We start from the raw sequence: 49,547 nt of genomic DNA on the forward strand, positions 1-49,547 counted from the left end.
AACCACACCCTCACCCGCGCCGCCCTGCGCGCCACCGAGGCCGGCGCCTACGACGTGGTCCACGCCCACGACTGGCTCGTCGCCCACACCGCGATCACCATCGCCCAGCACCTTGACCTGCCCCTGGTCACCACGATCCACGCCACGGAGGCCGGGCGGCACCAGGGCTGGCTGCCGGAGGAGATGAACCGGACCATCCACGGGGTGGAGCACTGGCTGGCAAACGAGTCCGGCCGGGTGATCGCCTGCTCCGGGTACATGCGGGAGCAGGTGTCCACGCTGTTCGACGTGCCGACCGGGCGGGTCGACGTGGTCGCCAACGGGGTCGACGACCGGGCCTGGCACGCCCGCCCCCGGGCTGTGGCCTCCGCTCGCGCCCGGTTCGCCGGGGACGGCCCCCTGGTCGGGTACGCCGGACGGCTGGTCTACGAGAAGGGGGTGCAGCACCTGGTCCGGGCGGTGCCCCACCTGCGGCAGCGGCACCCGGGGCTGCGGGTGCTGATCGCCGGGGACGGGCCGTACCGTGGCGAGTTGCAGGCCGAGGCGGACCGGCTGGCTCTCGGCGACACCGTACGGTTCACCGGGTTCCTCGACTCCACGCAGTTGCCGGCGGTCCTGGGGGCCACCGACGCCACCGTCGTGCCGAGCCTCTACGAGCCGTTCGGCATGATCGCCCTGGAGGCGGCTGCCGCCGGGGCGCCGCTCGCGGTGGCCGCCACCGGTGGACTGGCCGAGATCGTCGAGCCGGGAGTGACCGGGGTGACCTTCCCGCACAGCGACCCGGACGCCCTCGCCGGGGCTGTCGACAGGCTCCTCGCCGACGAGGTGTTCGCCCGCCGGGTGGCCCGCAGCGCCCGGAAGATGGTCGGCAGGCGGTACGGGTGGACGGCCATCGCGGAGCGCACCGCCGCGACGTACCTGACCGCCGGGCGGGAACACCGGGCCTTCGGGGTCCGCCGCGCCACCGAGCGACTCGGGGCGGGGCGTAGGCCGGTCTCCATCCCGGACGGGAACCTGCTGCTCGCCGCCGGCCTCGCCGGTTGATCCTCGCCGGACCCGGGCCGAACCGGTCCGGGTACCGGCGTCGGAGCGGATGAGTTTCGTCTGCCCGCTCGCTATCGTGTACCGCACGTAGCCGAGGGGGGAGTGGTGCAGCAGGCACTGATCGCCGGCCGGTACCGGCTGCTGAACCTGGTGGGTACCGGCGGGATGGGCCGGGTGTGGCGGGCCCGCGACGAGATGCTGCACCGTGACGTCGCGGTGAAGGAGATCGTCCCACCGGCCTGGTTGGGCGAGTCCGAGCGGGACGAGATCCGGCACCGGACGCTGCGGGAGGCCCGGACCGCCGCCCGGCTCGACCATCCGAACGTGGTACGGGTCTACGACGTCCTCACCCACCGGGGTGGTCAGTGGCTGGTGATGGAGTACGTCCCCTCCCGGTCGGTGCAGCAGATCGTCACCGCCGAGGGGCCGCTCCCGCCGCGTCGGGTGGCCCGGATCGGCCTGGCGGTGTTGGCGGCGTTGCGGGCCGCGCACGCGGCCGGGGTGCTGCACCGTGACGTGAAGCCGCACAACGTGCTGGTCGCCGAGGACGGCCGGGTGGTGTTGACCGACTTCGGGTTGGCCACCTTCGTCGGTGGTGACGCGGCGATGACCGGCCCCGGAATGGTGTTGGGGTCACCGCAGTTCGTCGCGCCGGAGCGGGCCCGGGAGGGGATCGCCGACGCGCGTACCGACCTGTGGTCGCTGGGGGCGACGCTGTTCGCGGCGGTCGAGGGTGTGTCGCCGTACGCCCGGGGCAGCGCGATGGCGACGTTGAGCGCGCTGGCCACGGAACCGCCCGCTCCCGCCCGGCGGGCCGGACCGTTGCGGCCGGTGTTGACCGGGCTGTTGCAGCGTGATCCGGCCCGACGGCTGGACCCCGACGAGGTCGAGCGGCTGCTCCGACAGGTCGCCTCCGGGGTCGCCGACGCGCCTGTCCACCGGACGGTCACCACCGGGGGGCGACCCTGGGTCCGGGCGACGTCGGCCCGGGGACGGCCGGTCGGGGTCCTCGTCGCCGCAGGGGCGGCGGTGGTGCTGGTGGCGGTGGCCGGTGTCCTGGTGAGCACGGGCGGGGGCGATGACCCCGGGCCGGTCGGGGGTACCGCCACCCCGGTCGACCGCCGGGCCGCCTTCGCCTGTGCCGGCAGCCCACCGGTGGCCGCCCGGCCGGTGCCGTCGGTCCCGCCGCCGCAGGAGGAGCCGGGGCTCGTCCCGGGCTGGACCTGGCACCTGGACCCGAGCGGGTTCCGCATCGCCGCCCCGGTGGGCTGGCAGCGGTGGACGGACGCGGCGGCGGTGTGCTTCCGGGAGCCGAACGGTTCCCGGCTGCTCAGCGTCGCCGCCGGTGCCGCGCCGACCGACCCGGTCCGGCACTGGCGGGCGGAGGAGAAGCGGATCACCGGTGCGGGTTCCCTGCCCGGCTACGAGCGGGTCGACATCTCCGCCATCGACCTCTACCAGGGTGGGGCGGTGTGGGAGTGCCGGTGGCGTGACGGGGCCGGGGACCCGGTGCACGCCGCCCGGCTGCTGGTCCGGACCTCCCCGGGGCGGGCGTACACCCTCACCTGGCAGACGGGTGAGTTCGACTGGCAGGTCAACGCGACCTACTTCCTGATGGTGCGGCAGAGTTTCCGTCCCGCACCGCCCGTCTAGTCCACATCGGACCAACCCGGTCCCCCTCGATCAACACGGGACACAGTGGCGTAGGTTGTCGATCACGATCTTCCCGGGGAGGGTGACGCGACAATGATGGGACCGTCCCACGCGCTGTCCGGCGCGGCGGTGTGGTTGTCCGGGTCGTTGGCCCTGGACTACTTCGCCGACTACGAGCAGTCTCCCCTCGCCCTCGCCGTCGGCACCGCGGTCTGCGCAGGTGGGGCACTCTTCCCCGACCTGGACCTCTCCGGCAAGGTGACCCGCAACCGGGGTGGGGCGACTGTCGCCCGCACCTTCGGTGTGGTCAGCCTCTTCGCCGCCGAGGTGATCGAGAAGGTCTCCCTGGGCGTGTACTACGCCACCAAGCTCAGCAAGGATCCCCGACGCAACAACGGGCACCGGACGCTGACCCACACCATTCCGTTCACCGTCCTGGTCGGGTGGGGCACCACCTGGCTCTGCGCCACGTACGGCAAGTGGGCGGTGATCGGCATCCTGTTCTTCATGATCGGTCTGGCCCTGCGCGGCCTGTTCGACAAGTGGGCCGAGCGAGCCGGTTGGGTGATCGTCACCCTGGTGTCGGCCGGCGCCGCCTGGTTCACCTACGCCAACCTGCCCGGGGACCGGGGCTACCCGTTGATCGGGTTGGCGGTCGGGGTGGGCTGCTTCGTACACATCCTCGGTGACCTGATCACCCGGGCCGGGGTGCCGATCCTCTGGCCGATCCCGATCAAGCGGCGGATGTGGATGCCGATCCGGCTCCCGAGCAAGATCGCCCTGCGTACCGGCAGCAAGACGGAGGTGGTGGTGCTGCGCTCGATCATGACGGCGGTGGCGGTGCTGTCCGCGGTCGGTCTGGTCGCCCCCTCGGTCCTGGACCGGTTCCCCACCGACCTCTGAGGACTCCACCAGCCCGTCACATCGACATACGTCTCAGCGCATGATCCCCGTCAGGAGGGTCTCCGGTCCCCCGCCGCACCGGCGTGACCTGCGCCCGCCGCGCGGCCGTACCGGCTATTGACGGTCGCCGGAAACGTGCCCTACGGTCTGTCGAAGCGCTTCGTCGAAGCGTTTCGACGTCAGGTTGCCGCAGCCGGTGTGGTCACCGACCCGGGCCTCCCCCGGTGCCCCCTCGCGTCTCTGCGGGGTCCTCTTCCTCGTCTTCCAACGCACGCTGAGCCGCGGCATCACGGTAGGAGCCGAGACGTGAAGTTCACCGACGGGTACTGGCAGATGCGGCCCGGGGTCGAGGTCCTCCGACCCCGGGCCGTCGAATCGGTCGAGACACAGGAACGCGGCTTCACCGTCTTCGCCCCCACCGCCGTACTCACCGGCCGTGGGGACACCCTGAACCGGCCGGTGGTCACCGTCCGGTTCTTCTCCCCCGCCGCCGGGGTGGTCGGGGTGACGATCGGACACCACGCGGGTGGACTCCCCCGCGAGCCCCGGTTCGCCCTGCACACCGACGTCGACCACCCGGTCACCGTCGACGTCACCGAGTCGACGGCCACCCTCACCACAGGCGACCTGACCGTCCGGGTCGGGCTGGTCGGGGCCTGGCAGGTCGACTTCCTGCACGGCGACCGGGTCGTCACCTCCTCCACCGAACGCAGCGTCGGCGTGGTCACCGACGACCAGGGCCGCCGGTTCGTCCACGAACGCCTCGCCCTCGGCGTCGGGGAGACCGTCTACGGCCTCGGCGAACGGTTCGGCGCGTACGTCAAGAACGGCCAGGCCGTCGACATCTGGAACGCCGACGGCGGCACCGCCAGCGAGCAGGCGTACAAGAACGTGCCGTTCTACCTCAGCAGCGCCGGGTACGGCGTCTTCGTCGACCACCCCGAGCACGTGTCGTTCGAGGTCGGGTCGGAGGTGGTCTCCCAGACCCAGTTCAGCGTCGAGGGGCAGACCCTGACGTACCTCCTCGTCGACGGCCCCACCCCCAAGGACGTGCTCCGCCGCTACACCGCCCTGACCGGCCGACCGGCCCGGGTGCCCGCCTGGTCGTACGGGCTGTGGCTGTCGACCTCCTTCACCACCTCGTACGACGAGGAGACCGTCACCTCCTTCATCGACGGGATGGCGCAGCGGGACCTGCCCCTGTCGGTGTTCCACTTCGACTGCTTCTGGATGCGCCAGTTCCACTGGGTCGACTTCGTCTGGGACCCGAAGACCTTCCCCGACCCGGAGGGGATGCTGCGCCGACTGCACGAGCGGGGGCTGAAGGTCTGCGTCTGGATCAACCCGTACATCGCCCAGCGGTCGTACCTGTTCGAGGAGGGACGACAGGCCGGTTACCTGGTCCGCAACCCGGACGGGTCGGTCTGGCAGTGGGACAAGTGGCAGGCCGGGATGGCGCTCGTCGACTTCACCAACCCCGAGGCCGCCGCCTGGTACGCCGACAAGCTCCGCACCCTGCTGGACATGGGGGTGGACTGCTTCAAGACCGACTTCGGGGAGCGGATCCCCACCGACGTCCGGTGGCACGACGGGTCGGATCCGCAGCGGATGCACAACTACTACTCGTACCTCTACAACAAGGTCGTCTTCGAGCTGTTGGAGGCGGAGCGGGGGCCGGGTGAGGCTGTCGTCTTCGCCCGGTCGGCCACCGCCGGGGGACAACAGTTCCCGGTGCACTGGGGTGGCGACTGCGAGTCGACGTTCCCGGCGATGGCCGAGTCGCTGCGCGGTGGACTGTCGCTCGCCGCGTCCGGGTTCGGGTACTGGAGCCACGACATAGGCGGGTTCGAGGGCACCCCCGACCCGGCGGTGTTCAAACGGTGGATCGCCTTCGGGCTGCTCTCCTCCCACTCCCGGCTGCACGGGTCCGGCTCCTACCGGGTCCCGTGGGCCTACGACGAGGAGGCCGTCGAGGTGCTGCGCCACTTCACCCGCCTCAAGCTCGAACTGATGCCGTACCTGGCCTCGGTCGCCGAACAGGTGCACACCGACGGGTGGCCGATGATGCGGCCGATGGTGCTGGAGTTTCCCGACGACCCGACCGCCGCGTACCTTGACCGGCAGTACATGCTCGGCCCGGACGTCCTCGTGGCACCGGTGATGAGCGCCGACGGGGAGGTGACCTACTACGTGCCGACCGGCACCTGGACCCACCTGGTCACCGGAGCCCGGGTCACCGGACCGCTGTGGCGCACCGAGAAGCACGACGTCACCAGCGTGCCGGTGCTCGCCCGCCCGGGGGCGGTCGTCGGTTTCGGCGCGGTCCACGACCGCCCCGACTACGAGTGGGCCGACGGTGTCCGGTTGCGCTGCTACGCGCCGGTGCAGGGGCAGCGGACCCGGGTGCGGATCCCGTCGCCGGGTGACGGACCGGGGGCGGTGTTCGAGATCGGGTACGCCGACGGGGTCGCCACTGTCGACCTGGTCGACGGGGCGTCGTCGGGGTACACCTGTGAGGTCGTGAACGCGGAGGGAGCACGGTAGATGTCGGCACGGAGTTTTCCCGAGGGTTTCGTCTGGGGTTCGGCCACGGCGGCGTACCAGATCGAGGGTGCGGCCACCGAGGACGGGCGGGGACCGTCCATCTGGGACACCTACAGCCACACCCCCGGACGGACGTTGAACGGCGACACCGGTGACGTGGCCGCCGACCACTACCACCGGTGGGCCGAGGACCTCGGACACATCAAGGAACTGGGGCTCGACGCGTACCGGTTCTCCATCTCCTGGCCCCGGGTCCAGCCCGGCGGCTCGGGCGCCTTCAACCAGGCCGGGATCGACTTCTACTCCCGGCTCGTCGACGGCCTGCTGGAGGCCGGGGTACGCCCCGTCGCCACCCTGTACCACTGGGACCTCCCGCAGGAGCTGGAGGACGCCGGGGGCTGGCCGGCCCGCGACACCGCACTGCGGTTCCAGGAGTACGCGGCCGGGATCGTCACCGCCCTCGGCGACCGGGTCCACACCTGGACCACGCTGAACGAGCCGTGGTGCTCGGCCTACCTCGGGTACGCCTCCGGGGTGCACGCCCCGGGCCGGACCGAGCCGGCGCAGACCCTGGCCGCCGTACACCATCTGAACCTGGCGCACGGCCTGGCGGGCCGGGTGATCCGGGAGACCGCCCCGGCGGCGCAGCTGTCGGTGACGCTCAACCTGCACGTGATCCGACCGGCGTCGGAGTCGGCCGCCGACGCCGACGCGGTCCGGCGGATCGACGCCCTGGCCAACCGGGCGTTCCTCGGCCCGATGCTGGGCGGGGCCTACCCGGCGGACCTGCTCACCGACACCGCCGCCGTCACCGACTGGTCGTTCGTGCGCGACGGCGACGAGAAGGCCTGCGCGGTCCCGTTGGACGTGTTGGGGGTCAACTACTACTCCACCACCCTGGTCCGGGCCTGGGACGGCACCTCGGCCCGCTCGGACAACGACGGGCACGGCAACTCGGTGCACACCCCGTGGGTGGGTGCCGACGACGTCGACTTCCTCCCCCAGCCCGGCCCGTACACCGCGATGGGCTGGAACATCGACCCGAGCGGCCTGACCGAGCTGCTGTTGCGCCTGCACCACGAGTACCCCAACCAGCCGATGATGATCACCGAGAACGGGGCGGCCTTCGACGACGAGGTCTCCGCCGACGGGCGGATCCACGACGAGCGCCGGGTCGACTACCTGCACCGACACATCGACGCGGTCGGGGCGGCGATCGACGCCGGGGCTGACGTGCGCGGCTACTTCGTCTGGTCCCTGCTGGACAACTTCGAGTGGGGGTACGGCTACGACCGCCGGTTCGGCATCATCCGCGTCGACTACGACACCCAGGTACGTACCTGGAAGGACAGCGCCCACTGGTACCAGACCCTGACCCGCACCAACACCCTCCCCACCCCCTAACCCCAGCCCCCCCCTGCCCCCTGCCCCCCCCTGCCCCCCCCGGCCCCCCGGCCGCACGCGTTGATCAAGGGATTTGCGTCATCCGAGGCTCGGATTCTGACGCAAATCCCTTGATCAACAGGGCGAACGGGGGGAGGTGGGGGAGGTCGGGAGTGGGGTGGGGGGGTGGGTCAGGCGGGGATGCGTTGGGGTGGGACGGTCAGGCCGTAGAGGGCCATGAGTTCGGGGGTGTCGACACGGCTGCCGTCGGCGACGGTGTCGCAGGCGATGTCGACGATCTGGTCCTTGTGCGCCAGCAGGTAGGGCCGGGCTCCGACGTCGGCGCTGGCCAGGGTGGCGATCCCGGGCCAGTGTCGACGCCCGAAGAGCATCGGGTACCCGCGCAGCCCGTCGTAGGTCGCGCAGACCAGGGCATCCGGGTACGGCAGTGCGACCACCCGGCGTACGGCGTCGACCGTCAGCCCCGGCATGTCCACCGGCACCACCACCACCGCCTCGATCAGCCGATCGGCCAGGGCTGCCAGTCCGGCCCGGATGGAGGAACCCACCCCGGTTCCCCAGGCCCGGTTCTCCACGACTGTGGCGCCGGTGAGGTCGGCCGATTCGCGTACCTGCTCGGCTGCCGCACCGAGCACGAGCACCGTCTGGGTGCAACCGGCGTCGGCCATGGTGTCGATCATCCGGCGTACCAGCGGCTGCTCCCCCTGGCGTAACAGGGCCTCGGGTCCGCCGAGCCGACGGCCGCCGCCTGCGGCGATGATCATTCCTGCTATTCGCACACCGGGTGCAACGAGGGGTTCCCCGATGAGTGTCGGGGCGAAACGGATATTCGGAACATTGGTGGCATCCTCGGGCCGGATGTCGACGGACATGATCTCGGGTCCGGGGCGACCCCGGCGGTGTGGCCCGGGTCAGGTGGCGTCGGCGTAGCAGTCGACCACCGAGAGGTCCAGCGGGAACCGGACCGGGGTCTGCCCGAACAGCAGCGAGGTGGCCCGCTCCCCACTGCGCGCGACCGCCCCGGCCACCGCGTCCGCCTGGTCGGCCGGACAGTGCACCATCACCTCGTCGTGCTGAAAGAAGACCAGCTCCGCAGCCGTCCCGGCCAGCTCGGTCCGCAACGTCGCGAGCAGGGTGGACGCCCACTCGGCGGCGGTCGCCTGGACGACGAAGTTGCGGGTGAACCGGCCCCGCGACCGCGCCGCCCGGGCACGGGGCGACTGCGGGTCGACCGGCTCCGGGTCGAACTCCCCCGCCGGGTCGCCCCCGCCGTAGGCACCGTCCCCGCCGTAGGCACCGCGCACGCCGTAGGCACCGCCACCATCGCGCACACCACCACCGCCGAGAGCACCGCCACCACCACGCACACCACCACCACGCACACCACCACCGCCGTTACCACCGCGCACACCACCACCGCCGAGAGCACCGCCACCACCACCGCGCCCGACACCACCGTCGTAGGCACCCCCACCGCCGGAGGAACCGTCGTCGTCGTGGACGGCGGAGCCACCCGGCCCGGGTGGGCAGGTCCGCCCCAACCAGGACCGGACCAGGCCCCCCGCCTCGCCGGTCCGGGCCGCCGCCTCGACGTACCCGAAGGCGGTCGGGTAGTTGCGCCGCAGCACCGCGAGCGCCGGTGCCGCCTCGCCGCCGGTCTGCCCGTACATGGCACCGAGCAGGGCCACCTTGGCCCGGTCCCGGTCACCGGCGAAGGACTCCCGGGCCAACGCCGCGTAGAGGTCCCCGGCTCCACCGGCCGCGGCCAGTCGCCTGTCACCGGAGACCGCGGCGAGGACCCGGGGCTCGACCTGACCGGCGTCGGCGACCACCAGCCGCCAGCCGGGGTCGGCGACCACCGCACGCCGGATCACCTTGGGGATCTGGAGCGCGCCCCCGCCCCGGGTGGCCCACCGACCGGAGACCACCCCACCGGGTACGTACTCCGGGCGGAACCGGCCGCCGGAGACCCAGGCGTCCCGCCACGCCCACCCGTGGGCCGTCCAGATCCGGTAGAGCTCCTTGTACTCCAGCACCAGCGGCACGGCCGGGTGGTCGACCCCGCGCAGCACCCAGGCACGGGTGTTGGGCAGGTCGATTCCGGCCCGGGCGAAGGCACGCAGCAGCTCGGCCGGGGAGTCGGCGTGCAGGTGACGCAGCCCGAAGGCGGCGGCGATCCGGGCCGCCAGGTCGGCCAGGCGTCGGGGCTGCCCGCCGACCGGGGACGGCTCACCGAGCAGGTCGGCCAGGATCGCGTCGTGCACCCCCACCCGCCAGGGCAACCCGACGGCCCCCATCTCGACGGCGATCAACGCACCGGCCGACTCGGCGGCCACCAGGAGACGGAACCGGCCGGGGTGCCCGGTTCCGGCGATCCGGGCCAGCTGGTCGGCGTACACCCGGGTCAGTGCGGTGAGGTCGGCGGGCGGCGGGCCGGGCCGGGCGTCGAAGAGCGCGCCCTGGCCGCGCCCGGGCGGTTCGACGGGTCGGGGCGGCGGGTCGGGCGGCACCGGGCCGCCGTCGCGGCGGGCCAGCGCCGCCGCGACCGACCGGGGTTCACCGAAGCGGCCGGCGTGCCCGAGCAGCAGGGCCTCGGTCAACTCCAGGTCGTGGCAACGCTCGACGCGCACCCCGGCGCGCACGAACATCGGGTACGCCGACGCCGTCGACGCCCACACCCACCGGGGCTTCTCGGCGGCCTCCCGGGCGGCCACGGCGGCGGTCAGGTCGGTGACCTGCTCGGTCGGCCCGGTGGGGTGGCCGGTCGGGTCGAGCGGTTGCAGCAACCCGCCGCCCCGCTCGTCCGCCACCACTGCCACCAGCACGAACGTGATTCTGCCCGGCCCGTACGACATCCTCCCCGCACCCCGCCCGCCCGGAGGTGAGAAGGGGACCCTTCTCTACCCCAGGCGTTAAGAAGGGGCCCTTCCTTTCATCGGGGGAGGGTTACTTGCTGACGCCGGCGGTGAGGCCGGACTGGACCTGCCGTTGGAAGACGAGGTACACGACGAGGACGGGGAGCATCGCCATCGTCACCCCGGCGAAGAGGCCGCTCCAGTCCGACTTGTAGCCCTGGTTGACCGAGAGTTCGATGAGTCCCTGGGCGATCACCTGGTTCTTCGGCTCCCCGGCCACCGACTGCATCAGCAGCGTCGGCAGGTACCACTGGTTCCACTGGCCGAGCACGTTGAAGATGCCGATGCTGATCAGGCCGGGGCGGGCCATGGGGAGCATGACGCTGAAGAAGAGGCGGCTGTGGGAGGCCCCGTCGACCATCGCCGCCTCGGCGACGGCGTTGGGCAGCGTACGGAAGAACGAGTGCATGAAGAAGACGGTGAACGACAGCGACCAGGCCACGTACACCAGGATCAGCATCAGGTGGCTGTTCGGGCCGAGCAGCGGGAAGACGACGCCCATGTTGTAGACGCCCTTGAACAGGGGGACCGCCGCGAGGTAGATCGGCAGTGTCAACCCGGACAGGAACATGTAGTAGATCGCCCGGTTCCCTGGGAACTCGTACCGGGACAGCACGTACGCGGCCATCGAGCCGAGCAGCATGGTCAACGTGATGCTGCCGACCAGGACGAGGAGGGTGTTGCCGAAGAACGACCCGAGGTGCCCGTCCACCCAGGCGCGGGAGAAGTTGTCCCAGTTGAGCTTCTCCGGGATCAGTGACAGTGGCTGGCGAATGACCTCCGAGTCGGACTTGAACGACGACATCACCACCCACAGCAGCGGGTAGATCACCATCACCGCCCAGACCACCAGGAACAGGTGGGAGAACCCGTTGAAGATCCGTCCGCCGAGGGGTCGCCCGGCGTTTCCGCCCGTCGAGGGGCGGGGTGGGTCGTCGTCGGCGGGACGAGCGGCTTCGGATGCCCGGGTGATCGTGCTCATGGCACCGTCTCCTTACTAGTACTCGATCCGCTCACGGCGGGTGATCCGGAGCTGGAGCGCGGCCAGCAGGATGGTGAACAGCGCCAACGCCACGCCCATGGCGCAGGCGTATCCGAACTGGCCCTTCTGGAAGGCGGTGAAGTTGAGCACCGAGGCGAAGATCTCGCTGGCGTGGTCCGGTCCGCCCTGGCTGGGGGTCATCACGAAGACCAGGGCGTACATGTCCAGGGCGATGAAGCCGAGGTACACCCAGGCCACCGAGACGGTGTCGCGCAGCAGCGGCAGGGTGACGCGGAAGAAGGTGTGGAACCGGCTGGCCCCGTCGAGGATGGCGGCCTCGTAGATGTCCTTCGGGATGGACTGCATGGCCGCCGAGAAGAGCACCATGTAGAAGCCGGCCCCGCTCCAGACGGCGATCAGGAGCAGCCACCACAGGACCGCCGGTACGCCGAGGAAGGGCTCCGGGTCGGCGGTGAAGGCGATCGGGTTCTCCTCGTCGACCAGGCCGACCTTCATCAGCAGGCCGTTGATCAGCCCCTGCCCGTCGCCCCGGTAGATCTGCTGCCACATCACGGCGATCACCACGAGGGACAGCACCTGCGGGAAGAAGAACACCACCCGGTAGAACCCGGAGCCGAAGACCCCCCGTACGCCGGCCCTGTCCTCGCGTCCGCCCACGTTGAGCAGGAAGGCGAGGAACAGGGCCAGCGCGATGGTGACCAGCGGCACGGTGATCAGGAAGAAGACGTTGTGCCAGAACGCCTTGCGGATCAGCTCGTCGGAGAGGAGCCGGACGTAGTTGTCCAGCCCGACGAACTCCTGCCGGTCGGAGTACCCACCCCAGTTGGTCAGTGAGTAGCCGGCCGCCTGGGCGAAGGGCCACACCACGTACAGGAGATAGAGCGCGACGGGCAGGAAGAGGAAGCCTGCCACGAATCGCCCGACACCGTGCCGCATCGAACCTACTCTCTCGAACGGATCGCCTCGGGGCGTCCCGTCAGGACCGGGTCTGCTTGGTGATCGAGGAGTCCTTGGCGACCTTGTCGGCCGCCTTCTGCATCCGGTCGACGAACCCGGCGGCGGTGAGCCGTCCGGCCATCAGCTCGGCGGAGAGGTTCTGGCTCTCCTTGTCCAGGTCGGCGTAGAAGTCGAACAGCTTGGTCTTGATCAGGTCGGCGGGGGCCTGGCTCATCAGCTGGTTGGCGCTGGCCAGGGCGGTGTCCTGGACGGCGTCGCCGGAGCCCTTGGTGGAGGCGAGGGACTTGGTCAGCTCGGCGAACTTCGCCGATCCGGCCTTGGAGAGCACGGCCCGCAGGAACTCCTTGGCCGCCGCCTTGTTCGGGGCCTTGCTCGGGACGACCAGGCCCTCGCCGGCTCCGGCGAAGACGTCCTTGGGGGCCTTGTCGGTGGCGCCGAGGCCCCAGTAGTCGGAGATCTTCATCTCGAAGCCGGGCGGGATGGTGGCGGCCATCTCGTTCTTCAGCCAGGTGCCGACCTGGATGAAGGCGGCCTTCCCGTCCAGCCAGGCCTGCTGGGACTGGGTGTGGTTGAGGTTGCCCGGCAGCAGGAGGCGGTCCTTGACCAGCTTCTCCCAGGCCTCCAGGGCGGGCAGGACGCCCTCGGCCCGCCAGGCGTTCTCCTTCAGGTTGTCGATGTCGATCACGGCCTGCTTGCCGGCGGACTTCCAGATGGTGGCCATCAGCGCCCAGCGGGGGTAGTAGCCGTGCACCGCGTCGTGGACGTACGGGGCGATGCCCTTGGCCTTGATCTTCGGAGCGAGGGCGAAGAACTCGTCGAAGGTGGTCGGCGGGGTCCACCCCTCCTTGGTGAACAGGGCGCTGTTGTACCAGTTCCCCCAGACGGTGAAGGCCACGTTGACGACGTAGAACTTGTCCTGGAAGGTGCCGTCCTCCCGGGTGCCGGGCAGCAGCGAGTCGCCGACGGTGCCCTCGCTGTCCCAGGCGGGGGCGGCGAGGAGGTCGTCGAGGGGCTCGATCGCGCCCTCGTTGACCAGGGTGCTGATGTCCATCATGTCGGCGCCCGAGTTCATCACCAGGTCACTGGGCTGGGTCGCCATCTTCGGCTGCTCTTCGGTCTTGATCTTCTGGGTGGAGCTCATGTTGACGGTGACGCCGGCGTGCCTGGCGTTGAAGACCGCCTGGTCCTCCTTGGCCCACTGGTCGCCGAGCCCACCGTTGAAGACGACCACCTTGACGGCGCTGCCGTCCTGCACCCCGAACGGGTTGTCGTTGCTCTTGGCCCCCTCGTCCTGGTTGGCGGGGGTGGGTTCGCTGCCGGCGCAGGCGCTGAGCAGTCCGGCGGCCGGGGTGACCAGCAGGCCCGCGGCGGCGGCCCGGCGCAGCAGCGTACGGCGGTTCAGGTCGGCGTGGTTCTCGGGGGTTACCGACATGGTGTCTCTCCTCGTGGTGTCGGATGGTGACGCGTGGGGCTGCGGTTCAGGTGTTGGCTGCGGTGGTGGCCTTGTGACCCCCGACGGCCTGGGCGGTCCGCCGGAAGGCCGCGTGTGCCCGTCCGTGGGTGCGCTGCGCGACGGCGATGTAGAGCAGGTCGAGGACGACCAACTGGGGGTGCCGGGCGGAGAGCGCGTCGGGTCGGAAGCTGGTGGACTGGCTGGCGGTGAGGAGCACCACGTCGGCAAGGTCGGCCAGGGTGCTGCGGGGGAATCCGGTGAGTGCGACGGTCGTCGCTCCCCGGCTGCCCGCCTCGGCGAGCATCTCGACGGTCTCCCTGGTCTGCCCGGTGTAGGAGATGCCGAGGGCCACGTCGCCCGCGCCGAGCAGCGCGGCGCTGGCCAACCCGTCGTGTACGTCGTTCCAGGCCCAGGCGGCCACCCCGATGCGGTGCAGACTGAGTTGCATCTCCTGCCCGACGAGGGCGCTGCCACCCGCCCCGACGATGGTGACCCGACCGGCACCGGCGATGGCCATCGCCGCCCGTTCCACCTCGGTCAGGTCGAGCAGGGCGGCAGTGTCGTGCATGGCTCGGGTGTCGGCGGCCATCAGCTGCTCCAGCACCCTGTCGAGCGGGTCGCCGGGCTGGATCTCGCGTCCGATGTCGACCGACCACCCGGCGGACCGGGCCCGACCGGTCTCGGCGGCGATGCCCAGCCGCAGGTCGGCGTAGCCGTCGAAGCCCATCGCCCGGCAGAACCGGGTGACGGTGGCGGGTGAGGTCCCACTCCCCTCGGCCAGTTCGACGATCGTCGACCGGGCGGCGGTCTCCGGGTCGGCGAGCACGTGGTCGGCGACCCGCCGCAGTGCTCCGGTGAGGTCGTCCAGTCCGGACCGGACGCGGGCCAGGACGCTGTCGCCGGTGATGCTCCGGGAACCTCGCCGGTCGACCCGGGTGGCATCGACCACCGCTGTCACCGCAGCGGGGTCCCCGTCGTGGTCGGCCATCGAGATCCTTTCCGAAAAGAATGTTTACTGTTAGTGGTAAAAGTTCTTACTGGAGACCCCGTTCTGTCAAGACCATGGATGAAGTTTTCAAACTGTTACCGAGGCACCCTCCGATCACGACTGTCGGAAGAACGCCTTTGACCAGCACGAACAGCACCAACACCGGCCGGTTGGGCTAGCCTGGTCCGATGAGCAGGCTGCGGGAGCTCGCCGACCGTACGCCGCCGGACCGCGAGCGTTACCTCGACCTCCTCCGCGCCCTGGCAATCGTCGCTGTGGTCCTCGGGCACTGGACGGTCACCGTCGTCGTGTACGACCTCTCCGGGTCACCGGACGGCCACTCCGCCCTACCGGAGCTGCCCTGGGCGTACCCGCTGACCTGGGTGGCCCAGGTCATGCCGGTCTTCTTCCTGGTCGGCGGGTACGCCAACGCCGCCTCCCTGCACTCGTTCCGGGCCCGGGGCGGCGACGGGGCCGGGTGGCTGCTGGACCGCAGCAACCGCCTGGTCCGCCCGACCACCGTCCTGGTAGCGGTCCTGATGGTCGGCGCGGCCCAGGCGTCACTGGCCGGGGTCGACTCGGAGCGGATCCGGACGGTGGCCTGGTTCGCCACGATCCCGCTGTGGTTCCTCGCCGCCTACCTGGCCGTCGTCCCCCTCACCCCACCGATGTACGCGCTGCACCGCCGGTTCGGGCTCGCCGTACCGCTGGGATTGGTGGTCCTCGTCGCCGCCGGGGACGTGGCCCGGTTCGCCGGACACGACACGTGGGGACTCGGGAGCTTCGTGTTCGGGTGGTTGGCAGTGCACCAGGTCGGGTTCGCCTGGTACGACACCCACGCCGGGCAACCCGATCGGCGACGACGGCTCCCCACCGGCCGCCCGGCCGCGCTCGCGATGCTCGTCGGCGGGCTGGGCGTCACGGTCCTGCTCACCGTCCCCGGCCCGTACCCGGTGAGCATGCTCAACGTGCCCGGCGAACGGCTGGCCAACGCCTCCCCGCCCAGCCTGGCCCTGCTCACCCTCTTCACCGCCCAACTCGGGCTGATCCTGCTGGTCCGGGCCCCTGTCGAGCGGTGGCTGCACCGGCGTCGCCCCTGGCAGGCGGTGATCGCCGTGAACTCGGTGGTGCTGACCCTGTTCCTGTGGCACCTGACGGCGGCGATCCTGCTCGTCGGCGCGCTGGACGCGGTGGGGCGGCTGCCCACCCCGTCGGCCGGTTCGGCCGCCTGGTTCGCCTGGCGGGTGCCGTGGGTGCTGATGCTCGCCGCCGTCCTGGCCGCCCTGGTGGCGGTCTTCGGCCGGGTCGAGGCCCGCACCCTGCGCCGGGAACGGACCACCCCGCAACCCACCTCACCGGTACGCGGTGCCCTGGTCGTCGCCGGGTACGCCGCCGTCGTCGTCGCCCTGGTGGTCAACAGCCAGACCCCGAAGTACGCCCCCGAGCCGTACGGGCTGCCCGTCGTCGCCCTGGTGGCATACCTGGCCGGGGCCGGGCTGCTCCGCCTCCTCACCTGGATTCGCCCACCACTCAGGTGAACCAGACACCCGCCGTGTCCGTCGTGACCACGACGACGTCCACCGTGGAGGATCGATGGCGAACCAGTGGAACCCGGTCGAGGGGTACGACCTGAACCTCGACACCTGGCAGGGGTTCGAGTACACCCCAGACGAGCTTCAAGCACTCGACGAGCTCGCGTACCAGCTGTCGATCGGGGCGCTCGACACCGTGGGAGACCAGCAGGGCCTTGCCGGCCCCGCCTTCGCTCCACTCCCCCAGGAAAACGCCGACTCCCGCTGGGTAGCCGAGTTTCACCGACTCCGACGGATCGGAGAAATCGACAACTACGGAATTTCCCACGGAGTGGGTTCACCACACATCAAGCAGGAGGTCAGCAGGTGGTTACGGTACGGCATTCCGAAGAACATTCAGAATGACCATAAAGAGATCAAGGAAGCCTTACTCGCCGACCGTCACCTCGGGTGCCGATTCACGCTCGCTGGCGCTCCCGGGCTGCAAGGCACCTGGTCGGAGAACTACGAACAATATTATCGACACCTTGGAGGAAGAATCCCTTCCGAAGCCCAGGAACCCGCGAACAAGGCATTCCGGAAGTGCCACAAACGCCTTTACAGCCACCAAAAAAAATCGGCGACCGCAAACTCTGGTGAATTCGACTTCTTCGAATCACACCCGGACTGGAAGGAGTATTTCCTGCCCAAGGGAACCACCAAACGCGATTACTACGAACGGATACTGGCGGAGCAGCGAGGGCCGGCACTTCCGACGCCCGGACCCTCGACGGTGCCGGTGTGGCAGTCCGCCCCGGTTCCGACGCCCACCAACCCGGCGGCCTGGAACCCCACCCTCTCGGTGGCCGGTGCCGCAGGAATGTCGCTCACCGGAGCAGGACACCGGCCCCCGGTCGGCTCCTTCCCCCCACCTGCCACCCACGGGACGCAACAGTGGCAGTCGACACCAGGTACGTACCAACCACCCGGATCCGCTCCTCGCCAGCCGAGCCCTCGGCACTGACGGGAGAAGACATTGCCTTACATGATGGACGACTACTCATCGGAGGAAGAGCGGTCACCATTGCCTTGGAACGGGAGGGAATCCTCGCCCGAACCGCGTCCGGAAGCGGCACCGATGTGGTCGATGCCTGAGGGCCTGACGCAGCAGGACTTTGCCGACGCCCTCCGGCAGCGCTGTGACCGACCCGAATACCGAGGGCTCCACATCGAGAAGAACGAGGTCGAGTCCCTGCCCAACGGCAAGGCGGTTCCCCTGGGCGAACTGGTCGATGCGCTGACAAACGGACCTCGGGTGGATGCCACCTCGCTCGGCCCCGTCGTACGCGAGGCTTTCGACTACCACGGACTGACGCTGAGTGACGTGCGCAGCGACCTGCCGCACCTGCCTGCCACGCTGGCCTACATGCCGATGGGCTCGCCCCCTCGACAGTCCGGCTGGGAGACGGAAATGATCACCCAACTGGACCGGGCCACCGCGACTCGTCCCGGAGTGTGGCCCGACAGGGAGGTCGACGGTCTGCTCAGCCTCCAGTGGGATGGCCTGTCCCGCGAGAACTGGGATCGAATGCCGTCGCTGAGAAGCGCGTTCGAGCGTAACGGGATTCCCGTCAAGACAGACCCCTCGACCGGCAGGGTCATGCCGGACGAGGCGGCGTACGGGGCGGCTCGGCGGCCGACAATGCCTGGACCGTCTGCCCAGGTGACCGCAGCTGTATCCGTCTCGCCGGGGTTCCGAGCCGGTCAGCGCCGGCCGCGAGACGGCAGGGATTCGCCGTCCTCACGACCGGATTCCCCGGGACCGCCACGGCAGCGCCCCCGGTTAGGGTGAGTCCGCCAGACCAGACCCGGAAGATCAGTGAGGAGAGCGATGGCACGCTCGAACGATTCAGACGGCTACGTGTCGAGCTCCAGCGAAAGCGCGCCCGACGACCTCCGAGGGCCGGAGCTCGTAGCGTGGATCAATAATTCCAACGACTGGAACATTCCTCCCGGCCTCACCGACAACGACTACGACAACGCCATCAGGCAGTACTGCGATCGGAGAGACGACCGGGGCGAGTTGGTCAATGTCGGGGGGCAGATCCGCCGCGATGTCGTGGAGACCTTGCCGTCAGGCAAGGAGGTCCCGCTGGGTGACCTCATGAACGCCTTGTACGACAGCGGACCCGGGGTCCTCCCGGAGAGGCAGGGGCACCAAACTCTCTTCACCCTCTCCTACTACGGGGTACCTTTACGCGAGACGAGACACCATGAACCTGCTTCCCGGTCTTCCTACGCGTCAGGCGACTATCGCCTACGACCGAGTGGGTGGGAGGCTTCTCTGATCGAGGGACTCGACAGGGTGTTTGCGGCCGCTCCTGACCCTGATCTGGCAAGAAACGGCAGGCACGGCTGGGGACAGCTGGAATCGGTTCCTCACTTTGCCGACCTGTGCAGAAACGGGATGCTCATGCAGAGCTACCTGATGGCCGGTGATCTGAGGCGACAGTTGGCGAATCGGGGAATCGCCCTCCGCGGCGATCCCCTTCTACGGCCGAACGAGAGTGCGTCCCCGCGCTTCTCTCCGCGGCCTTCCTCCACCGCCTCGCATCAGCGGAGTCGAGATGTGGCGCCGGTGCACGCCGCCGGCCTGCGGGTGGACGGATTCGGAGCCCGATCCCGGCCACCTTCCCAGGGCCAGGAGCCGGCCTCTTCCGCCGCACGTTCCGTTCATGGGTCGTCTCGTTCTTCCAGCCCTCAGCGGTGACCCCCACGCGGTAGATCTGGTGGGGAACTGTCGTCACTACGCGAGGGGCTGGACCGCCACGGCAGCGGCCCGGGATGGGATGAGTCCGCCGGGAGACGACGCCGGTGTCGCGCCGAAACCACAGCGGTAGGCCCCGGAAGGGTCGCCGGAAGCCGGAGGGACCCCACCCACCCGAGACACGGTGGGTGGGGTCCCTCCGGCCAGGGGTCAGCGCTTCAGGTCGGCGGTGAAGGCGGCCCAGGCACCCGGTGTGAAGCTCAGGACCGGCCCGGAGGGGTCCTTGCTGTCCCGCACCGCCACGGCGCCCGGCAGATTCCCCGCCACCTCGACGCAGGCACCCCCGTTTGAGCCGCTTCTGCTCGACTTGCGCCACCGGGCGTTGGTCAGGTCCATGTCTTGGCCACTTCCTCGATGAGTAGGAGGGACTGCCTGGCGGGAAGGGCACTGCGACAGGTGAACTCCCAGGTCGCTTCGAGGTTGGCGAGGTCACCCGCCATGCTCAGCACCTGCGAACGAACCTGCCCGTCGACATGTCCCATGACCAGTCCATCTGACAGGGTTGCCAGGGCGAATCCGCCTTGCAGGCCAGGATAGAGCCCGGCCTCTGCGGGCACCACATGGATCTGCACGTGTGGGAGCCCTGCTGCCGCGATCAGGTGGTCGAGCTGCTCACGCATCATCTTCCGGCTGTCCTGCGTGGTGCGGGTGAGCACGTTCGCGTCGAGCACCACTGCCAGCTTCGGCGGGTTCTCGCGGTTCAGAATCGCCTGTCGGTCGATGCGGGACTTCACCCCCGCTTCGATCTCACCGGTGGCCATCCCGCTCGCCCACAACGATGCTCGGGCGTACGCCTCGGTTTGCAGGAGTCCCGGGACGTAGGACGGCTCGTACCAGCGGAGGGAGGTGGCCTGTTCCTCGATTTTTATCCACTCCCGGAGCCAGACCGGGGTGCGGTCCAGGGGTGGCAGCTTCTCCAGGAGGCGGGCGAAGAGGCCGCCGGTGCTCATGGCCTTGTCGACGGCGCGGACGTACTCCGGGGTGGGAGGCCGGGTCCCGGTCTCGATCGCGCTCACGTGGGTGCCGCTGTAGCTGATCACCCGCCCGAACTCCTCCTGGTTGAGGCCCCGGGTCATCCGGCACCTGCGGAGTTCGTCTATCAGAATCGCTGTCGCACTCACGTTCCCCACCCTTTCCCCGGTTATCCCCCGGGCTCGCTCCATCGCGTTCGGAGTGTTCCAGTCGAGACGGTCGGCCACCCTCCACCGTGGGCGCAACTCTAGAACAAGAAGGCCGCCCTCGGTCAATGTCAAAGCATGGACAACTTTCTGCCGGAACGGCGCAATCTCGTACACGAGGGGGACATTCTCGTCCTCGAACCGCGCGACTATCTGTCCGGTTCGCAGCGCCTCCGATTCCGAGTCACATTCATACCGGCGAACGCCGATCTGATCGCCCTGGACTGGGTCTGGTTGCGCGGGGTCACAGTGACCGCCGACGGCGGCGAGATCGAACCCCGTACCCTGCTCATCCGCGCCCAGGCCATCCGGGACGCCCCGGCCCGGAGGACGACCTCGTGACGGGCCGGGATCCGCTCCTCGTCCGGCTCGCCTGGGCCGTCCTGCTCCGACACCGCAGCGGCACCTGTCCGTCCTGCACCGGCAACGGGCACTGTCCACGGGTGGAGGTCTCCCGGATCCGCATCCGCGCCTGGCGACGGTACGGGTCGTGACGATCAGGGCCGGTGACGAGTTCCTGGTGGGGCGGGAGGCGAGCGTGCAGTTCGGCACCCGACCGATCCGGTTCCGGGTGATCAGGGTCCGCGACGACCTGAAGACGTACCACGGTTGGCTCTGGCTCGACGGCTACGCCCTGGACAAGCGGGGCGAGGCGGTCGAACGCCGGACCATCTTCGTACGGCCGGTGGGGCTGCGGGCGCTTCCCACCCCGCAGCCCCCCACCGCACGACGACCCCGACCGATCCCCCGGAACACTCGACGCTAGGCCTGGCCCCGGTGGCAACTGGACGGGTTGTTGCACATGCCGTAACGGCATGTGGTGGGGTCGGGGCACCTCAGCACGAAAGGCTGCCTGCGATGTACCCCTTCCTCACGCCTCCCCGCCAGGTCAAGATCGGCGATGCCGCTGCCTTCGCCGGGATCACCCCACGCGCCATCCGCCACTACCACCAGATCGGTCTGCTGCCGGAGCCCGAGCGCGGCGGTGACGGCCGCCGCCGCTACGGCTACGACGACATGATCCGCCTGCTGTGGATCCGCAAGATGGCCGACGCCGGTATCAGCCTGGACGACATGCGGACCGCCTTCGGCGAGGCCCGGGACGACTCTGGAGACGAAGCCCTGGACCAAGCCCCGGACATCGAGTCGGTCCTGGGCAGGCTGGAGGAGACCCTGGCGGCGCAGGAGGCCGCCATCAGACGGCGGCGCGCGGCTGTCCAGCGACTACAGGCGGTGGGCAGCCCACTGGGGCTGCTCTCCGAGCTGGTCACGGACCGGCTCAGCCACCTGCCCCCGGGCGCGTTGCGCCCCGCCGACCTGGACGCCCTCCTGGTCACAGAACGGATCTTCGGGCCGCTGGGCGCCGCCATCCAGGCCGGCACGTTCATCGTGCTGGCCACCCACCCCGACCTGCGGGCCGAGGAGGACCGTCTGGAGGCGGCCGAGGCCGCCCTCGACGACGGCGTCGAACCCGACGACCCGCGCGTCGAGGAGCTCGCCGTACAGCGATGCGCTCACCTGATCGCCCTGAATCAGGCCATCGAGGCAGCTGGACTCGACGCGGCCGAGAAGAAGATCCTCGAAACCTACGACGCCGACCTGACAGGGGAGGAGCGCACGGAGATGAGTGCCGCCACGGCGATCACCAAGATGCCCTATGACTTCTCTCCGGCCCGGATGCGCTGCGTGGAACTCGCCGGACGGCTCTTCGGCGAGGCCCTTGCCGACGCCCACTCCCCGGACAGCTGATCGCCTTGCTACCTGCCCCTGCCGGTCGGCCGGGCCACCGGAGGCGGAGTCGGCGCCTTCGGCAGTGGAGCCGACGGCAGGTGAGCCGCGTACTCGGCCACCAGCTCCTTCGCTCGGTCGGAAGTCGCCAGGTAGTCGTTCAGCCGGAAGTTCTGATGTTCGCGGCTGTCGCCCAACTCTTCGGACATCTTCAGCAGCCCGGCCTTGGCCTCCGCAGCGATCATCGTCCGCCTGATGTTCTCCGGCATGTCGATCGAGGCTTGCCCCGGGCGCATGGCTGCGACCTCACTGACGGTCTTCTGGTCGACGGAATCAGCCTGGGCCGGCTGGGGAGTAGCGGCGGGAGTCGGGTTCGGCATGGGGGGTCTCCTTCACGTACCGGTGAAACTGCGGACTTCCCCACTACGCGGCTCCCCGGCACCGGTTCACCCCCCGTGAACAGGCATTCTGTGCCATGGGTCACCTTATGCGAGGGCTACCCGGCCCCTCACCGGCGGGCAGGTGGGCCACGGTGGGCTACCTCGATCGCTGGTTGCCGAACGTGTTCTGTGGGGGCGGCGGCTGGCTGGAGCCGACCGTCCGACTGCTCTCGACGTGGTGCCTGGACGAGTTCCGCCGTCGGCGGACTGACCCTGCCCTTCTTCGCCTTCCCATGATCGCCGTTGCCCTTCACGTGCCGGGTCAGCCCCGGGTGTCGGCGACCGCCTGGGCGAAAACCTCGGAGCGGTGCTCGAAGTTGCGGAACCGGCCGTAGCTGGGGGCGGCCGGGGAGAGCAGGACCACCCCGCCGGTCGGAGTGACCCGTCGGGCCAGCCGGACCGCGTCCACCAGGTCCTCGACCACCTCGGTACGCACCTTCGGCAGCCCGGCCAGCGCGTCGACGATCCGTCGACCGCTGTCCGGCACCCCGATGACGGTGATCTCCCGTTCGGCCAGGTGCTCGGCGAACGGGGTGTAGTCCAGCCCCCGGTCGGTGCCACCCACGATCACCGTCAACGGCCGCCCGTCGTACGCGTCGATGGCGTGCATGGCCGCGTACGGGCTGGTGGCGAGGGTGTCGTCGACGAAGGTGAGACCCGACGGGTCGACGATCTCGGTGAGCCGGTGGGCCAGCCCCTGGAACCCGGCGACCGCCACCGCCAGGGTGTCCCGCTGGTCGACCACGTCCACCCCGAGGGCGTCCAGGACGGCCAGGGCCACACAGAGGTTGCCCTCGTTGTGCCGCCCGACCAGCGGGAGGACCGCCCGGGGGAACAGCGGCCGGTCACCGAGGTGGAACCAGGGCGTCCCGTCGGCACCGGTGGCCACGTTCGTGGTGTCCGGGGTGCCCGCCCGGATCGCTGCCCGGTCGCCCAACTCGACGGCCAGCCGGGGGTCCCCACCATTGACGACCACCGTCCGGGGGCCGTGGGCGATCAGGTTCAGCTTGTCCCGGTAGTACTCCCGCTCCCCGCCGTGCGCGTCGAGGTGCTCGGGGAAGAGCGAGGTGACCACGGCGACCCGGGGCGACTCGGTCAGGTCCGCGCACTGGTAGCTCGACAGCTCCAGGACGTACCTGTCGGCCTCGGGGAGGTCGAGCAGGGGCACCCCGATGTTCCCGCCGAAGACGTTCGGTCTGTCGACGGCGGTGAGCAGGTGACTGATCAGGCTGGCGGTGGTGCTCTTGCCCTTGCTCCCGGTCACCCCGACGGTCCGGTCGGCGTGGTCGGCCATCCAGAGGGCGGTCCCCCCGGTGACGGTGACCCCGGCCCGACGCAGCTCCACCATCCAGGGGTGGGTCTGCGGGACCCCCGGGGAGCGGACCACCACGTCGGCGGCGGCCAGGCGGGCGTACCCCTGTTCTCCGGTGACCAGCGGCGCGGCGGCGGCCAACTCGCCCTCCCAGGGCAGGGCCAGGAAGTTGGCGCTGTCGTCGACGGCGACCAGTTCCGCCGGGGCGTGGGCGGCGATCGCCGTCACCGCCGCCCGGCCCTCCCGACCGGTCCCCCAAACGGCGACGGTACGTCCGCGCAGGTCAGACAGGCGCACAGGTGATCTCCTCCACGATGAGCGGGGTTCACCCGCACCCGAGACGGCGGGGGTGGACCAGGGCCTAGTATGGCGTGTGCCCAACGAGCAGCTCCGGCGGATGGACGCCTTCACCTTCCCGTCGTACTCGATCGATCTCGCCACCGGCGAGGCGTTGTTCGACTACGCCCTGACCGGCCCCGACGGCGAGCAGCGGTTCACCGAGGTGATCACACTTCCGCTGCCGGACGAGCCGCCGTCGGACGAGACGGTGGCCACCCTGGACCGGGTCCTGGCCCTGCTGCACCTGGTCGCCGGGGTGAGCTACTACAAGACGGCGGCCCCGCCCCGGCTGGTGCTGCCCGCCCCGCTGGGCACTGACGCCGTCGCGCTGGTCACCGCCGTCTACACCCAGGGCCTCGCCGAGTACGCCTACCGCAACCAGCTTCCGCACGTCCTGGAGCTGGCCCCCGAGGTGCCCCCGGGTGAGGTCCCCCCGGCCCGGGTCTACGACAACTCCGAGCTGCGGCCCCTGAGCGCCGTCGGTGGCGGAAAGGACTCCCTGGTCAGCCTGGAGGCGCTGCGGGGGGCCGGGTTCGACCCGGTGCCCTTCTCGGTCAACCCCAACCACGTGATCGTCGCGGTGAACGAGGCGTCCGGGCTGGCCCCCCTCGCAGCCCGGCGGCGAATCGACCCGGTGCTGTTCGACCTGAACGCGGCCGGGGCGCTCAACGGGCACATCCCGGTCACCGCGATCAACTCGCTGATCGCGGTGGCCACCGCGGTCCTGCACGGGCTCGGCCCGGTGGTGATGTCCAACGAGCGCTCCGCGTCGGACCCGAACCTGGTCTGGAACGGCCACGAGGTCAACCACCAGTGGTCCAAGGGGGTCGAGGCCGAGGGGCTGCTGCGGGCGGCACTGGCCGGGCACGCCGGGCTGACCGAGCCGTACTTCAGCCTCCTGCGGTCGCTGTCGGAGCTGCACATCGCCCGGCTCTTCGCCGCCATCGACAGGTACGACGCCGTGGTGACCAGCTGCAACGCCGCCTTCAAGCTGCGCGACGCGAGCGAACGGTGGTGCCGGGACTGCCCGAAGTGCCGGTTCGTCTTCCTGGCGATGGCGCCCCACATGTCCCGGGAACGGGTGGTCGGGATCTTCGGCGGGGACCTCCTTGCCGACGAGAGTCAGCTCCCCGGCTACCGGGAACTGCTCGGCGTGGACGGGCACAAGCCGTTCGAGTGCGTCGGCGAGGTGGAGGAGTCGGTGGCGGCTCTGGCGATCCTCGCCGAACAGGACCAGTGGCGGGACGCCCCGGTGGTCCTGGCCCTGGCCGACGCCGTCCCGGAGACCGCGTGGGCGACAGCCGCCCGCTCCGACGTCTTCACCCCCGGCGGCCCGAACTTCGTGCCGCCCGCCTACGCCAAGGCCCTCACCGACCTCACCCCCCAGGGGTGAGGGAAGGCCTCTTCGGGGAGGTCAGCCGCCCCGGCTGATCCGGAGGGTAAGGATGTCGGTCCGGACGGTGATGTGGCCGTGGAACAGGGCCACGTCACCGTCGCCGTACCCGATCTGGGTGGCGTTGATCAGCGGGTGTCCGGTGGGGACGCCGAGGCGGGCGGTCAGCTCGTCGTCGGCGAGGACCGCCGCGAGTTCGATCTCGGCCCGCCGGACCGGCATCCCGGTCGCCACGGCCAGGAACTCGAACATGTCCAGGTCGATGCTGAGCAGCCCGGACGGGTCGAGATCCCGGTCGGCGACCCGCAACGGCAGGTGGTCGCGGATGAACACCGCCGGGACCTCGTCGACGGCGAAGAGTCTGTCGACCCGCCAGCACGGGTCGCCCGGCGTCAACCCCAGGGTCTCGGCGCAGTGCCCCGGGCAGTGCACCCGGCTCACCGTGGCGTCGCTGAGGGCCGGACGGTGACCGGAGGCGGTGATCCGGTCCCGCAGGGCGGTGACGTCCCCGATGGCGACCGGGACCCTCCCGTCGGGCTCGTGCACGAAGGTGCCGATCCCCCAGGTACGACGGACCACACCCTCGGCGGAGAGCTGCCCGAGGACCTCCCGGACGGTGGCCCGGCTGACCTCCAGCAGGTCGGCCAGCTCACGCTCGTTGGGCAGCTTGTCACCGGCGTGGAACTCGCTGCCGATCAACTCCCGTAGCCGACCCTGTGCCGCCTTGAGCGCGGTCTCGCGCCGAGCCATCCACGTCACCTCTCGCTCACCGCCGCCGACCGGGCGTACGGAGTGTAGTCGTCAGCCGGGTCCGGCCGACACCGTCGGGTGGACAGTGCTCACCACACCTGCTCCAGCACCCGCAGGGTGTTGCCGCCGATCACCTTGGCGATCTCGTCGTCGGAGTAGTCGTGCCGGACCAGCCAGCCGACGATGGTGCCGAACGCCTCGGCGGGGTTCTCCACACCGGACACGTACTCCACCCGGGGGTGCTCGGGGCGGTTGCCGGCGTCGTGGGCGTAGTTGGCGGCGTACGTGTCGTGCACCCCGACGTGGTCGCCGAACATGGTGTCCGGGCCGAACGTGACGTGGTCGATCCCGACCAGGTCTACGCAGTAGGTGAAGTGGTCCATCACCGACTCGATCGAGTGGTGCGGGTGCTTCTCCGACAGGGTGGTGTGCGGGGCGGCCTCGATACCGATCACCCCACCCCGCTCGGCACAGGCTCGGATCACCTCGTCCGGCTTCATCCGGGAGGTGTCCCACACCGCCCGCGCCCCGGCGTGGGTGATGAAGACCGGCACCCGGGACGCCTCGATGGTGTCCAGGGAGGTCCGGTCCCCGGAGTGGGAGATGTCGATGGCGATGCCGAGCTTGTTCATCCGGTCGACGGCGCGGCGCCCGAAGTGGGTCAGGCCGCCGTCGTGGCGTTCCGAGAGGCCACCGCCGAGCATGTTGGCCTGGCTGTAGGCGATGCCGAGCTGCCGGATCCCGAACCCGTACAGGATGTCGATGCGGTCCAGCTCGTTCTCGATCGGGCTGCTGCACTCCAGCCCGGCGACCAGGGCCAGTCGGCCGTCCCGCTTGGCGGCGTGGATGTCGGCGAGCGAGGTCGCCAGGGTCACGTAGTCCTGCTTGTAGACGTCGGACAGCCGCATCCCGACCGCGTACACCAGGTCGTTCCACTTCCAGCCGTTCTCGCTGGTGACGCAGGAGGCCCCGGCCATGAAGTTGTCGAACACGGCGGTGAGCCCGGAGCGGGACAGCCCCTCGAAGCCGGTGCGCTGCCTGGCGGTCCGGTTGTACGCGCGCAGCTCCCTGACGTCCTCGGGCAGGATCACCGGGTGTTCGTGCAGCGAGACGGCGATGTGGTCGGTCAACAGCCGGGTGACCCGCTCTCGTTGCGCGTCGGTCAGGCCGAGGTCGTGTCCGGGCACCCGACCGAGCTCCGGCGCCAACGCGAACACCCGGTAGTCCGAGTGCGGCTCAAGGTACTCGTAGGACTTGTGGCCCTGGTACCGCGGCGCGGGTTCTTGCAGCACAGTGTGTCTCCTTCGTGGACGTGCCGGCCGGTCACGCGGCCGACGGGTGGTGCCGGCTCGTCACGCGGCCAGCGGGTAGTGGCAGGCGACCGGGTGCTCCGGACCGCTCAGGGCGGGCTCCTGGGTGGCGCAGGTGTCGGTGGCCTGCCAGCAGCGGGTTCGGAACCGGCAGCCGGACGGCGGGTTCACCGGGCTGGGCGGGTCACCGGCGAGCAGGATCCGCTGCCTGTCGGAGCGACCGGCGGGTTCCGGGACCGGGACCGCCGACAGCAGGGCCTTGGTGTACGGGTGCCGGGGCGCGTCGTACAGCGGGGCACCGGGACCGGTCTCGACCAGCTTGCCGAGGTACATCACGGCGACCCGGTCGGAGATGTGCCGGACCACTGACAGGTCGTGGGCGATGAAGACGTACGCCACCCCGATCTCCTTCTGCAACCGTTCCAGCAGGTTCACCACCTGCGCCTGGACCGAGACGTCGAGGGCGGAGACCGGCTCGTCGCAGACCACCACGTCGGGTTGCAGGGCCAGGGCGCGGGCGATGCCGATGCGCTGGCGTTGACCGCCGGAGAACTGGTACGGGTACCGGTCCAGGTGCAGGCTCGGGTCGAGGCCGACCAGGTCGAGGAGTTCGGAGATCCGCTCGGTCCGGCGGGCCTTCGGCAGCACCTCCGGGTGGATCTCGAAGGGCTGGGTGAGGATCTCCCGGATCGTCCGACGCGGGTTCAGCGAGGTGTACGGGTCCTGGAGCACGATCTGGATGCGTCGCCGCAGTGCCCGCAGCCGTCGGCCCCGGGCGGTGTGCACCTCCTCGTCGCCGAAGCGGACGGTGCCGGAGGTGGGCTTCTCCAGGCCGACCAGGGTCCGGGCCAGGGTGCTCTTGCCGCACCCGGACTCCCCTACCACCCCGAGGGTCTCCCCCCGCCGCAGGTCGAAGCTGATCCCGTCGACGGCCTTCACCACCCCGCTCGCCCGCAGCGATCCACTGCGTTTGAGGGGGAAGTGCTTGACCAGGTTCTCGACCCGGAGCACGACGTCGTCACTGGGTGGCATCCAACACCTCCGTGCGGTGGTGACAGGCGCTGGCACGACCGGCAGGCAACGGTTCCAGGGCCGGCAGGGTGCTCCGGCACACGTCGGTGACCCGGTGGCAGCGCAGGTGGAACGGGCAGCCGGTCGGCAGCCGCGCCGGGTTGGGCGGGGAGCCGGGGATGGCGTACAACTGCTCGTCGGTGCGGTCCACCCGGGGCATCGAGGCGAGCAGCCCCTCGGTGTAGGGGTGGGCCGGCCCGTCGAAGATCTGCTCGACGGTGCCGCGTTCGACGATCCGTCCGGCGTACATGACGGCGACGTCGTCGGCGACCTCGGCGACCACCCCCAGGTCGTGGGTGATCAGCAGCAGTCCCGTTCCGGTGTCCCGCTGGATCTCCGCGATCAGCTCCATGACCTGCGCCTGGACTGTGACGTCGAGGGCGGTGGTGGGCTCGTCGGCGATCAGCACCGCCGGTTCCAACGCGATGGCCAGGGCGATCATCACCCGTTGGCGCATCCCGCCGGAGAACTGGTGCGGGTAGTCCTTGACCCGGTCGGCGGGGGCGGGGATGCGTACCCGGTCGAGCAGTTCGACGGCGCGGCGGCGGGCGTCGGCGCGGGACATCCCCCGGCGGACCCGGAGGAGTTCGGTGATCTGGTCGCCGACGGTGAAGACCGGGTTGAGGGCGGCCATGGCGTCCTGGAAGACCATGCCGATCTCCTCGCCGCTGACCCTGTCCCGGTCCCGTGGGGACAGGGACAGCAGCTCCCGCCCCCGTAGGGTCACCGACCCGGTGACCTTCGCCGGGGGGACGTCGAGGATCCCCATCACCGCCTGGGCGGTGACGCTCTTGCCGGAGCCGGACTCGCCGAGCAGGGCGAGGGTCCGGCCGGGGGCGAGTTCCAGGGACACCCCGTTGACGGCGTTCACCGGTCCGCTCGGCCCGGGGAACGACACCCGCAGGTCGGTGACGTTCAGCAGCGGATCCATGTCAGCCGACCCCGGCCTCGTCGAGGAACTCCCTGACCACCCGCTGGAACCGCTCCGGCTCCTCCAGCTGCGGGGAGTGTCCGGAGTGCTCGAAGACCACCAGCCGGGCGTCGGGGATCAGGTCCGCGATGACCTGGGACGCCTCGACCGGGGTACGCCAGTCGTGCCGTCCGACTGTCACCAGGGTGGGGCAGGTGATGCCGGGCAGCTTCGGCTTGAGGTCGTATCCGGGCATGTTCTGCCCGAAGGCCGCATTGTGGGTGCGGTAGTGGAACCGGGTGGCGGCCAGCCGGGCGGCGTCCTTGGCCGGGTCGTGCTGGTGGTCGTAGAGGGGCAGGATCGCCCGCCAGTAGTCGCGCAGCTCGTCGTCGCTGGTGAACCGCCCGGTCCCGATCCGGTCGATGGCCCACTGCGGGATCACCGTGCGGTCGGTGGTGCGGGCCCGGTCCACTGCGAGGTGGTCGTGGGCGGTGTCGGCGGCGGTGTCGCGCAGGATCAGCGCGCTGACCCGGTCGGGGTGGGCGATGGCGTACTCCATGGCGATGAACCCGCCGTACGATCCGCCGGCCATCACGATCCGGTCGTAGCCGAAGTGCTCGCGGATCGCGTCGACGTCGGCGACCCACTGCTCGTGGGTGAACGGCTCGTCGTCGCTGGACTCCCCCGACCCCCGGGCGTCGAAGACGATGACCCGCATCCGGTCGGCGAACGGCCCGAAAGACCGGGTCGGCTCGGAGCGGGACCCGAGGCCGGGCGCGCCGTGGTGGACGATCATGGCCGGGGCGTCCTCGGGGCCGAACGCCTCGACCACCAGCTCGGCACCGTTGATCTTCATCGGACTCCCTCGATGATGTTGGCTTCCAGGTCGCGGGGGTAGCTGGTCAGGCGACGCGGACCGGCGCCGGTGACCAGGACGGTGTCGGAGATCCGGTAACCGGCGTGCCCGGGGACGTAGACGCCGGGCTCGCTGGAGAGCAGCATCCCGTCGGCGAGCACCGTGTCGTCCCCGTCGGCCACCCAGGGCGGCTCGTGGTTCTGCAACCCGATCCCGTGGCCCTGCCGGTGCCTGATGTAGTCGCCCAGGCCGTGTCCGCGCAGCACGTCCAGGCAGGTCCGGTTGACCTCGGCGCAGGTCCGGCCGACGAGCATCGCCTCCGTGCCCACCTGCTGGGCCTCCCGGTCGGCCTCGTAGTAACGGCGCTGCTCGGCGGTGGGCTCACCGACGACGAAGGTCCGTTCGCTCTCCACGAACCGGCTGGCCACCGCCGCACCGAGGGAGAGGATCAGGGTGTCGCCGGGCTGGATCCGTCGCCGGGTCGGCAGGCCGTGCGGCAGCGCCGAGTTGGGGCCGGCGTAGACCAGTCCCCCGGCCAGCTTCGTGGTGTAGACGACCATGTCGTACTCGGCGTACATCCGGTCGGTGCCGTACCCGATGACGTGGCGGGCGATCTCGTCCTCGCGGGGCAGCTCCCGACCCGCCCGCAGGGCCTCGGCGATCAGCTCCCGACCGGCGGCGAGCATGTCGTCGCAGATCCGGGCCGCCGCCTCGTGCAGCGGGATCTCCTCGGGGAACTTGCGCAGCCGCAGCGTCGCCACCGCGTCGGTGGGCACCAGGTCGGCGGCGGGCAGGGCGGCGGTGAGCTTGCCCAACGCGCCGACGGTGAGCCCGGCGCCGAACCCGATCCGGCGGGTACGACGTCCGGTCAGCGCGGCGGCGAGGGTCTGCTCGGGGGTTACCAGCCCCGGGAACTCGGCGTAGCTGACGGTGTCGAGGGCCACCCCCTGTTGGGCCGCGTACTCGACGTCGAGGTGCGGGAGGACAAGCAGCGGGTCGCCCTCGCGGGGCATCCAGAGGTAGACCGGACGCTCGGTGGCGATGTAGAAGAACCCGCTGAGGAAGGCGACGTCCGCAGGCGAACTGGCCAGGAATCCGTCCAGGTCACGCTCGTTCAGCGCCTCGGTCAGCCGGGCGCGGACGGTGGAGTAGAAACTGTCGGGCAGCCGCACGGGTCAGCCTCCGTTGCGTCGTGGGTCGCGGGAGTCGTTGAAGCGCATTCCGGCGACCGTCGCGGCGAGGACCAGCAGGAGGATCGCCAGGGACGGGAAGAGCGTCTGCCACCAGGCGATGGTGACCACGCCGCTGCGCTGGGCGTTGAGCAGGATCCGACCCCAGGACCAGGAGTCCGGGTCGCCCAGGCCGAGGAAGCTCAGACCGGCCTCGGAGATGACCGCCCGGGAGGCGGTCAGCAGGACGCTCACCACCATCAGCGGGATCACCGCCGGGAGGATCTCCCGGGAGACGATCCGCCACCCGCTGGCACCGAGCACCCGGGCCCCGTCGATGTACGGCATGGCCGTCACCACCAGGCCCTGGGAGCGGATCAGTCGGGCCACCTCGGGCCAGGCGAACACGCCGATGATCACGGTCAGGGTCACCACGCTGGGGCTGACCACCGCCGCCAACATGATCATCAGGGGCAGGGTGGGCAGCGCCAGCATCACGTCGGTGATCACCGTGCCGACCGCGTCGACCCCTCGCACGTACGCCGAGACCAGACCGATCGCGGTGCCCAGCACCAGGGCGATCAGGGAGGCCGCCACCCCGATCACCAGACTGGTCCGGGTGCCCCAGACCACCTGGGCGAAGATGTCCTGCCCCAGGTCGTCGGTGCCGAACCAGTGCCGCCCCGACGGGGGTTGCAGGACCTCCGCGCCGGTCCCACCGGGCTCGTCGGCGATCAGCGGGGCGAAGACCGCCAGCAGCACCATCACCAGCAGGATCGCCACCGACACCAGGGCCGACGGCTGGCGCAGCCACTCCCGCCAGGCCGCCCGGGTGGCCCCGACCTGGGGCTCGGTGGGCGGCACCGTCTGCTCGGTCAGCACCGGAGCGCTCACCGGACTCTCCTCTCGTCGACGACGACCGTCGGGGCGTGACGGCCGGGGGCGGGCGGACCGCCCGGCCGGTGCCGGGCCGGGGCCGGACGCCCGGCCCCGGCCGGGTATCGGCGGATCACAACCGGATCCGCGGGTTGAGGACGGCGTAGAGCAGGTCCGTCAGGGTGTTCGCGACGACCACCGTGACGGCGAGCATGATGAAGGCGCCCTGGAGCACCGGGTAGTCGCGCTGCCCGACCGCCTCGAAGATCAGTCGACCGACACCGGGGTAGGCGAAGACGGTCTCGGTGAGCACCGCCCCGCCGACCAGGGTGCCCAGTTGCAGACCCATCAGGGTCAGCGCCGGCAGGATGGCGTTGCGCAGGCCGTGCTTCCACACCCGACGTCGGGTGGACAGCCCCCGGGCCCGCGCGGCCCGGATGTAGTCCTCGCCGAGGACCTCGATCATGTTGGTCCGCAACGTCAACGCGTACGGCCCGAGCTGCACCAGGACCAGGGACGCCACCGGCAGCACCAGGTGGTGGGCCAGACTCAGGTACGCGGCCAACCCCCGGGTGTCCGGGTCGATCGCCCCGCCGATGGGGAACCAGCCGAGTTGGGCACCGAGGTAGACCAGCAGCAGCATCGCCACGCTCGGCACGAACAGGGCGTGTCCGCCGATCCCGGCGGCCTGGAGGACCTTGTCCGGCCAGCGGCCCCGGTGCACCGCCGCGTACACCCCGATCGGGATGCCGATGGCGATGGTCACCAGGAACGCGGTACCGGCCAGCATGAGCGTCCACGGCAGCCGGTCCACCAGGATGTCGGTGACCGGCTGGATCTGCCGGAACGAGATGCCGAAGTTACCCTGGGTCAACTCCCGCAGGTAGGACACGTACTGCTCCCACAACGGCCGGTCCAGGCCGTACGTGCGCAGCAGCGCCTCCTGCATCTCCGGGGTCATGTCCCCTTCGACCATCAGGGTCGTGGGGTCCCCGGGCAGCAGCCGGAGCAGGAAGAACGTCGCGGTGATCGCGATCCACACGGTCAGGACGGCCTTCACCGCCCGGCTGAGCACGAACCGTGCCACGGGGACCCCCTTTCCCTTCTCGGGTGTGTGTGCCGGCTCAGCCGACCGGCTTGACCTGGGCCAACGAGTACGCGGTGACCATGCCGAGCAGGTCCGACGGCGACGCGACGAAGCCGGTGAACTTGCTGGAGTTGTGGGCGAACTGGAAGTTCTCCACGTACAGCGGGGTCAGGTACGCCTGCTCGTGCACGACCTTGTCGATGTTCTTGATCTTCTCGACGAAGGCAGCGTGGTCCGTGGTGCCCGCCGCGTCGTTGATCAGGCGGTCCATCTCGTCGGACTTGAGCAGGTTGTAGTTGATGCCGCCCGGGTTGCTGGACAGGTAGGTGCTGCGCAGCTGGTCCATCGGGTTGTCGAAGACACCCCACTGGGTGGCGTCGATGTCGTACTCACCGCTCTTGGTGCGGGCCAGGAACGTGTTGCGCTCCACGCACTCGTTCTCCAGCTTGACACCGGCCTTGGCCGCGCTCTCCCGGAACAGCTGCACCACCCGGGTGATGTTGGCGTTGGACTGGTCGCAGGCGACACCGAAGGTGAGACCGTCGAAGAACCCGTCGCCGTTGCCGTCGGTGTAACCGGCCGCCGCCAGCTTGGCCTTGGCCCCCTCCGGGTCGAACGGGTACGGCTGGATCTCGGTGTTGTCGTACTCGCTGAAGATCGGCGAGATCGGACCGGCCATCTGCTGGCCGTCGCCCTGCAACACGGACTGGATGATCGCCTTGGTGTCGACCGACATCGACAGCGCCTGGCGGACCTCCTGCTTGGCGAGGTGCTCGTTGGTCATGTTGTAGGTCAGGTGGGCGAAGCCCAGCGCCCCGACCTTGGTCAGCTCGATGTTCTCGTCGTCCTCGAACGACTTGGTCGCCGAGGCCGGGACCGGGTTGCCCATCAGGTCGATGTCGCCGTTGCGCAGCGCCAGCATCATCGTGTTGACGTCCGGGTAGACCCGGTACTCGACCTGGGTCAGGGCCGGCTTGCCGTCGGGTGCCAGGGGGTAGTTGTCGTTGCGCTTCATCACGTAGCGCTGACCCCTGGTGGCGCTGTCGAGCACGAACGGTCCACCACCGACCCAGTCGGAGTCGTTGGCGAACTTCGACAGGTCACCGGCCTGCTCGAAGACGTGCTTGGGCACGATCGACATCCAGAAGCCGACGCCCTCGGCGAAGGGCGCGTACGGCTGGGAGAGCTTGAACTTGACTGTCGTGGCGTCCGGGGCCTCGATCGACTCGACCCAGGTGAGCTTCGCGGCCACGTTGCCGAGCTTGTACTCCATGATCTTCTCGGCGCTGAACTTGACGTCCTCGGCCGTCACCGGCTTGCCGTCGGTCCAGGTGAAGTCGTCGCGGAGGTTGAACACGGCGGTCTTGCCGTCGTCCTCGTACCCGTAGTCCTTGGCCAACTCCGGGGCCTTCTGCGCGTTCTCGTCGATGCGCAGCAGGTGCGGGTACATCGCGTTGAGGATCCAGGAGTCGGTCTTGGACAGCGACTGCAGGGGATTGAAGTTGGAGACGTCGGTGGTGGTGCCGATGCGCAGGACCGTGCCGGCGCCGTTGGAGGAACCCTCACCGGAGTCGTTGCCCTCGTTGAGGCCGCAGCCGGACAGTGCCAGCGCGGCGGCCGCGCCGACCGCGACGGCGACCCGCCACCGGCCGTGTCGGCGGATGTTTGACGTGCTCACCAGACCTCCTGAAGGACGCGAACGATGTTGCCGCCGATGACCTTGGTGATCTCGTCATCGGAGTAGTCGTGCTTGACCAGCCAGCCGACGATGTTGCTGAAGCACTCGGCCGGGTTCTCCATGCCGGAGACGTACGGCACCCGGGGGTGTTCCACGGCCCCGTGTGCGTTGCTGATCGCCAGGTGCTGGGTGAAGCTGTCGTGCAGCCCGACGTGGTCACCGAAGTTGGTGTCCGGGCCGAAGGCGACGTGGTCGATCCCGACCAGGTCGACGCAGTAGGTGAAGTGGTCCATCACCGACTCGATCGAGTGGTGCGGGTGCTTCTCCGACAGGGTGGTGTGCGGGGCGGCCTCGATACCGATCACCCCACCGCGCTCGGCACAGGCCCGGATCACCTCGTCGGACTTCATCCGGGGGGTGTTCCAGACGGTGCGGGCCCCGGCGTGGGTGATGAAGACCGGCACCCGGGACGCCTCGACGACCTCCAGGGAGGTCCGGTCCCCGGAGTGGGACACGTCGATGGCGATGCCGAGCTTGTTCATCCGGGTCACCGCGCGCCGCCCGAAGTGGGTCAGGCCGCCGTCGGTGACCTCGGAGAGCCCGGAGCCGAGCATGTTCGCCTGGCTGTAGGCGATGCCCATCTGCCGGACCCCGAACCCGTAGAGGATGTCGATCCGGTCCAGCTCGTTCTCGATCATCGTGGCCGCCTCAAGCCCGGCCACCAGGGCGAGCCGGCCGTCGCGCTTGGCCGCGAAGATCTCCTCCAGGGTGGTGGCCACCACCACGTAGTCCTGCTTGGCCACGTCGGCGAAGCGCAGACCGATGTCGTAGATGACGTCGTCCCACTTCCAGGCGTGCTCGCTGGTGACGCAGCCGGTGCCGTTCATGAAGTTGTCGAACACGGCGGTCATCCCGGAGCGGGCGAGCCCCTCGAAGCCGAAGGAGTTGCGCCCGGTGCGGTTGTAGTCGCGCAGCTCGGTGACGTCGGCCGGCAGGATCTTCGGGTGCTCGTGCAGGGAGATCGCCATCTGCTCGGTGAGCAGCCGGGACACCCGCTGCCGCTGGTCGTCGCTGAGCCCGAGGTCGTGCTCGGGCACCCGGCCGAGCTGGGGGGCGAGGTCGAAGACCTTGTAGTCGACCCGGGGTTCCAGGTAGTCGAACGACCGGTATCCGTCGTATCGGGGGGCTACTTCCTGCACCAACCAGCTCACCTCGGTCCGCTCGGGCCCCTCCCCCGCCCTGACGACGGGAAGAGGCATGAGGATGGAGGTCTGACCTCCTGCCTTGGGGCACGCTATGTGAGCGGCAAACATCTTGGGAAGATCCCGTGACCCGACCGTTATCCAACCCGGCCCAATTAACGCCATCGCAACGAAGACCCTGCTCAAGCGGGTGATCCCCGGATCGGCAGAACGGTCGGCTCCGCCCGCCGTCCGACGGATCTCGACGCTCCGGGGCGATCCGGGGCGATCATGAGCGGCCGGACGACGAGGGACGACACCGTGGGAACGCACCCATCACACCGGAGAGGTCAGACCAATTGGTCGATAGCCGGGCCACCATCGCGAGCCGCTCCGGGCCGCTACCGCTACGAGCCGAACCGGGCTGCCGGGCCGCTACCGCTACCGCTACGAGCCGAATCGGGCCGCCGGGCCGCTACCGCTACCGCTACGAGCCGAACCGGGCCGCCGGGTCGCTACCGCTGCGGTCCGGGCCGGTCCGTCGTAGATTGAGCCCCGTGTCGACCATGATCGAAGCCCTGCGGCGTCACTCCCGTCCAATCCTCCTCAGTGGACTGGGGCTTGCCGCCCTGGCGATCCTCGTCCGGCTGTTCTGGCCGGGAGCGGGGACGATCTTCGAAGTCGCCCTCCTGGTCGGTACCGGCCTCGGGCTGGTCGGCGCCGCCGGGATCCTCCTGCCCGTCGGGGACGTACCTGATGCTCCGGTCCGGGAGGTGCACCCCCCGGTGACCGGGCGATGGCTGGCCCTCAACAGCCCGGCCACCCGGGTACCCAGCCACGGCACCCGTGGCTACGGCCAGTCCCACGCCATCGACCTGGTCTACGACCCCCTCCCCGAGGAGGGCCACGGCACCCGCCCGGAGTTCGGGGCGGGACCGGGGATGCGCCCGGCCGAGGACTACCCTGCCTTCGGGCAGCCGGTCCTCGCGATGGTCACCGGCACCGTCGTACGGGTCACCGACGGCACCCGCGACCACCGCAGCCGTACCAAGATCTGGTCGGTGGCCTACCTCTTCGCCGAGGCGGCCTTCCGGGACCTCGCCGGCCCGTCGGCGGTCCTCGGCAACCACGTCGTCATCGACGCCGGGGACGGCTCCTTCGCCCTCGTCGCCCACCTGGTCAAGGGCTCGGTCGCCGTGCGGGTCGGGGACCGGGTCGAGGCCGGACAGCAGATCGGACGCTGCGGCAACTCCGGCAACAGCACCGAACCCCACGTCCACGCCCACCTCATGGACCGCCCCGACGCGACGGCCGCCCGGGGCCTGCCACTGCGCTTCACCGGCATCCGCGTCGACGACGGCCCGCCCACCGCCGGGGTCCCCGAGAACGGCAAGCACCTGACCACCACCTGACGCCCGCCGGGGGGCCGGAGCGCCGGGCCGGTCAGGGCAGGTCGTCGCGGCCCAACTCCCAGCAGGCCACGGCGGTGGCGGCGGCCACGTTCAGCGAGTCCACCCCACGACGCATCGGGATCACCGTCCGCAGGTCACTGGCGGCCATGGCCCCCTGGCTCAGCCCCGGCCCCTCCGCCCCGAACAGCAGGGCCGTCCGGTCCCGCTGGGCGGGGGTGAGCCGCTGGATGGGCACCGCGTCCGGTGCCGGGGTCATCGCCAGCACCGTGAACCCGGCCGCGCGGACCTGCGCCAGCCCGTCCGGCCAGGGCTCCAACCGGGCGTACGGCACCGCGAAGACCTCCCCCATGCTGACCCGTACGCTGCGCCGGTACAGCGGGTCGGCGCAGGACGGGGAGAGCAGCACCGCGTCCACCCCCAGCGCCGCCACCGCCCTGAAGATGGCACCCAGATTCGTATGGTTGTTCACGTCTTCGAGGACCACCACCCGACGGGCCGTCTCCAACACCTGTGGGACCGTCGGCAACTGCCGACGGTGGAACGAGGCGAGCACCCCCCGGTGCACGTGGAACCCGGTGGCCCGCTCCAGGACGTCGGGAGTCGCCGCGTAGACCGGAGCAGAACCGGTGTCGAGGTCCGCGAGTTGGCCCACCCGCTTGGCGTCGACGAGGAACGACCGGGGTGGGTACCCGGCCCGCAGCGCCCGCCGCAGCACCAACTCCCCCTCGGCGATGAACAACCCGTGCGGCGGTTCCCACCGGGTCCGCAGCTCGACGTCGGTCAGGGCACGGTAGTCGGCGATCCGGTCGTCGTCCGGGTCGGTGATCTCGTCGACGGGCACGGCGACGATTCTGCCCGACCACCGTCCGGACGTTCCCTCCGCCGTCGAGGGGGACCCGGTCCGCCCACCGTCCACGCGTGCCTTCCACCGTCGACCGGGACCCGGTCCGCCCGCTGCCGGACGTTTCTCCCGCCGTCGAGGGGGAAGGCGCGCGCCACGGACGACCAGGCGGAAGGGCGGACCCGATGCGGGGCAACCAGGACGGTAGGGGCACGGACGGTCGACTGCGCCGGAATGCGACTGTCGCCGACCACATCGTGGCCCGGCTCGCCCAGTGGGGCGTACACCGCTACTTCGGCTTTCCCGGAGACGGCATCAACGGCATGACCTCGGCGCTGCAACGTGCCGAGGACCACACCGAGTTCATCCAGGTACGCCACGAGGAGACCGCCGGCTTCGCCGCCAGCGCCCACGTCAAGTACGGGGGCGGCCCGATCGGCTGTGCCCTGGTCACCAGCGGACCGGGCGCGATCCACCTGCTCAACGGCCTGTACGACGCCAAACTCGACCACCAACCGGTGGTGGCCCTGGTCGGCAACACCGCGCTCACCGCCGAGGGCGGCGGCTACTACCAGGAGGTCGACCTGCTCGCCCTCTACAAGGACGTCGCCTCGGACTTCCTGGCCCAACTGGACCACCCCTCCCAGGTCCGCCACCTGGTGGACCGGGCCTGCCGCACCGCGCTCGCCCGGCGTACCGTGACCGCCCTGGTCCTGCCCCTGGACGTGCAGGACGAACCGGCGGTCCCCGACCCCCCACACGCCCACGGCTACTACCACACCAGCGCCGTCCCGAGCAGCGCCACCACCGTCCCGCCCGAGGCCGACCTGCGCCGGGCGGCGGAGGTGCTGCGCGGCGGCGAGCGGGTCGCGATGCTCGTCGGCCAGGGTGCCCTCGGCGCAGAGGAGGAGGTACGCCTGATCGCCGACAGGCTCGGGGCCGGTGTGGCGGTGGCGCTGCTCGGCTTCGCCGCCGTCGACCACCGGGAGCCCTGGGTCACCGGGGCGATCGGGCTGCTCGGCACCCGCCCGAGCTGGCAGATGATGCAGGAGTGCGACACGCTGTTGATCGTCGGCAGCAACATGCCGTACTCCGAGTTCTATCCCCCCGAGGGACGGGCCCGTGCGGTGCAGATCGACGTGGACGGCACCCGGATGGGGCTGCGCTACCCGACGGAGGTCAACCTGACCGGCGACGCCGGTCCCACCCTCCGGGCGCTCCGTGCCGCCCTGGGCACCGAAGCGGCCCCGACCCGGTGGCGGGCCGCCATCGGCGAGGCGACGTCGGCGTGGCGGGCAGGTCAGCGGGAGTTGGCCGAACAGGCCGCCCGCCCGGTCAACCCGCAACTGCTCTTCCGCACCCTCGACGAGTCGCTTCCCGACGACGCGATGCTGGCCGTCGACTGCGGCACCGCCACCGCCTGGTACGCCCGCCACGTCCGGGTCCGCCCCGGGATGCTGGCCAGCCTCTCCGGCACCCTGCTGTCGATGGGCGGCGGAATGCCGTACGCCCTGTCGGCGAAGTTCGCCCACCCGGACCGACCCGTCGTCGCCCTGCTCGGCGACGGGGCGATGCAGATGAACGGGGTCAACGAGCTGATCACGGTGGCGAAGTACTGGCGTCAGTGGGCAGACCCGAGATTCGTGATCCTGGTCCTCAACAACCGGGAACTGGCCTTCGTCAGCTGGGAACAGCGCTCCACCGAGGGCAGCCCGATGTTCCCGGACAGCCAGGACGTGCCGGACGTGGCGTACCACCACTGGGCGGAGGTCCTGGGGCTGCGCGGCGAACTGGTCGACTCCCCCGACCAGGTCCCCGGACTCTGGGACCGGGTGCTCACCGCCGACCGCCCGGTCGTGGTCAACGCGATGGTGGACGCCGCCGAGCTGATGCTCCCCCCGCACTTCACAGTCGACCAGGCCCGCAAGACAGCAGCGGCGATCCTGCGGGGCGACACCGACCGCTCCGAGATCATCCGACGCGGCCTCCCCGCCACCCTCGCCACCTACCGCCACCACGGCTGACCCCGCTTCACTCCTCGATGCTCACGGGCGAGGGTGGGGTGTGGGGGCCGGTGGGGTCGGCCGGGAAGAACCGACAGCCGGTGCCGTCGAGACGGACGGCGACGACCTGACCGGCATGCCGGCGGGCGAGTCGACGCAGCTCCGGGGTCGGATCAGGCGTACCGACAGGAGTCGCCGTCGTAGGGGCGGGAAGTGGTCGGTGCGGGGAGGTCGGCACTGTGCCCCGCAGCGCCGGGCCGAGGTGGGCGAAGCAGTCCGCGACAGCGGCTTCGACACTGGGCCACCAGGGCGGACGCAGGTCGACGTCGGCACTCCTGGAGGTGAGGTCGACGCGCCACCGTACGCCGTGGAGCCGGTTCGGATCGGTGGCGTCACGCCGGTGGTCGCAGGCCACGACGGTGACGGCGAGGTCGAGTCCGACGGCGAGGCGGATCAGCTCGACTGTCGGAGGTGCCGCCGGTGGTCGGCCCAGGACGAGGAGCCGGGCACCGGGCACCCCCCGGGCGGCCCGGGTGACGTACCGCCGCGCCGGGTCGTCGCCACTCGGGCCGGGGGTCTGGGAGTCCGGGCCGGGGCGGGGTGCCTGGGAGTCCGGGCCGGGGGCGGTGTCGGGGTCCGGGCCGGTGAGGGTGCCTTCGAGGAGATCCTGACCGAGGGGGTGCCCGCCGGGCTGGTCGAGCCGGATCAGGTGTTCCGGGCGTACGCCGAACCGGTCGGCGAGACCGGCGGCGCGGTAGTGCTCGCGGAGCTGGAGGATCGGCGTCCCGTCGGGGTGACGCCCGACCCGGACGGCCGCCTCCCCGGCGGTCGAACCCCCGGCGACCCGCCCACCGGCGGTCGGCAGTTCGACAGTCGGTTGCCACAGGTGGTGGGTGGCGCGGGTCAGGTCGGTGACGGTCACCGTGAGAGCAGAGTGGATCCGACGACTGTCCCCGCAGGTCGGGCAGGCTCCCTGGCCGGGGGCGAGGCCCGCCCCACAGCAGCGGGGGCAGTCCGGGTGGGGGTCGGCGCCGCGCCCCCGACAGCCGCAGCGGCGTAACAGGTCACCGGGGCGGCAGTCCGGACATTCGTGGCCCCGGATCGGGGCACCCCACCAGGTCGGATCGGGCGGCTCGGTGACCCGCAGGAGGCGAGGAGTGACGTACCGGACGACCTGCCCGGTGTCCCATTCGTGCAGTTCCTCGATCGGGTCGCCCTCGCGCAGTCGGGTGTGCCACCACCGGCCGTTGCGCCAGATCACCTGCGCTCCGGGTGCGCCTGCGAGGTCCACTCTCAGCCACCGTTCGAGTTCGGCCAGGTCGACGACGGTGGGGGCGGGGAGCACCCCGAGCGAGGAACGCACCGTGTACGCGGGCGCGGTCAGCCCGGTCTCACCGAGCCGGGCCGTCGCGGTGACGATCGTCGTGGCGGCGACTGCGGAGGGCAGGCCCACCTCGTACAGGTGGGGGTCGACGGGGACGGTGCCACCGGGCAGCTCGTAGCGGACGTCCCAGACCACCTGTCCGTGCTGGTCCCGGGCCTCGACGACGAGATCGAGGTGGAGGAGGTTGGCCACCCGGCACAGCTCCCCCAGATGGCGTCCCGGGTCGGGCGGGGCGGCCGGTGGGACGCTGCGCCCGAGCAGTACCCGCCACGGCGAGTGGTCCCCCCGGGCCAGGGCCTCCGCCTCGATCCGGTGCCGCCGGACGGCAGGCAGGTCGGGCTCCCAGTGCCGGGGCAGCCACACGAGGGTCCCGTCCGGGTCGGGGCCGACCGCCGGAAGTCCGGCCACCTCGACGGCCCCGACCCGGAAGGCGAGCCGGTCCACCACCGGCCGCAACGGCATCGCCCAGACCCCGTCTGGTCTGCGCTCGACGGTGATCCTGCCTGGTCGAATCCGTTGCGAGGCGACAGCGCCGGTGTCCACGTTCACCACCGACACGACCAGCTCCGCCCGGCGCACCCCGGTCCGCCCGCACCACAGGCACGGCCGCAGGACGCTCCCGTCACCGCGACACAGCCGACAGTCCCGGTACGGTTCGTCCGCGTACCCGGCTCCGTCGACGATGAGCTGGTCGCCGCCGCTGACGCACTCGCACCGCAGCACCGTGTGGGTCAGCCCGGAACACTCCGGGCACACGATCGTCGGAACCCCGGTCACCGCAGCACCGACCCGTTCCCGCAGGCCCCGTCGTGGTCGGCCCCCAACTGGCACCGCCGGCCACCGACCATCCTCAGGTCACAGAAGACCCGATGCCGTACGCCCTGGGCGTCCTCCGCCGACACCGTCAGCTCACCCGGGTCGGTCTGCGGAAGTATCCGGGTCCACCGGGCCACCACCCGGGCGAGCCGCTGCGCGGCCGACAGGTCCGGGGCGGTCACCGGCAGATGGATCACCCACCGCTCGGTCACCGCTGCCATCCCCGCTCGTTGCGCGCCTGGAACTGTTCCGCCTGCCACCGCCGCAGGGCATCCCTGGTACGGCGGCTCTCCTCCCGGCTGGCGGCCACCGCGTCGTAAGCGGCGGTCAGCTCTGCGGCGACCCGGTCCAGGAACGCGTACACCTCGGCCGGGTCCAGCCCGCGCCGCCCGAACGACGTCCACCCGAACCGCCGCCCCCGGACCTGACCCGGCGGCAACGTCGGACACGCCACCGACCGGTAGCAGGTGGACCACCGGTTCGGCCGTCGCCGACGCGACCGCCGAGGTCGGAGGAAGAAGCGCATTGTTCGGACCCACCTTCACCGTCGGTACCGCCTGTCGGGGGATGGGTGGGTCCGTCGGCCCGCCGCGCACCGACGGCCCCACCCGGCACCTCCCACCGCAGCCACGACCAGCAAGTACGGCAGGAGGGCGCGCACCGCCCCGAGGACCAGCCTCCGGGCCGTAACCACCTCATTAGACTTTGGGCACGCCCATAACGCAATGACTCTCAGCAATCAGGTCGTCGTGTCTTCGACTTAAAAAGATTGATCTTTAGAGCGCGCCAGCTCGAATACCGCCAGAACACGAGAAGCATGTTTGGATGTACTATCTGGGCGAGACAGACGCCCACAAAGGAGAGGCGATCCACTGGTGACCGAGATCGTGGGTTCCGCACTACTGCGGCGTTACATCGGCCGACGATTGGAGGCGCTGCGCCGTCGAGCCGGGCTCACCCAGGAGCAGGCCGCGCTGAAGTTGCAGAAGGGCCGCGCGACGATCGCCCGGATGGAGGACGGTGAACAGGCCGTCCGCTTCCGCGACATCGACGTCAAGGCCATGATGGAGATCTACGGCGCTACTCCCGAGGAGACCGAACACCTCCTCGCCCTCACCGCCGAGACCCGCAACGGCCGCCGCAAGTCCTGGTGGCACGACCGCACCGAGACCGAACTGCCCGTCTTTTTCGGCCTCTACGTCTCACTTGAGGACTCCGCCGAGACCATCCGGCAGTACGAGGCCGAGCTGATCCCTGGCCTACTTCAGACACGGGAGTACGCCGAGGAGATCCATCGGGTGGCACCAGGCGACGCCGATCAGGACGAACGCCGACGCCAGGTTGACGTCCGGATGGAACGGCAGTCGCTTCTCAGTCGCCCTCGCGCGCCGCACCTGAGCGTCATCCTCAACGAGGCTGTCCTCCGCCGAGTGGTGGGTGGGCCGAAGCTGATGATCGCGCAGTACGAGCACCTACTCGAACTGACTCGGCGCGGCAACATCAAGGTCCGGGTGCTCCCCTTCTCGGCTGGTCTCCACGCCGCCATGGCGGCGAACACGCCCTTCGCTCTGCTGATGTTCCCTGTCGACCCGATGGGCGGCGAGCCGTTGGAGCCACCCCTCGCCTACGTAGACACGCTCACCGGCGCGCACTACCTCAACAAGCCGGCAGAGTTCAGCGCCTACCAGCTCGTTTGGGAAGACCTCGACCGTCTCTCACTCAGCGAGAGCGAGTCGAAGACAATGATCACTGCCACCCTGGAGGCCCTTCGTGAGATCTGACGAGACCGCTGCCCGTTGGCGCAAGTCGAGCCGCAGCGGCGCTGCCAACAACTGTGTCGAGGTCGCCGACAATCTCCCCGGCGTCGTCGGGCTGCGCGACAGCAAAGACCCGACCGGTTCCTCCCTCACCTTCGAGCCGGCCGCCTGGTCCCGGTTCATTCAGGCCGTCAAGCAGCACGAAGTGGGCCGCTGACCCTCGTACCGCATGGCTGCTGTCTCTTCGGAGGCAGCAGCCGTGCCACTTTCCGGCGATCCTGAAGTCGGGCAGACACGGCTTGTTCTGTATCGACGGACCTCATCGGTAGCCTTCCCCTGGAAGGCCAACAGGTCAGGGAGTACAGCCGGGTGTTCGAGCACCTGGTCGCCACAGCGGCGAGCGCCCGGAAGTCGCGCGACCTGATCCAGGAGGCGATGGCCACGCTATGAGAGGACGACTCCGGTGGACGAAGTCAGCACGACCCTGCTGATCTGGCGGAAGAGCAGTCGGAGCAACGGCTCCGGCAACTGCGTCGAGGTCGCCGACAACCTCCCCGAGGTCGTCGGGCTCCGCGACAGCAAAGACCCGACCGGCCCCACCCTCGCCTTCGAGCCGGCCGCCTGGTCCCGGTTCGTCCTCGGGCTCAAGGAACACGACCTGAGCTGCTGATTACTGCAACTCGGAGGCGCTGTCCGATCCCCGGACAGCGCCTCCGCCACGTCCGGGAGTACTACCGGTGTGCGTCCTTTCGAGCTGCCCTCACAAACGAGGCACCTCGAACGACGACCGCTGCGGCCCGTTGGCCTCCCCGGCCCGGGACCGGTGGGAAGGCGCTACTCCCGCTCGCAGCCCCCGGTGCGGTCCTGATGCCGACCGGTGGCAGCAAGTCGCTGGGCTACGCCCGGTCTCATAACCGGGGCAGCTCCATAGGCTCCTCCACGTCACTCCTCTGCGCCGTCCCCTGACCTCACGAACTGCTTCCGCGCCACGTCGACACCGAACTGCGGAACGGCACAACTTCCACAACGCCTGACCGATGAGCGACCGAGGGCTGACGGAACGTGCATGATCCGGTACGGTCGCACCGGACATCGTCGATATCAGGGAGGGACCGTCGCAGTGGCGTCGATCGAGGAGGTCAAGGCCGGGATCAACCGGTTCGGCCAGGAGACCCAGCAGAACGTCACCCAGCTCCGCGCGGTGCACGAATCACTGCAACAGAGCCTCGGCGCGCTGATGGCCGTCACCGCCGGGACCGGCCACCCCGCCGTCGCCGAGGCGATCAGCCGGATGGAGCAGGTGAAGGCCAAGCTCGACGAAGCGTCCCAGCTCGCGATGGGCGCCGTCGACGCCACCCAGCGGTACGCCAGCGGCTTCTGATCTCCCCGAAAGGCTCTGCCATGCCTCGCATCATCGTTCCGGCCGGACTGTCCATGGGTCCCCGGTTCCGCTACGTACGCCCGCCGGACCCAGTCGCCGAGTGCTACGAGATCCACCTCGGCGACGACCTCGTGGAACTGACCGAGACCGAAGCCGCCGTCTGGGCCGCCGCCTTCCACGACGCCGAACGCCACGCCAAGCTGGAGGTCAACCGGGAATCCCTGATCAGGCTCCTGGAAACCGCCCCCAAACCCGAACCCCAGGCCACGACCCTGGTCGACGGCCTCATCGAACGCGGCCTCCTCGTCGAGTTCGACACCGACGGCAGCCTCGAACTCGTCTTCCGCAAGCACAAGCTCCTCCCTCTCGGCGAAGGACTCGGCTCCACCGCCGAAGAACCCCACCTCCACCGGATCGGCCACGCCGGCCAACCCAAGCTCGCCGTTCCGGTCGACGTCTACGGCCTCTGGTCGTTCTCGTGGCGTGACTCCGATCTGTGGCAGGCATGTGTGCTGTACGCGGATGACTCTGAGAACGTGGCAGAAGGCGACGAGCCCTCGGACGCGACCCCGCAAGAGGTCGCCAAGGACCTCGCCGTCCACCTTCCGCTGATGATCGCCATGGGCTGCGGTTACCTGGACCCCGTACCGAGCTGATGGGCTGGCGCAAAGGGAACCGCCGCCAGAAGCAGGTCGAGCGGCCGTTCGCGCGGCGGTTGAAGTACGAGAGCGCCAAGGAGGCGCTCGGCAAGATGGTCGAATGGGGCAGCGCCGGAGTGGGCATGCTGGTCGGGCTGGCGGGTGCGAAGTACGGGCTGCCGGTCTCCCCGGGCGTCGCGTCCACCGGTGGGGCGATCATCGGCGGGATGCTGGGTGCCCAGGGCAAGGCCATCGTCGTAGCCAGCCTCGACCATGCCCGAGAACGCCGAGAGAAGTGGCAGGCAGCTACCACAGGTGGAGGATCCCGTTCGGCAACCCCCCGTCGCACCAGCGGTTCCGGTCGTGCACACAGCAGCACGACGCCCTCTGCCACGGTGACCCCTCTCCCCCGCTCCCGTGCCGCCTCGGCGAGCATCGCCGGGCAGGTGATCGGTGGGTTGGATGCCGTCATCGAGCAGCTCAACCGGGCATCCCGTCAACTCGGTGAGATCCATCGTGCGATGTGGGCAGCCCAGAACGCGCTCAACGCCGCACTCGCCGGTGGGCGGCCGGAGATAGTCCTGACCGTGGAGGCCAGGCTGACGGCAGCTCGCGGTCACGTCCACGACTCGACAAGCGAACTCGCCGCAGCCGCTGACCACCTGGGCACCTACCGCGCCGCGATCTGACCCGCGCCCAAGTCCCCGAGAAGGCCAACGAGCAGGCATTCGAAGCCAAGAGGGGATATCGGCGTGAGCCTGGGGTATTGCCTGACACTGGCCGGTGAGCTGCCGCTGGACGAGATCGCCGCCGTCACCGCCCTCGGCCCCGCCGAGCGGCCGACCCCGTCGAGCCCACGCCTGTTCGGCGTCAACCTCCAAGACGAGCGCGGATACTCCATCAGCGTCCACTCCGGTACCCACGGCTACTACTGGGCCGAGGGAGACCACGACGCCTCCTGGGAGTGGAAACTCGACACCTACGTGAACGTCACCTTCGACATGCGTAAGTACGGTCTCGTCGACAAGGGCATCCCGAACATGGTGGCGACCGTCGGTCGCGTGCTGGCCGGTCGCGGCGAGGACGCCGCACTCGTCCAGGACGGCAATTACCTCTTGCTCACGCGTACCGCCGGGGTCGTCCGCAGGCACCGGCAGCGGCAGTGGTGGAACCACTACGGCCTCGACGTCCCCGGCGCCTGACGTTCCTGAGGTCCCCCGGGCGGCACCCATTCGTTCCTGGGGTGCCCCGGCGCTCACTCGCGCCGGGGCATCGGGACGGCCGGCAGTGTCAGGGGCTTCTCGGACGCTCGGGACGTTGGTGGCAGGGGGGTTGCGGCATCTGCGTCCGGGGGTTGCCGTACGGCTGGCCCGTCGGTCGGGTGGCATCTGTTCCGGAGCGATTCTGAACCGCTCGGGTGCCCTGAACGGCCGCACCCCGACCTACGTGAACTGACGGCAGCCGCAGATCACCTGCGCACCTTCACCACCTCGGAGGCACCGGAGCACGAATCACTCAACGCCTCCCGCGACCTAGCCCCACTGGCTCTGCACGGCGAAGGTCGGGTCCTCGGACCCACCGACGACCAAGAGCCCGCCACCGACACCCCGTACACCACGGACTGGCGGCGGTCACCGAGCACGGCGAGATGCTGGGCGACCCCGGTCCGGACACCGTCCTCACCCCGGTTCCCAGCGACACCTGCCAGTACGTCGACTCTCAACGACGTCACCTGCCAGGTCCGCCAGTCACCTGCCCTACTGCCAGGACTCTGGCCGGCTTCGACTGCGACCCCGACGCCTCACGGCCGGCGAAGCCCACCTGCCCCTGAGAACCGGGACCCGCCATAGCGGCCACGACATGGGTAGCGGCACCATCGACGTCCCGGACGAGCCGTACCTTGCCAGCCTTGCCGGGATACGACTCCAGACGCTGACCATGCCGCCTTAACGCATCCACCAACACCTGATCGACGTTCGCCCCCACAATCCCCTTGTTCCGAAGAGTGTTCAAGAAATTACCGATGGGGACAGGAACGTCATGACCGGAAACCTTCACGGACTGACGAAATTTGGGTAGCTGACCTGCAGGGCAGGCGTTGAGAGCAGCAGCATAAACCGAGCGAGGCCACCTGGTGACCTTCCCCGTCGACGGAAGCTTCACCCTCGTCGAATCATCGGGGTGCGGCTCCAGAACCTGATCATGGCGCCTTAACGCATCCACCAACACCTGGCCAACCTTCGCCCCCATAATCCCCCTGCCTCGAAGAGTGTTCACAAACTCACCGATGGGGACAGGAACGTCATGACCGGGAACTTTCACCGTCTGGCCCTTTTTGGGCAACTTACCCTCAGGCAAAGCATTAAGAGCAGCAGCATAAACCGCGTGAGGTCGCCTGGTGCGCTTCCTCGCCGGAGGCTTCACCCTCGTCGAATCATCGGGATCCGGCTCTGAAAACTGACCGGGGTGACCCAAACCCAGGGAATCGTCGAGGGGCACAGGATCGGAGAATCCGGGAGCCTCGACCGTCTCCCCCTGTCTGGGTAGTTGACCTTCAGGAAGTGCGTCAAGGGCGGCGATGTAGGCCGCTCGGTCGTCTTGCGGCTGGTTCACCGACTCGCCCGACACCCCGAGCATCATCTCGCTCTGCTCGCCTGCAAACGGGTCCAGACTCGCCACGTAATCATCCACGCCGAAAGGCATCATCTCGCTCTGTTCGATAGTGAACGGTGCCAGGCTCGCTAAAGGATGTCTCGTAACTCGGTGATGGCGTTGCCGGTCAACGGTGTTGGTGTCACCCGGTCAGGATGATGTTGTGGAGGTGGGCGATGCCGG

General features: G+C 70.0%; 46 protein-coding genes and 3 pseudogenes. 23 read left to right on the top strand and 26 right to left on the bottom strand.

Translation table 11 applies throughout. The annotated features are described in order from the left end of the window. From ABT336_RS11510 to ABT336_RS11530, 5 genes are all read left to right on the top strand, one after another. The coding region (locus ABT336_RS11510) for a glycosyltransferase family 4 protein (protein WP_350896451.1) at positions 1-1,044 on the top strand (1,044 nt) is incomplete at its 5' end. 105 nt (positions 1,045-1,149) lie between these two features. After that, positions 1,150-2,697, top strand: coding sequence for a serine/threonine-protein kinase (locus tag ABT336_RS11515; RefSeq protein ID WP_350896452.1), 1,548 nt, complete (start codon positions 1,150-1,152; stop codon positions 2,695-2,697). 93 nt (positions 2,698-2,790) lie between these two features. After that, on the top strand, positions 2,791-3,600 hold the full coding sequence (locus tag ABT336_RS11520) for a metal-dependent hydrolase (protein ID WP_350896453.1): 810 nt from the start codon (positions 2,791-2,793) through the stop codon (positions 3,598-3,600). A 306-nt stretch (positions 3,601-3,906) separates the two neighbouring features. Next, the gene (yicI, locus tag ABT336_RS11525; protein ID WP_350896454.1) at positions 3,907-6,144 is read left to right on the top strand and encodes an alpha-xylosidase; all 2,238 of its coding nucleotides are present in this window, start codon (positions 3,907-3,909) and stop codon (positions 6,142-6,144) included. Further along, positions 6,145-7,548, top strand: a complete 1,404-nt coding sequence (locus ABT336_RS11530; protein ID WP_350896455.1) for a GH1 family beta-glucosidase — start codon at positions 6,145-6,147, stop codon at positions 7,546-7,548. 170 nt (positions 7,549-7,718) lie between these two features. Here the strand turns inward: ABT336_RS11530 and ABT336_RS11535 are convergent, their stop codons facing one another. The 7 genes and pseudogenes from ABT336_RS11535 to ABT336_RS11560 form a co-directional block, all read right to left on the bottom strand. Then, on the bottom strand, positions 7,719-8,312 hold the full coding sequence (locus ABT336_RS11535) for a nucleotidyltransferase family protein (RefSeq protein ID WP_350896456.1): 594 nt from the start codon (positions 8,310-8,312) through the stop codon (positions 7,719-7,721). 147 nt (positions 8,313-8,459) lie between these two features. Beyond that, positions 8,460-8,756, bottom strand: a pseudogene (locus ABT336_RS27510) (bifunctional 3'-5' exonuclease/DNA polymerase); the annotation flags it as partial. A 300-nt stretch (positions 8,757-9,056) separates the two neighbouring features. Beyond that, positions 9,057-10,403, bottom strand: a pseudogene (locus ABT336_RS11540) (bifunctional 3'-5' exonuclease/DNA polymerase); the annotation flags it as partial. A gap of 91 nt (positions 10,404-10,494) precedes the next feature. After that, positions 10,495-11,445, bottom strand: coding sequence for a carbohydrate ABC transporter permease (locus ABT336_RS11545; protein WP_502891157.1), 951 nt, complete (start codon positions 11,443-11,445; stop codon positions 10,495-10,497). Between the two features lie 15 nt (positions 11,446-11,460). Then, positions 11,461-12,402 carry a carbohydrate ABC transporter permease gene (locus ABT336_RS11550; protein WP_350896457.1) on the bottom strand — a complete coding sequence of 314 codons (942 nt, stop codon included), beginning with the start codon at positions 12,400-12,402 and terminating at the stop codon, positions 11,461-11,463. 40 nt (positions 12,403-12,442) lie between these two features. Then, positions 12,443-13,855, bottom strand: coding sequence for an N-acetylglucosamine/diacetylchitobiose ABC transporter substrate-binding protein (gene ngcE, locus ABT336_RS11555; protein WP_350896458.1), 1,413 nt, complete (start codon positions 13,853-13,855; stop codon positions 12,443-12,445). 46 nt (positions 13,856-13,901) lie between these two features. Next, entirely contained in the window at positions 13,902-14,864 is a 963-nt protein-coding gene (locus ABT336_RS11560; protein WP_350896459.1) for a MurR/RpiR family transcriptional regulator, read from the bottom strand. 188 nt (positions 14,865-15,052) lie between these two features. Here ABT336_RS11560 and ABT336_RS11565 point away from each other — a divergent pair, with 188 nt between their 5' ends. Genes ABT336_RS11565 through ABT336_RS11575 form a run of 3 tightly spaced genes read left to right on the top strand, consistent with a single transcriptional unit; the run spans position 15,053 to position 18,227 of the window. Beyond that, positions 15,053-16,402 carry an acyltransferase family protein gene (locus ABT336_RS11565; RefSeq protein WP_350896460.1) on the top strand — a complete coding sequence of 450 codons (1,350 nt, stop codon included), beginning with the start codon at positions 15,053-15,055 and terminating at the stop codon, positions 16,400-16,402. A gap of 55 nt (positions 16,403-16,457) precedes the next feature. Next, complete coding sequence (locus ABT336_RS11570; protein ID WP_350896461.1) at positions 16,458-17,399, top strand: hypothetical protein; 942 nt, start codon at positions 16,458-16,460, stop codon at positions 17,397-17,399. Between the two features lie 21 nt (positions 17,400-17,420). Further along, a complete protein-coding gene (locus ABT336_RS11575; RefSeq protein ID WP_350896462.1) occupies positions 17,421-18,227 on the top strand; it encodes a hypothetical protein in 807 nt (268 codons plus the stop codon). A 1,125-nt stretch (positions 18,228-19,352) separates the two neighbouring features. Here the strand turns inward: ABT336_RS11575 and ABT336_RS11580 are convergent. Then, positions 19,353-19,538: a DUF397 domain-containing protein gene (locus tag ABT336_RS11580; protein WP_350896463.1), complete on the bottom strand. Its 186-nt coding sequence runs from the start codon at positions 19,536-19,538 to the stop codon at positions 19,353-19,355. Beyond that, positions 19,529-20,332, bottom strand: coding sequence for a helix-turn-helix domain-containing protein (locus tag ABT336_RS11585; protein WP_350896464.1), 804 nt, complete (start codon positions 20,330-20,332; stop codon positions 19,529-19,531). The genes ABT336_RS11580 and ABT336_RS11585 overlap by 10 nt, the downstream gene beginning before the upstream one ends. Positions 20,333-20,458: 126 nt before the next feature. On the opposite strand from ABT336_RS11585, the gene ABT336_RS11590 reads away from it, so the two are divergent. The 4 genes from ABT336_RS11590 to ABT336_RS11605 all read left to right on the top strand — a co-directional run bounded on the left by ABT336_RS11590 (position 20,459) and on the right by ABT336_RS11605 (position 22,129). Next, positions 20,459-20,722 carry a hypothetical protein gene (locus ABT336_RS11590; protein WP_350896465.1) on the top strand — a complete coding sequence of 88 codons (264 nt, stop codon included), beginning with the start codon at positions 20,459-20,461 and terminating at the stop codon, positions 20,720-20,722. Next, on the top strand, positions 20,719-20,874 hold the full coding sequence (locus ABT336_RS11595; RefSeq protein WP_350896466.1) for a hypothetical protein: 156 nt from the start codon (positions 20,719-20,721) through the stop codon (positions 20,872-20,874). The genes ABT336_RS11590 and ABT336_RS11595 overlap by 4 nt, the downstream gene beginning before the upstream one ends. After that, positions 20,871-21,146: a hypothetical protein gene (locus ABT336_RS11600; RefSeq protein WP_350896467.1), complete on the top strand. Its 276-nt coding sequence runs from the start codon at positions 20,871-20,873 to the stop codon at positions 21,144-21,146. Before ABT336_RS11595 ends, ABT336_RS11600 begins: the two co-directional genes overlap by 4 nt. Positions 21,147-21,238: 92 nt before the next feature. Next, positions 21,239-22,129 carry a MerR family transcriptional regulator gene (locus ABT336_RS11605; protein WP_350896469.1) on the top strand — a complete coding sequence of 297 codons (891 nt, stop codon included), beginning with the start codon at positions 21,239-21,241 and terminating at the stop codon, positions 22,127-22,129. A gap of 8 nt (positions 22,130-22,137) precedes the next feature. Here ABT336_RS11605 and ABT336_RS11610 read toward each other — a convergent pair whose 3' ends face one another. Both ABT336_RS11610 and murD read right to left on the bottom strand, forming a co-directional pair. Further along, complete coding sequence (locus ABT336_RS11610) at positions 22,138-22,488, bottom strand: hypothetical protein (RefSeq protein WP_350896470.1); 351 nt, start codon at positions 22,486-22,488, stop codon at positions 22,138-22,140. Between the two features lie 322 nt (positions 22,489-22,810). Next, positions 22,811-24,157, bottom strand: a complete 1,347-nt coding sequence (gene murD / locus ABT336_RS11615; RefSeq protein WP_350896471.1) for a UDP-N-acetylmuramoyl-L-alanine--D-glutamate ligase — start codon at positions 24,155-24,157, stop codon at positions 22,811-22,813. Positions 24,158-24,233: 76 nt separating this feature from the next. Between murD and ABT336_RS11620 the strand changes: the two genes are divergently transcribed. After that, positions 24,234-25,592 carry a MurL-like N-terminal domain-containing gene (locus ABT336_RS11620; protein WP_350896472.1) on the top strand — a complete coding sequence of 453 codons (1,359 nt, stop codon included), beginning with the start codon at positions 24,234-24,236 and terminating at the stop codon, positions 25,590-25,592. Positions 25,593-25,613: 21 nt separating this feature from the next. On the opposite strand, the gene ABT336_RS11625 is transcribed toward ABT336_RS11620, so the two are convergent. From ABT336_RS11625 to ABT336_RS11670, 10 genes are all read right to left on the bottom strand, one after another. Further along, positions 25,614-26,342: a GntR family transcriptional regulator gene (locus tag ABT336_RS11625; RefSeq protein WP_350896473.1), complete on the bottom strand. Its 729-nt coding sequence runs from the start codon at positions 26,340-26,342 to the stop codon at positions 25,614-25,616. 89 nt (positions 26,343-26,431) lie between these two features. Then, the gene (locus tag ABT336_RS11630) at positions 26,432-27,634 is read right to left on the bottom strand and encodes a dipeptidase (RefSeq protein WP_350896474.1); all 1,203 of its coding nucleotides are present in this window, start codon (positions 27,632-27,634) and stop codon (positions 26,432-26,434) included. A gap of 60 nt (positions 27,635-27,694) precedes the next feature. Further along, on the bottom strand, positions 27,695-28,720 hold the full coding sequence (locus tag ABT336_RS11635) for an ABC transporter ATP-binding protein (protein WP_502891158.1): 1,026 nt from the start codon (positions 28,718-28,720) through the stop codon (positions 27,695-27,697). Further along, positions 28,671-29,654: an ABC transporter ATP-binding protein gene (locus ABT336_RS11640; RefSeq protein WP_350896476.1), complete on the bottom strand. Its 984-nt coding sequence runs from the start codon at positions 29,652-29,654 to the stop codon at positions 28,671-28,673. The genes ABT336_RS11635 and ABT336_RS11640 overlap by 50 nt, the downstream gene beginning before the upstream one ends. A gap of 1 nt (position 29,655) precedes the next feature. Continuing rightward, positions 29,656-30,489 carry an alpha/beta fold hydrolase gene (locus tag ABT336_RS11645; RefSeq protein ID WP_350896477.1) on the bottom strand — a complete coding sequence of 278 codons (834 nt, stop codon included), beginning with the start codon at positions 30,487-30,489 and terminating at the stop codon, positions 29,656-29,658. Next, positions 30,486-31,661, bottom strand: a complete 1,176-nt coding sequence (locus ABT336_RS11650; protein ID WP_350896478.1) for a M24 family metallopeptidase — start codon at positions 31,659-31,661, stop codon at positions 30,486-30,488. The genes ABT336_RS11645 and ABT336_RS11650 overlap by 4 nt, the downstream gene beginning before the upstream one ends. Before the next feature lie 3 nt (positions 31,662-31,664). Next, a complete protein-coding gene (locus ABT336_RS11655; RefSeq protein ID WP_350896479.1) occupies positions 31,665-32,552 on the bottom strand; it encodes an ABC transporter permease in 888 nt (295 codons plus the stop codon). Positions 32,553-32,667: 115 nt separating this feature from the next. Beyond that, positions 32,668-33,621: an ABC transporter permease gene (locus ABT336_RS11660; RefSeq protein ID WP_350896480.1), complete on the bottom strand. Its 954-nt coding sequence runs from the start codon at positions 33,619-33,621 to the stop codon at positions 32,668-32,670. A 37-nt stretch (positions 33,622-33,658) separates the two neighbouring features. Next, positions 33,659-35,299: an ABC transporter substrate-binding protein gene (locus ABT336_RS11665; RefSeq protein ID WP_350896481.1), complete on the bottom strand. Its 1,641-nt coding sequence runs from the start codon at positions 35,297-35,299 to the stop codon at positions 33,659-33,661. Then, positions 35,296-36,498, bottom strand: a complete 1,203-nt coding sequence (locus ABT336_RS11670; RefSeq protein ID WP_350896493.1) for a dipeptidase — start codon at positions 36,496-36,498, stop codon at positions 35,296-35,298. Before ABT336_RS11670 ends, ABT336_RS11665 begins: the two co-directional genes overlap by 4 nt. 548 nt (positions 36,499-37,046) lie before the next feature. Between ABT336_RS11670 and ABT336_RS11675 the strand changes: the two genes are divergently transcribed. Continuing rightward, positions 37,047-37,892 carry a M23 family metallopeptidase gene (locus ABT336_RS11675; RefSeq protein ID WP_350896494.1) on the top strand — a complete coding sequence of 282 codons (846 nt, stop codon included), beginning with the start codon at positions 37,047-37,049 and terminating at the stop codon, positions 37,890-37,892. A gap of 31 nt (positions 37,893-37,923) precedes the next feature. On the opposite strand, the gene ABT336_RS11680 is transcribed toward ABT336_RS11675, so the two are convergent. Further along, positions 37,924-38,733, bottom strand: coding sequence for a TrmH family RNA methyltransferase (locus ABT336_RS11680; protein ID WP_350896482.1), 810 nt, complete (start codon positions 38,731-38,733; stop codon positions 37,924-37,926). A gap of 185 nt (positions 38,734-38,918) precedes the next feature. Here ABT336_RS11680 and ABT336_RS11685 point away from each other — a divergent pair, with 185 nt between their 5' ends. Continuing rightward, positions 38,919-40,757 (top strand): thiamine pyrophosphate-requiring protein, encoded by a 1,839-nt coding sequence (locus ABT336_RS11685; protein WP_350896483.1) that lies wholly within the window; start codon positions 38,919-38,921, stop codon positions 40,755-40,757. A gap of 7 nt (positions 40,758-40,764) precedes the next feature. On the opposite strand, the gene ABT336_RS11690 is transcribed toward ABT336_RS11685, so the two are convergent. The 3 genes from ABT336_RS11690 to ABT336_RS11700 are packed head-to-tail and all read right to left on the bottom strand — an operon-like array spanning position 40,765 to position 43,462. After that, positions 40,765-42,897 (bottom strand): hypothetical protein, encoded by a 2,133-nt coding sequence (locus tag ABT336_RS11690; protein ID WP_350896484.1) that lies wholly within the window; start codon positions 42,895-42,897, stop codon positions 40,765-40,767. Then, positions 42,894-43,148, bottom strand: a complete 255-nt coding sequence (locus ABT336_RS11695; protein WP_350896495.1) for a hypothetical protein — start codon at positions 43,146-43,148, stop codon at positions 42,894-42,896. The genes ABT336_RS11690 and ABT336_RS11695 overlap by 4 nt, the downstream gene beginning before the upstream one ends. Next, positions 43,145-43,462 carry a DivIVA domain-containing protein gene (locus tag ABT336_RS11700; protein WP_350896485.1) on the bottom strand — a complete coding sequence of 106 codons (318 nt, stop codon included), beginning with the start codon at positions 43,460-43,462 and terminating at the stop codon, positions 43,145-43,147. Before ABT336_RS11700 ends, ABT336_RS11695 begins: the two co-directional genes overlap by 4 nt. Positions 43,463-43,820: 358 nt before the next feature. Here ABT336_RS11700 and ABT336_RS11705 point away from each other — a divergent pair, with 358 nt between their 5' ends. From ABT336_RS11705 to ABT336_RS11740, 8 genes and pseudogenes are all read left to right on the top strand, one after another. Further along, complete coding sequence (locus ABT336_RS11705; RefSeq protein WP_350896496.1) at positions 43,821-44,717, top strand: helix-turn-helix domain-containing protein; 897 nt, start codon at positions 43,821-43,823, stop codon at positions 44,715-44,717. After that, on the top strand, positions 44,707-44,910 hold the full coding sequence (locus ABT336_RS11710) for a DUF397 domain-containing protein (RefSeq protein WP_350896486.1): 204 nt from the start codon (positions 44,707-44,709) through the stop codon (positions 44,908-44,910). The genes ABT336_RS11705 and ABT336_RS11710 overlap by 11 nt, the downstream gene beginning before the upstream one ends. A gap of 107 nt (positions 44,911-45,017) precedes the next feature. Beyond that, positions 45,018-45,143 (top strand): annotated as a pseudogene (locus ABT336_RS11715) (XRE family transcriptional regulator); the annotation flags it as partial. Positions 45,144-45,183: 40 nt separating this feature from the next. Next, positions 45,184-45,363 (top strand): DUF397 domain-containing protein, encoded by a 180-nt coding sequence (locus ABT336_RS11720; RefSeq protein ID WP_350896497.1) that lies wholly within the window; start codon positions 45,184-45,186, stop codon positions 45,361-45,363. A gap of 450 nt (positions 45,364-45,813) precedes the next feature. Beyond that, positions 45,814-46,074, top strand: coding sequence for a hypothetical protein (locus tag ABT336_RS11725; RefSeq protein WP_350896487.1), 261 nt, complete (start codon positions 45,814-45,816; stop codon positions 46,072-46,074). A 20-nt stretch (positions 46,075-46,094) separates the two neighbouring features. Beyond that, the gene (locus ABT336_RS11730) at positions 46,095-46,730 is read left to right on the top strand and encodes a hypothetical protein (RefSeq protein ID WP_350896488.1); all 636 of its coding nucleotides are present in this window, start codon (positions 46,095-46,097) and stop codon (positions 46,728-46,730) included. Beyond that, positions 46,730-47,401, top strand: a complete 672-nt coding sequence (locus tag ABT336_RS11735; protein WP_350896489.1) for a hypothetical protein — start codon at positions 46,730-46,732, stop codon at positions 47,399-47,401. The genes ABT336_RS11730 and ABT336_RS11735 overlap by 1 nt, the downstream gene beginning before the upstream one ends. Before the next feature lie 63 nt (positions 47,402-47,464). Beyond that, positions 47,465-47,914 (top strand): SitI3 family protein, encoded by a 450-nt coding sequence (locus ABT336_RS11740; protein ID WP_350896490.1) that lies wholly within the window; start codon positions 47,465-47,467, stop codon positions 47,912-47,914. A 526-nt stretch (positions 47,915-48,440) separates the two neighbouring features. On the opposite strand, the gene ABT336_RS11745 is transcribed toward ABT336_RS11740, so the two are convergent. After that, positions 48,441-49,403 carry a hypothetical protein gene (locus ABT336_RS11745; protein ID WP_350896491.1) on the bottom strand — a complete coding sequence of 321 codons (963 nt, stop codon included), beginning with the start codon at positions 49,401-49,403 and terminating at the stop codon, positions 48,441-48,443. Between the last annotated feature and the right edge of the window lie 144 nt (positions 49,404-49,547).

The sequence above is a fragment of the Micromonospora sp. NPDC000207 genome (genome assembly GCF_040300925.1).
In the GTDB taxonomy this organism is placed as follows: Bacteria; Actinomycetota; Actinomycetes; order Mycobacteriales; family Micromonosporaceae; genus Micromonospora.

Coding starts and splice junctions, on each gene's coding strand:
- ABT336_RS11520 (WP_350896453.1), top strand. CDS start 2,791: ATGATGGGACCGTCCCACGCGCTGTCCGGCGCGGCGGTGTGGTTGTCC.
- ABT336_RS11530 (WP_350896455.1), top strand. CDS start 6,145: ATGTCGGCACGGAGTTTTCCCGAGGGTTTCGTCTGGGGTTCGGCCACG.
- ABT336_RS11535 (WP_350896456.1), bottom strand. CDS start 8,312: ATGATCATCGCCGCAGGCGGCGGCCGTCGGCTCGGCGGACCCGAGGCC.
- ABT336_RS11545 (WP_502891157.1), bottom strand. CDS start 11,445: ATGAGCACGATCACCCGGGCATCCGAAGCCGCTCGTCCCGCCGACGAC.
- ABT336_RS11550 (WP_350896457.1), bottom strand. CDS start 12,402: ATGCGGCACGGTGTCGGGCGATTCGTGGCAGGCTTCCTCTTCCTGCCC.
- ngcE (WP_350896458.1), bottom strand. CDS start 13,855: ATGTCGGTAACCCCCGAGAACCACGCCGACCTGAACCGCCGTACGCTG.
- ABT336_RS11560 (WP_350896459.1), bottom strand. CDS start 14,864: ATGGCCGACCACGACGGGGACCCCGCTGCGGTGACAGCGGTGGTCGAT.
- ABT336_RS11565 (WP_350896460.1), top strand. CDS start 15,053: ATGAGCAGGCTGCGGGAGCTCGCCGACCGTACGCCGCCGGACCGCGAG.
- ABT336_RS11570 (WP_350896461.1), top strand. CDS start 16,458: ATGGCGAACCAGTGGAACCCGGTCGAGGGGTACGACCTGAACCTCGAC.
- ABT336_RS11575 (WP_350896462.1), top strand. CDS start 17,421: ATGATGGACGACTACTCATCGGAGGAAGAGCGGTCACCATTGCCTTGG.
- ABT336_RS11580 (WP_350896463.1), bottom strand. CDS start 19,538: ATGGACCTGACCAACGCCCGGTGGCGCAAGTCGAGCAGAAGCGGCTCA.
- ABT336_RS11590 (WP_350896465.1), top strand. CDS start 20,459: ATGGACAACTTTCTGCCGGAACGGCGCAATCTCGTACACGAGGGGGAC.
- ABT336_RS11605 (WP_350896469.1), top strand. CDS start 21,239: ATGTACCCCTTCCTCACGCCTCCCCGCCAGGTCAAGATCGGCGATGCC.
- ABT336_RS11610 (WP_350896470.1), bottom strand. CDS start 22,488: ATGCCGAACCCGACTCCCGCCGCTACTCCCCAGCCGGCCCAGGCTGAT.
- ABT336_RS11625 (WP_350896473.1), bottom strand. CDS start 26,342: ATGGCTCGGCGCGAGACCGCGCTCAAGGCGGCACAGGGTCGGCTACGG.
- ABT336_RS11640 (WP_350896476.1), bottom strand. CDS start 29,654: ATGGATCCGCTGCTGAACGTCACCGACCTGCGGGTGTCGTTCCCCGGG.
- ABT336_RS11645 (WP_350896477.1), bottom strand. CDS start 30,489: ATGAAGATCAACGGTGCCGAGCTGGTGGTCGAGGCGTTCGGCCCCGAG.
- ABT336_RS11675 (WP_350896494.1), top strand. CDS start 37,047: ATGATCGAAGCCCTGCGGCGTCACTCCCGTCCAATCCTCCTCAGTGGA.
- ABT336_RS11685 (WP_350896483.1), top strand. CDS start 38,919: ATGCGGGGCAACCAGGACGGTAGGGGCACGGACGGTCGACTGCGCCGG.
- ABT336_RS11700 (WP_350896485.1), bottom strand. CDS start 43,462: ATGCGCTTCTTCCTCCGACCTCGGCGGTCGCGTCGGCGACGGCCGAAC.
- ABT336_RS11730 (WP_350896488.1), top strand. CDS start 46,095: ATGCCTCGCATCATCGTTCCGGCCGGACTGTCCATGGGTCCCCGGTTC.
- ABT336_RS11735 (WP_350896489.1), top strand. CDS start 46,730: ATGGGCTGGCGCAAAGGGAACCGCCGCCAGAAGCAGGTCGAGCGGCCG.